The sequence below is a fragment of the Nostoc sp. genome, assembly GCF_036917535.1.
Taxonomy (GTDB): Bacteria; Cyanobacteriota; Cyanobacteriia; order Cyanobacteriales; family Nostocaceae; genus Nostoc.
The window spans coordinates 1-44445 of record NZ_JBALDA010000010.1 but is presented as its reverse complement, the minus strand read 5'-3'; the positions used below and the strand labels follow the sequence as shown (position 1 = coordinate 44445).

Sequence of the window (44445 nt, the reverse complement as noted above, 5' to 3'; positions counted from 1 at the left end):
ATAATGCGGCTAATCTAGCATTCTTTATGGTCAACTTATCTCATTACCTTCTCTGTGATTTCCGTCAACACAATCCCGACTCTGGGATTATTGATTTTAGGGCTTACTATCGTGGTTTTCGATATTTTCGTAAAATATTAAAAATGCTTCCTGAAATGCCTGAGCCTATTTTATTAACCCAGATTTTTGCCTAACTCACTGCTAATGGTCGTATTCATCCCCTTTCTACAGGCGTTGAACCCTCGTAAATTGGCAATGGTATTGCTTTGGGAGTGCTATTTTTACGTCACAGATGGGTGGCCAGTTTATGCTAGTTTTATCAACTCAGGAGACCATATTATTAGCAAAACATATATGACAAGAATCGAAGGGGAAAATACAAGGCTTAGACATTATCTGGCACGCCTACATCGAAAAACATTATGCTATTCCAAATCAATAGATATGCTTAAATACTCAGTAAGATTATTACTGCACTACTTAAAGTATAGGTAAATACCTGTATCTGGTTGATTCATCCCGCATTTATGCAACGCCGCTTTTAAATTATTGTCCCTGACTTTATCCCTCAATTCAAACTTTACAAAGTACTACTAATTTGCTACGCTCCCACCCTCAATTGCCCCTAAAGCTATAAGAGTCAGCCTCTGCTCCTCAGTTAAACCAATAACGCCAGTGATGTTCATGCCCTCATAAGGTCTAGGGTTTCTCAGAGTTTTCAAGCACTCACCCGTACTGATATCCCACTGCTCTATTATCCCATTCTCACTAGCACTGACCAATTTCCGGCCTTGAGAACTAAAAGCGATTGACCAGACAAGAGCGCCCAGGCTTGACAATGTTCTGATTTCTCTGCCACTACTGACATCCCACAGCTTGACTGTTTTGTCACCACTGCCACTTGCCAGCGTCCGATTGTCTAGAAAGGTAACTGAGCAGACGAAACTGCTATGTCCGTGCAGTGTGTCTACACATTGACCAGTGCTAACGTCCCACAACTTAACTGTTTTGTCATGGCTACCACTAGCAAGCAGACGACCATCTCTACTGAAGGCAACCGATCTAACCCAGCTAGTATGACCCCAAAGAGTCTCTTGACATTGACCAGTGCTAACATCCCATAACCTCACTGCATTGTCAGGAGAACCACTGGCTAAAGTCTGACCGTTAGGGTTGAAAGCGACTGACCAGATTGGAGATGAGGTTGGCTCTTGCAAGGTCTGAATGCATCTACCAGTAATGATATCCCACAGCTTAACCGTTGAGTCCTCACTCCCACTAGCCAAAATCTGTCCATCGAGACTAAAGGTAACTGAGGTGACGCAATGACTATGACCCCGCAAAGTTTTGAGGCATAGACTGGTGTTAACATCCCAGAGCTTGACTGTTTGGTCCTCACTGCCACTAGCGACAACCGTCCCTCGAGGGCTGAATGTGACTGACATCACCCGATGACTATGACCTCGCAGAGTTTTGAGGCATAGACCAGTGCTAGTATCCCACAGCTTTGCCGTTCTGTCTTCACTGCTACTGGCAAGGATGTCACCAGTTGGGCTAAAGGCAACTGATAAAACTCGATTACTATAGCCCTGCCAGGTCCTAAGGCAGTGACCAGTGCCAACATCCCACAGCCGCACCTCAAAGTTCTCACTACCACTCGCTAGCGTTTTTTTATCCTCACTAAAGGCAACTGACCACACCCTACCACTATGTCCCTGTAGTATTTTTACGCAGCGACCAGTAGCAACATTCCATAATCGAGCTGAGTCAAAGCTACCACTCGCTAACGTTTTTTTATCCTCACTGAAGGCAACTGAACGTACTTCTTCACCACGGCCTGGAAGAATACGAAGGCAGTGACCAGTAACGACATTCCACAACCGAACATCTGAGTCAAAGCTGCCACTTGCTAGCATCTCACCATCCGCACTAAAGGCAACGGAATTTACACCTTGGGTGTGTCCCGGTAAGGTCTTAAGGTACTGACCGCTACTAATGTTCCATAGCCTGACGGCAGAGTCATTATGACCACTTGCAAGTACAGTCCCTTGAGGACTAAAGGCGACAGATGTTACTTTATCACTGTCTGACTGTAGAGCCTTGAGACAGTGACCAGTGCTGACATCCCATAGCCGAATTGTTGAGTCCTCACTGCCACTTGCTATAGTCTGACCATCTATACTGAAGGCGACTGAGCGGATAGTACCGCTATGACCCGACAAGGTTTTGACACATTCGCCAGTGCTGACATCCCATAGTTTTACTGTTTTATCTTCACTGCCACTGGCGATCATTGTCCCTTGAGGATTGAAGGTGACTGACCAAACCCAGCCTGTATGACCTTGACAGGCAAGAAGTTGAAGCCCATCTGCCACTTGGTACACGCGAACTTTGCTATGAGGGCCACCCATCACCAAAAATTTTCCATTGGGGCTAAAGGCAACTGTAAAAATCGGACCGAGGGTGTCAGCAAACACCGACTTAGCTAAATTGGCCTGGGCAAAATTGACCTTGTGCAAATTCACTTGCCGGAGGTCGGCTTGCCAGACAAATAGATGCGAAAAATCATAGCCACTCAGTTCTACCTGCATTTGACAAAGCAGATTGAGTATGTTGCCACCAGCATAACTCGGTTGTTGTGGAGCTTGCTCCTTGAGTATTTCTAGTGTCTGCCGAAGTTGGAACTCAATGTTGCTTCGGCTTTTGAGCACAGCTAGTAACTCATTGATGGTTGGTTGGAGAATCAAACGCACTTGCGTGTCTCTAACATAATCCTTTACTGTTACTTGCATCAGTGCATGACTGCCCAAAAGTTTCATCTGTCCCAGAGCAATTTCTCGACAAACTTGCTCAATAAAGCGACTGGTGACATACTCCATCACCACTGGCTGGAGGGTGAAGCTTGCCTGAATTTTTTCTAGCAGCGAGCGCCGTCCCAGTGATTCCAGTGCTGTTGCCAGTTTCATTTTTGGAGAGGGGATCACCATGTCAGCGCACAGTTCAGCTAGCGTTACTGGTTCTCGTCTAGTGGCTAGCCAGTACATAATTTCTTGTTCTAGCTCTGGTAGACGCTCGAACTGTTGTGCTAACAGCTCTTTGAGATCGCCAAAGACTATCGCGCCCTGATGGAAGAACTCACTCACATTCCCATCGAACACATACTTGATGTGAGTCGCCGCGATTTTCAAGGCTAGAGGATTACCAGCATAATAATTAACCAACTCTGTCCACTGGGTTTCCGGTGGTATAGTGGTTAGCCCCTTCTCCTGGAGGATGGACTGCCCCTCTATTGCTGATAACCCCGGCAATTGTAATGTCCGCACCGGACTGGCTGCACTTGAGAGCAAGGCTACTTCTTTTGGGATCTCGCGAGAAGTCAGAAGTAGACAGCTTTGATGCGCCACCTCGCCCGCGCATTTGAACAGCTCACCGTATCCCTCGTAGTCAGTACGGTAGGAACCAGCTACCTCTTTGCCACCAAGAATGGTTTCCACATTGTCTAGCACCACCAGACAACGTGAGGAGCGCAGATACTTTAAGAATCGTGATATCCTACTGCTGGTGTTGCTAGGTAAGTTTGTTTCCTGCTGACCAGAGAGGAATTGAATCATCTCTGCCAAGACCTCCCCAACTGGTGGGGCATCCCGCAGCGTCCGCCAAACAATGAATTCAAACTGATGCTGAAGCTGTTGTGCCAGACGCACAGCAAGAGTTGTCTTGCCGATGCCGCCCATTCCCAATAGCGCCACTAAGCGACAGCGCTCAATAACTATCCAGCGCTCTAACTGCATCAGTTCTTGTATTCGTCCATAGAATACAGAGACATCAACCGCCTCTCCCCAGTCCTGACGCACTACAGCAGTTTCAGTTGCATTTAGTCGGATATCGGCACTGAGTCTACCAAAATCCCCCTGACTAACTTCTAGCTTGAACGCCCCAAATAGACACAAGAGCGTTTGTTTATCCACTGCGACTTCACATCCCAGCACTTTCATCACCGTACTGGGAGCCAAACCAGTCAGATCACTTAAATCTTCGAGCGTGTACCTGTCACCGCCATTATGCTGAAGTTCTGACGCCCGTTTTGCCTGCTGGAATTTGACCAAGCCAGTAGGGGTAAGGAAGATACCGCGCTTACGTTTGGGCTTACTTGGATGCATAACTTGTTCCCTGAGTTGGCGAAGCCGGACTAGTATCCGATTTGCACACGCACTTAATTTTTGCCTTCATTCATTTTAAGTCAGGAATTAATTTCAGTAAAAGATTTTTTTATCTTAGCCGTTCTTCTTGAATGAGAGTGCGTTGATAGATTTGATTGTTTTTAAACCAATGCCAAGTACGCGCACGATTGTTATTGTCAGGACTAACATAAATCATTTCATATAATCCCATTTCTGGGTTTGTCTTATAAGAAAACTGTAATATCACGATGGAATCATCAGCCTCCCAAGCTTTTCCAGAAATGCGATCGGTGTCAAACCAGAGCTTATTATCTTTATAAATTCCAGGAAATTCATACTCTTCCTTTTTTCCATCAGACCACTTGTAGCGATTGATTTGGTAGTAAGGATGAAGGCCATTTTCTGGAAACTGGCAGGTTAAATGAGATTCATACCTGTCGAGAATATTTCCTGCTATATCAATTAATGTATAACTACCCAATCACCTTCATGACGAGCAAGCACTGGCATTCCTTGTTTAATATTAGACATTACAAAACTCCTGACGTCGTATAATTTTCTCTTTTGATGACATCAATCTGTTAAGGCACTTACTCGAAATAAAATGCCCAGCCGTCGATGAAAGCCCTTCGGGGCGAAAGCGCCTAAATACGCAGGGTCAAGCCAAAATATATTTAATACGACTGGGCATTTCATTATTTGGATCTCCCTAAAGCGACAAACAACCTGTTAACCGACAAATGGCTGGTAGTTCAGCAAGACTTTCCTTCGACTTGATTGGGTAAGTTATTTGAGCTATTCGGAGTCTGCGTTCCAGAAATGTTCTTCAACCCCCATTTTGCAAGTGCTTTCAGCACGGGTTCAAGATCGCGGCCGCGCTTGGTCAGAGTGTATTGCATGCGTCGGCGATGGGAGCTGTAAGGCTGCTTCTCAATCAAACCGAGTTGTTCTAAGCGGTTCAGTCGCTCCGATAGAACGTTGGTTGAGATTTTTTCGGGGGATTGTAAGAACTCTTCAAACTTCTGTTTGCCAAAGAACAGCATGTCGCGGAGCACGAGCAGTGTCCAGCGATCTCCAATCACGTCCAGAGTACAAGCAATCGGGCAAGATGAGCGTCTGATTTCCATAAGAATTTTAAGCCACTCAAATTTCACTTGCAATTTACCAGTTAGATCCAGTATAGTCAATTTACTTTTAGATTGCAAGTTAAAACCTAGAGTGGGGAAGCAAGTATGCAAGCACGAATGGCACTAAAAAAAGCTCTAAGCTATGCTCCATAAGCACTACAGTTTTTAAAGCTATTGAACAGTGTAGAAATGGATCAGGATATCGTCCTTGGTGTAGTGTCATGGAAGCGATCGCCCCTTGAAAAAACTTTTTGGTTTACTGAATTTTGCTCACATACACTCTCAGCTAGCCTGAAGTCCTCTGGAACTGCCTTAGAGCGACTGGCCTCGCCTGACAAGCTTAAGTCGAATGTTAACGCACTATATCTTGTGGAACTGGCTGAGAGCGACTGGTCTCGACAAGCTTAAGTCGAATGTTAACGCACTATATCTTGACTAGTCAAAACCCTTCGCTTAGTGAATGCTAAATATGTAGTTTGTATTGATTCACAAGTTACTTCAATCTGGCGAATTTCCTTCAAGCACCTGTATGACTGAAAAAAAGAACTTTACCTGCAAAAAGTTCCTCCGCTTCTTGCCTGCCTTGGTCAAAGGGCGATATCTGGGCAAGATGGGGCGTAAGAAGTTGCCTGTGACATCCATCGCATCATCCGCGCGGTGGGTCGTGCTCGTCACCCTCTCGCTCGCGGTGAGGATCTGGCTTGCTGCGCCCCTCCCCCCGTAAGGGCGACGTGGAAGCGCACGCGGCACAACGCGAGTCTTAGGGACTTTAAAACTTTCGATTGGTTAAATCAGGAATTGAATTTGCCTCGTTCAACACGGCTTTGGCGTTCCTTGAGGGGATATCAGGCTATGAACATGATTCGTAAAGGACAAGTCAAGAGAGTTGAAAAAATAGACATCGTTGCTTAAGTGAAATTTATTGCTCAAATTTTTGGATTAGTCGGATAACTCGTTCGGATTTATACAGAGCTTTGATCTTTTGCAAGTTTTTGTAACACAACCGAAATTCTTCGCCTGCATTAAAAATTGAACTGCTAAAACAATCAACAATATGAAATCTTCAATCAAAAATTCATCTATACACTCCAATTCTCTAGCACCAAACCTCTACACTCAATTAGCCTATAGACCGAATGGCACTAAGATAAGCCGAAAGCAAGTCTAGTGAATGAATAAATTCGTGTACTGATCAGGGGACGTTTTAGAATGAAAATTCGTAATGCTTTCACTAAGTTGACGATTTGTCTACTGTTAGTAATGATTTCAAACATGGTGAATATGCACAAAGTCTCAGCCCACCCCATAACCGATTGTCGCAAATTGGTGACAGGCACGTATCTGGCGACAGTCTCTGGTGACTTCGGTTCATTTCGTAGTATTGTAACGTTCACACAAGATGGTAACTATTTTGCCACTGCTTCAAACCAAAGTGGTGTTCCCTCTGTTCAACCCTATGGCAACACACAGGGCAGTTGGAAATGTATTGGAGATAGAGAAATTACTGTCACGACACTCAATTTCAACTACCAAACAGCGACATTACCCGCTTCCATTGCCAGAGGTGATTATCACGCAACATTTGACCCGAAAACTGAGACAGTTGAGGTAAAAAAAGCAACACTTCGGATCTTCAATATAAACGCAAATCCACTCGTAGATGATGCTCCGGTCGCGGGAACATTCACTTTTACGGGGCAACGTGTCAAACCAGGACAATGACCATCCTGTAGGATGCAATTATGTCGGTTAACAGATTGTTTGTCACTTTAACAGATTAATGTCGTTTTCTCATAAACTGCTAAAGTCAAGTCGGCTTAGGGAGTTCTAATTTTTTGAACATTCCTCACAAGGCACTGATTAATGATGGCGGAACGCCCAGCCAGAGCTGATCGCATCAACAACTGAAAACCTGACATCGTATAATTTTCTCTTTTGATGACATCAATCTGTTAAAGCGACAAACAACCTGTTAACCGACAAGATTTTTCGAGGGATTGTAAGAACTCTTCAAATTTCTGTTTGCCAAAGAACAGCATGTCGCGGAGCACGAGCAGTGTCCAGCAATCTCCAATCACGTCCAGAGTACAAGCAATCAGGCAAGATGAGCGTCTGATTTGCATAAGAATTTTAAGCCACTCAAATTTCACTTGCAATTTACCAGTTAGATCAAGTATAATCAAATTAACTTTTAGATTGCAAGTTAAAATCTAGATTGGTGAACAACTTTGACGTGATTTTGCTACCAGCCTTTGAAACATCTCAGATGTCAAAGAAGGTTCGGTAGTCCGGTCTTGGGGTTTCTCCAAGTGGAGGAACTGCCGAACGCGTGAGGGCGAAGCGGCAAATTAGGTCAAAATCAGTCAGGCAAATGTTAACGCTTGGACACTAGTCGACGTGAAGGTGCGGCGCTAGCTCGCTGGAGTCTTGCTGCAACGACAAACGCAGCGCAAGCGCTTTCGCAATTACCACAACTAAAGGAAACTACCTATGCCCATGTGGCAAATTTACCATCATGAAGACGTCTTCACCAATGAGGAGAAGCTGGAGATGTCGCAGCTAATCACGGGTCTCTATCCGTTTCTGCCGCGGTTCTACGTCAACGTTCACTTCCACGATCTGTCCAAAGACTCTTTTTATAACGGCGGGGAAGTCACGAAGGACTTAGTCAGCATCCAGGTCGATCATGTCGCGCGGCAGATGATCGACGATGAAACGCAGAAGAGGTTCGTCCAGAAGTGTAAGGACGCAGTCGAACCCATCATCAAGCGTCACAACCTGAGATGGGAGTTTTACATTGATCAAACGCCCACTGAACTTTGGTTGGTCGACGGCCTCGTTCCTCCAGATCCGGACTCCGATGCAGAGAAGAAGTGGAAAAGAGAGAACCGAGCAACACCCTATTAGCTCTCAGATGAATGACCTAAAACATCAGTTTTAGATTGCCAGTGGCTACAACAGTTACATACTTATGGTTTACTGTCAGGTTCCTTCCGTCCAGAAGACCTTTCTATTGTGTTCTCCGTAGCTACATACGCCAAAGGGGAATGTCACTAAGAAAACGTGAAACCTCGCTAGGGCAGGGTGTTGGGGGTAGGGTGTAGGGTGTAGTGTTTAAGACAATTAAACTTTACTTGCGTCAAGGAGTTCAACATTTTCTTGATTCCCTACACCCTACACCCCACACCCAAAAGCCAGTTATATCAAGGGTTTGTGCTTAACTTAGTGCCATTCTGCCAAAGGGATAACTTGATTAAAAGCGGTTGCGTCCATATACAAAGGATGCAAAAAGCTCTTACCCAGATGAATATACAATTACATCGCGTTATTAGTGACATTACAGGCACTACTGGCTTGAATATCATCCGAGCAATCATATCTGGAGAGCGAAATCCCATCAAATTAGCTGGTTTTAAAGATGGACGTATTAAAGCTAGCATTGAGGAGATAGCTGCATCCTTAACTGGAGATTATCGTCCAGAATTAGTGTTCATTCTTCAACAAGAGTTAAAGTTTTACGAATTTTACCAGGCACAGATAGCTGAGTGCGATACTCAAATTGAGCAATGCTTGGCTTCATTTTCTGATAAAGTTGATGTCACAAAAAAGCCTTTAACTAAACCAAAACGTCGGGGTAAAAAGCAACCAGGTAATGCACCACAATTTGATTTGCGTACACATTTGTATCGCATGAGTGATGTTGATTTTACTGCTGTTGATGGTTTGGGTGCTTTAACTGTACTGATATTACTGTCTGAGGTTGGTTTAGACCCAACACGCTTTCCCATAGTCAAGCACTTTAAATCGTGGCTTGGTTTGTGTCCTGGTAGTCGTGTTACTGGCGGTAAAGTTAAAAGTTCTAAAACTCGTCCTGTTACTAATCGTGCTGCAACTGCTTTGCGTATGGCTGCACAAACCCTATGCCGTAGTCATTCTGCTTTGGGTGCTTATTACCGTCGTATGCAGTTCCGCATGGGTGCTCCAAAGGCTTTTTCCCGCTACTGCTCATAAACTCGCACGCATTTTTTATCGCCTTTGGACATCTGGCGATCGCTATACTGACCCTGGTATTGATGCCTACGAACAACAATATAGAGACCGGAAATGAGCCAGAGATATCCGCCCAAAGAGTGAAATTTCTGCTTTTAACGATCAAAATTGTAGCTGTAAAATTGGTTGACGGGCAGGGGTAGTAAATCCAGCGGCTCGTCAAGAAGAATGCAAAGTTTTGTAATACTTTTAATTTGATGCAAAAAAGTTGAGTTTTGGGGTGAAAGCATAGCAAGATACTGTTGGCAAAAGTGTTACAACTCAGAGCCTCAACGACAGATTGAAGGTTTTAGCTTACGTAATACTCTTAAATACAATTATGTATTACATTTACCAAAAGTATCAAAGCAAACACTGTTCCTCAAGCTGAGACAGTTAGTAACCTGATATATCATAGCAGAAGCAGATAAACAAATGTCCACTACTCATTGTGTAATTCCTGTTATTAAATCTCCCAAAGATTACGAAGTATACCGCATTAGTCCTGATGATTCCAATCGCTTAGCAATTATCTTCGATTCCACAAATGCTAGTACTTCTTTAATTTGTTGTGTAGAAATTTTTGATGTTGGAGGGCAAACTCCTCCAAATCGTCATCAATGGTCAGTGGAAATGTTTTTTGTCCTTAAAGGTGAAGCTATAGCTGTATGTGATGGTAAGAATATTTCAATTAAAACTGGAGATAGCTTATTAATACCTCCCACAGGTACACATTTAATTAAAAATATAGGTAATGATCGCCTTTATACGTTGACTCTTATGGTTCCAAATGAGGACTTTTCACAATTGATTCGTAGTGGAATTCGTGTAGAGTTAGATGCAGCAGATATAGCAGTCTTAGAGCGCATTTATCAATAAAATATTAATGAGAGTCTGCAAAGGTAGGATAGTCAAAAGCTGTATTAACCCTCTTGTGTCACTTGCGGAAAACAATCAACGGAGCGAAACTCTGAAACTTTGATTTAATAAAGTTTTGAGCTTTTATTTTCTAACAGAAACTCAAATTTATAGCTAAAAACTGAAAAGTAAAGCTCTCAAAGGCTTTTAGGCATTGGCTTTTCCCAAAGTGACAGAACAGGGGTATATTTAGATTAATTGTGATTTTCACGATGAGTAGATTAGGTTGTTACGGCAGAATTTACAGCTTTTACCCATTTAGACGCACAGCAAATTATCCAATTTCTAATCCACGGTATCGAATATGAACTACACACTCAAAAAGAAACGCGCACTTGTCACTGGAGGAAGTCGCGGTATCGGGGCCGCCATCGTTAAGCGTTTGGCAACTGAAGGCGCTGATGTTGCTTTCACCTACACCAGCTCGCCCGATCACGCCAAGGAAATCGCCGAAGCAGTGCAGGCGCTGGGCGTTCGGGCTTTGCCCATCCAAGCCAATAGTGCCGAAGCTAGTGAGGTGGTGGCTGCTGTTGAACAGACAGTGGAGAAATTTGGCGGCATTGATATCCTGGTCAATAATGCGGGCGTGGCAACGATGGCCCCTATCGATGATTTCACGCTTGCGGACTTTGATCGCACCTTTGCCATTAATGTGCGTGCCGTATTTGTGGCGACTCAAGCCGTAGTCAAGTATATGCAAGAAGGCGGACGCATCATCAACATTGGCAGCACCAACGCCGAACGTGTGCCATTTGCTGGCGGCTCTGTTTATGCCATGAGCAAATCTGCTCTACAAGGTCTTGTGCAAGGGTTGGCACGTGACCTCGGCCCGCGCGGAATTACAATCAATAACGTCCAGCCCGGGCCGATCGCTACCGATATGAATCCCCCAGAGGGTGAGTTTGCCGAGATGACTAAAAAGCAGCTAGCACTGCCCCGCTACGGCACTGTTGAGGAAGTTGCAGGGATGGTCGCTTATCTAGCTGGGTCTGAGGCAGCTTACATCACTGGTGCAAACCTAATGATTGATGGAGGGTTCAGCGCCTAACTACCGCAGGTGTAGCCAACTGTAAATATCAATCCTCAGCAATGAGCGAAATTAGACTAACTGCAAGGATGCTGAAACCTTTAGCCAGATATATTTATAGATTTTTACGCTACAAGTAAAGATTAGAAACGCATACTCATCTAAAATTGTCAATGGTTGTATCGATTGCATTTCCAGTATGTGGAATCCCAAGGAGGTATCTTTGTCAAAGATTTACTTTTATTTATATATCTGGTTAAAACAGCACTCTATAGCCGTTGGCGGAATGCTACTCGCGATCGCCATCGCAGGCTGTAATAACTCTGCCAAATCACAACTACCTGCTGCGAATACTCCATCGGTTGCAAATCTGATTGCGTCCAGTCCAACCCCAGCATCGGTCTCTGCAACACAAAGCCCTGAGCAGCAAGCAGTCCAAGTAATTCGTGACTATTATAGTGCGATCGCCCGTCGAGACTATAAACAAGCTTACTCGGCTTGGGAGGGAAATGGGGCTGCTAGCAAGCAATCGTTTGAGCAATTCAAGCAGGGTTTTGCCAATACCACATCCGTTGCTGTAGAAGTTGGAAAACCCGGTAGACCAGACCCAGGTGCAGGCTCAATCTACATTGATATTCCGGTTACTATTACTACTGTTACCACCAATGGAACTCCACAGCGATTTCGCGGCAGCTATGTGCTGCGACGAGTCAATGATGTTCCTGGCTCCACTTCAAAGCAGCGTAGATGGCATCTCTACTCAGCGAAAATTACTCAAGTCAAGTAGCCTGCGGCAAAACGCTGGTTTTCCAAAATTCAAGGCTAAAACCAGCGTTGCTTCAATGCCAAGAAAATCATAGGTACTTTCTCAAATGTATGGTCATGGAATGGGTTGTCATAGCAGTGAGTAAATCATTCAGATTATCTGTGCTGATTTCCAAGCCCTCTGAGACTTTTTAGCAGACAAACCGTTTTTCATGAGAGAGCAATCCACAACCTTAGATGCAACTGCCTATAGCTATATTGGTAACTTCATTAAGCCACCTTATGGCAGTCCAATTGTTGACTATGCTCTTTAAGGAGCGAATCTCTGCGAACACTATGAGCGAATGACTCAGCTGTTTTTCAGCAAACGGTCTATAAACCAGTCAATTGCCGTTCATTCCTGAAATTAATCTATTACAGACAAGTCTAATATCAGAATCTTGCCACTGCGATGGTAATTGGCGATCGCCTAGATTTGCTTGAACAAACATATCTAGCAAAGTAACAACTATGGTGAAAAGTCTTTACTGCTCCAATGTCAGGAAATAATTCACAAACAGAATGAACAGAAAACTGGGTGAAACTCAAAACGTTTAATTTCTAAGGAGAAACTCTGATGAAACTATCAACAGCTTGGATAGCAAGTATTAGTTTAGTTATTGGCACTTCTGTTTTAGGAATTGCTGCATCTCAAGTTAACTTCAAGGCTTTTGCTACGGCATCAAATATTCCACCAGGATTGACTAAACTTGGCAACAAATCTTATCTACTCACTTGGACAGATAACTCTGTTGTATATGTCTCTTGCTATCCCACAGTTAAACCCAGAATGAAACCCGCACCAATTAAGGAAACACCAAATCGGTATGTCCTTACCTGTAACAATAAATAGATTAGGAGCTAAAAATGAAACTTTACTACCGCGGTCTTGTTTACGAATATAACTTAACAGAAGCAGCCAAAAAAGTAACACGACCATTTGCACCAGTTGCTCGTAAAGGTTCTACCTATAACCTGATTTATCGTGGGCTAACCTATCGTATTGACCCGAATATTGAGCCTGCAAAAGTTTTTACACCACCAGTTACTTATCAATTAATTTATCGGGGAGTTGCATATTTGGTGGAGAGAACACATACAGGAGAAATCTCTACAAAATTCTCTCAACCTGTTACCACTTTAAAAGTGAGAAAATTTTTCACCAATATTTTAGGATTGTAAAAATCATGAAAGATTTTCTTTAAAAGTTTTGTCATACTGGCAATTTTATTTACCTATAAACATCATATTCACCTTGGGCGATCGCATCTAATTTCGCTCGGTCTAATACCAGAATTTTACCGCCTCGATGGTAAGTGACGATCGCCTGGATCTGTTTGAACAGTCGTACACATTCTTCGTAGGTAATCCCAATGCTGCGAGCAATTTGATAGTAAGGCAGACGCGATCGCAACAATACTCCTTGTGGCGTTGCGTCTGTTCCCTCTGCGATCGCCGCCTGCTGAATGTATTGCGCTAACCGCACGAGCGCCCGTTCTGAAACTAATCCATGCACTGCTTGATGGAGAAGCTGAAGGCGCTCCGTGAGGACTGCAATAATCTGCAAGGCAACTTCTGGAGCGTTTTGAATCAGCGCAAGTATTGCAGTGCGTTCAATCGTGAGAATTTGACAATCTTGCTGTGCCACGACGGTTGCGGGGGATGAGCCATTACCCAATAGTGCAGGTGCAGCAAATATTTCTCCGGCAGGTAACGTCCGCAAAATCGTTTCTTTGCCTGTAGAAGCGGTTTTCTTAACTTCTATTCTTCCACTGACAACAGCGAAGAGTTTATCAGGCAGGCGATCACCCTCATGAAGAATAATTTCTCCACGCAAGTATTGCTTAACCATAGCATGAGTTTGCAACTGTGCAAGCTGGTCTAGATCGAGTCTAGAAAAGAATGGAATTTGCTGAAGTTGTTCAACCGTGACTTGCATCGTTGAACCGCCTAATTAAGCAAGATTTACTTTTTCTCTTCCAATTTAACTTTTTCTTTTGCAACTATGAGCTAACTCATAGATGGATTCACCAGGATTTGACAAACTATAAGCAGTAAACAAGAGGACTGCTGTATGTCTTTAAATATTGAATTGTTGGAATCCAGTTTTTCACAGATTAAAGAACAGGAAACTGAGTTTACGACTCACTTCTATACTAATTTGTTTGCGGACTATCCAGAGGTCAAGCCACTGTTTGTCAATATCGATATGAAAAAACAAGCCAAGAAACTTTTCAAATCGCTTGTCCTAGTTGTAGACAGTCTCCGTAGCCCCGATGTATTGGCTAATGCACTCAAGGCTTTAGGGACTCGTCATATTCAGTATGGAGTGCTGCCTGAACATTATCCAATGGTAGGCAGTACGTTGTTAAAAGCATTTTCGATTTGCTTAGAGAGTGCGTGGACACCTAATACTGAGCAGGCATGGAGCGAGGCTTATGCAGTAGTGACTGAACTAATTTTAAGCGGTGCAGAATATCCAACCGAGATGTCTGCACCACTCAAAAAGATTAACAGCCTCCACAGGTGAAGACGATAAAGCAGTTCTACGCGGCTTGGACTGACCTTTGTTTGAAGCCTAATCAAGCTGTAATCTCTTACAACTATGAACTAGCTCAAAGAAATTATTAAGAAAATTGTCAGAGTAAAGGTAGTTAAAGGGTATGAGGGTAGCAATATGATCGCGCAAACAAACACAACTACATCTCAAATAGAAACTCTTGCCAAACTCTACCTAGAAGGCAAGCCAGCAGAGATTTCTGACGAAACTATCGCCCAACTTTGCGATTGGCTTATGGGTGAGTTCCACCAATTACCTTTAAATCTGCAATTTTCAGATTACATGCGTTACAACAACGCTCAAGAGATGTTTGTTGATATTGAGCGAGGACAACTTTGGGTATCCGCCGATAGTTACGATTCTTCCGTTTATCCCAATCCTATCTATGGCTTTATTTTTCAAGGAATGCACGATTACGATCACTATTTGACGGATAGTGACTTCAGCCTGGAAGGTGAAATTGTGGCTTACAACTTCACAGCAAAACGTGTGCCTTCTTTAGACATCCAAAAGATTCTCTACTCTGAAATTGTGTTGCGCTCCGCAGCCTATCTTTATTTAGGACATGCGGCAGCCCCTAAAATTGTTTTTCCATGAGCAATTACAGAGGTAAACAATATGCACGACTGTCCTTATTGCTTTTATCCATTACTTCGGCACATTCAGCACCATGAAATTTACTAGTTTTGTTTCCACTATTGGACAACGTTCAGGTGATTGGGATTGAAAAAGATGCTGACCGAGTTGCGATCGCCTCAATTATCGATTTGGGATCAGCAGCTAAAAGTGCAAACGCTTGCTCTACCCGTTGTTGATAGTTCTGGAGGCAAATAGTAAACTTATTAGCGATCGCACCCTTTTAATTCAATAGGTAATCTTCATTGAGGGCAAATAAAACCTGATTACAGCAGTTTTCATGTACTTGTACCACACCTGTTGTAGAGGCGCAAGATTCATTGGTGTCAACTTAAGCTAAAACCCTTTTCAAACCTCGTTTCTAGCCAAAGGCTAGAAATGCACTTCATTGCGGCTCTGCCGCAAGTCTTGAGGCGGAGCCTCTAGGAAAACCCAGCAGCGTTTTGAAACCATTGGCTGGTCGAATCAAACTAGCAATTATTCTAGTGGTTTTGATGACTTAGAAGAGAAGTTCCGTAGCTGGGAAACTCAGGATGAATTAGAACAAATGAAACGGAATATGCAGAAGTAGCGCGTATTGGCTAAAATACGCCAAAGTAACAAATGCGAACGCCGAATTAACAAATGCGAACACCGAATCAACAAATGCGTTCGCCGAATTAACAAATGCGTTCGCCGAATCAACAAATGCGTTCGCCGAATCAACAAATGCGTTCGCCGAATCAACAAATGCGTTCGCCGAATCAACAAATGCATTCGCCGAATCAACAAATGCGTTCGCCGAATCAACAAATGCGTTCGCCGAATCAACAAATGCGTTCGCCGAATCAACAAATGCGTTCGCCGAATCAACAAATGCGTTCGCCGAAATAGCTTACTCACTTGGTTCGCGTTAGTTTTACCCCACCCTAACCCTCCCCTTGGAAAGGGGAGGAAACAAGATTTCTTATTTCCCCCCTTTACAAGGGGGGATTAAGGGGGGTAATAATGTGATTAAAATCACAGCCAACTACTATTCAAACAACCTCTTAAGCTGAGTGAGCACTAAAAACGAAAAATCAAAGTTTTCAGGCACATTTTACAACAATAATTAGGGATTTTTAGAATAGTAGGATAGGTTCATTGCTGTTGCTCATCGAAAAAAGCAACAGTTGCAGGTAAATCAGGATTACCCCGTCCCTGTATCAGTTGTAAAATTCCCACAGCGACGACAAAGCTAATAAGCGTGTAGTATGTATATATACTATATATCCCAAGTAATATGAGTACAGAGTTATTAACTATTGCTGGCTCAGTAGGAAAAGCAGTATTTCCAGAAATTGTTAAGAAAATCAATAGTGAATTAAATCCTACAGACTTAGAAAAAGCTTTGAAAGCAGGTGTACAATTTGCTGAAGAGTGGGATTCTAATCAAGATTCTCATAAGCATTTGTTTTTTCATTGTACGCCAAAGGATGCGAGAGAACTTTTAGAGAGGTTTTTCAAAGATACAGGAGTTCAAGAAGAACTACAGAAGCCTTTTATAGAGAAAACAACCCCAAACCTACAAGTTTTAATTCAAATATTCCACAAAATCAAATCAGAAAAGCCAAACTTAGAGCTTCGCAATGAGAGTATTGAACATTGGCTGAAAAAGTTTGTAGATACTTATTTTGAACACACTAATACATATTTAAAGTTTCAATTTGCTAAATCAGATTATCTCAAACAACTATTAGGCTATTTTGATGGAGTTGAATTTGTCGGGATAAAGGTAAAAACAAAAGAAGAAGAAAAATTTGCTAAACTACCACAAATTTTTGTGATGCCTAATGTAGTTGAGCAGGTAGAAGCTAGAGAAAGTAAAGATTTAAAATTAAATCTAGATTTGGCTTTGGAAGAGACAGTCAACCAACAACGTCAGCAAAATTTACTTTGGGAACAACAAAGTAGTGGCAAGAAATTCTCAGCCCAAAAATTGCTAAAAGAAAGTACGCGCAATAAATTTGTTGTGTTGGGAGAACCAGGAATTGGTAAAACAACTTTGATGAGTTACTTTGCTGTGATACTGGCTGAACAGCAGACTGAAAAACCCGGTTTATCAGCAGATTTAGAGTTACTGCCAATTTTGATTAGAATTAGAGATTTAGACAAAGCTTCAACCAAGAATCTTTTAGAATATGTACGCAAGTTTGCCAATAATATTCATGTTAAAGAAGAATTGCCCAAAGGTTTCTTTGAACATTGGTTAGAAGATGGGAGAGCGTTAATTTTACTTGATGGCTTAGATGAAATCGCTAAACCAAGCGATCGCTATGAATTTGTAAGGATAATTCACAGCTTTCTCGGACAATATTCTCAAAATCGGGCAATTATAACTTCGCGTCCAGCAGGTTATAGTCGAGAGTTTTTTGGTACAGATGAATTCCCTCATTATCAGCTAGAAAAATTTGATGATAGTCAAATTGATTTATTTATTCAGCAGTGGTATAACAGCAGACTGCCAAACAACCCAGAGGAAGCACAACAGCGTCAAGAAAGCTTAAAAAAAGCATTAGCAGCACAAAAACGCATCAAATTATTAGCACGCAATCCTTTACTACTCACAATCATTGCCTTGATTCATCGCTATGACGCACATTTGCCTAGACAGCGATATAAACTCTATGAACAGGCAGTTGATACGCTATTGATTAACTGGGATGTCAACAAGGGCATTGAGTCTTGGAAGCTGAATTATATTAAATTGGACGATATCAAAATATTGATGCAACGCCTAGCTTACTGGATTCATTCTCAAGGTGAAACTGGCGATAAAGAAGGTGGGACGCTGATTGAGAGAGATGAGTTAATTACGCAATTAAGCCAATATATTCGTGAATGTAATTATCAAGTTCAGAAACATCAAGCTCAAGAAGAAGCCAAACGCTTAGTTGACCATATTACAGAACGCTGTGGTTTATTAAACGAACAAGGTCAAGATAGATATGCCTTTGTGCATAAGACATTTCAGGAATATTTAGCAGGTGAAGAAATACGCGATCGCCAATCAGGAGACTTTAACGAAGTACTAAATCATATTCAAGATTATCTACACAATTCCCACTGGCGAGAGGTGTTGTTGCTGTTAATAGCTCAACAAAATCAAAATAACTCGAAAAAAATTATTGAAGCAATTCTGCAACAAGAGACTCTTTATGAAGAATGGCTGCACCGCAATCTTTTCTTTGTAGGTACTTGTTTAGCTGAAGATTTAAAATTATCTGATGGCAAATTGATTACAGATATTTTGCAGGAATTAGTTGAGCTTGAAGTTAGCAATTCTCAGCAAGTAGGTAGGAAAGTTAAATCACAAGTTTTTCAAATTCTTTGCAATTTAAATGAAACCCGGTTTCAAGCTCAAGCATTAGAATGTTTGAACGCACCAGCAGATTTGGATAAAGAGCGAGTGCGAGAATATCGAGCAGCTTTAGGTGAACAACAGGAAGTATTGGTAGAACTGCTGGGTTTACTCAAAGATGAGAGTCAGATAGTGTCTTACTCTGCTGCTTTTATATTGAGCTACTTGGACAACGCCTCGCCAGAGATAGTTGAAGCACTGCTGGGTTTACTCAAAGATGAGAGTCAGATTGTGCGTAACTCTGCTGCTTTAGGATTGGGCAACTTGGGCAACGCCTCACCAGAGGTAGTTGAAGCACTGCTGGGTTTAGTCAAAGATGAGAGTGAGATTGTGCGTTACTCTGCTGCTTTAGGATTGGGCAACTTGGGCAACGCCTCGCCACAGGTAGTTGAAGCACTGCTGGGTTTAGTCAAAGATGAGAGTGAGATTGTGCGTAACTCTGCTGCTTCTGCATTAGGCAAGTTTGGTAACGCCTTGCCACAGGTAGTTGAAGCACTGCTGGGTTTAGTCAAAGATGAGAGTCAGAGTGTGCGTAACTCTGCTGCTTCTGCATTAGGCAAGTTGGGCAAAAACTCCAGCAATGTTACTGCTATTGTCGCCGAATGGATTTCACAACACCAGGATTCAAAATATGTAGGCGATGGGATTGATGCGCTGTGGAATTTGGTAGTCACAGAAGAATAATTTTTGTTTTTTCACTAGAAGTCCCTAAAGAGTACTGAATACTCAGCACTCTGTTGGTAAGCAAACCATTGACATTCAGTTAAAAATCGAAGGTTGTGCGAAGCACACCCATATACTGCGTATCATTTCTGCTGTCATTTTCCGGGTTGAGAATCATCCAAAAACCAGGAGTCACTGAGATGTTGTCATTTAGGCGGTAGCGATAAAAAGCTTCGATATGGTAAGCGTTGTTTCGGTCTTGACGGACATCACTGTTAGAGATATGCGGTGGTATACCAAAGAGAATTCCCGGCAGATTGCCTCTACCACCGACATCAGGAAATGACATACCAATCGCCCCAAACCAGGCATTGGCATTGTCACCATTGTTTACAAACAGAGAATCTGTTCCACCCCTACCATTGGAAATATTACTCAAACCAGAATTCTCGGCATTTGCCCAAATATATCCACCCCAAGCGTGGACTTGGAAATTCGGGGAGAAGCGATAGTATCCCTGTGTGCCGACAATATCGTTGGAAGTAGCAATGTTATTGCCAAAAGGAGCGTTTGATAGGACGCTACCCGTCCCAGCTGAGAGTTCGATTACTCCAGCAGGGCTATAGCCATGAGAGTAGGCAACACCAATTGCTCCTTGCTTACCGTAATAAGCTAAGTGCGCTAGGGCGTTGTAGCCGCCATCAAATAATCCGTTGCTAGGCGATGGCACATTAGGACTGGTTGCTAAATAGCCCAACGTGAGAACCAAGTCTTTGGTAATGTTCCAGTTAGCGGCTGCACCGGCACCACCTCGCCGGAATAAGGGACTGTATGAGCCAAATAGTGAGGGAACTCCATTGCCGTCGTCAGCGATTGTGGGGGGAGTGACGGTGGTGGAAATGTCGGTGTAACCAATGCCTGTAGGCCCAATAACGAAGTTAAGGGAATCACTGACTGGGAAGTAATAACGGATGTGGGGGACAAAAAGTGTCTCGTTGCTGTCATAATCGAAGTTCAGGCGTGTCATCCCTGTGCCTGTGGCTGCGGCAATTTGGCTTGTACCATTGGTGGGATTCGCAAAGTTACCAAATTCTAGCCGAACTCGCAATAAATCTTTGCCAGTGAAACTGCTCTCAAAGTTGAGACGACCCCGATTTGCAAAGTAGAGATTGGATTCATCATCTTCGCCACCTACTCTATCACCAAAGGTATCACTAATGGCGGTAATAATTTGAGCATTCAACCTAGTAGTAGTGGAAAACTGCTGCGCCTCTAATGTTGCTGTATGTGCCTCTAGGATATCTACTCGTCCGCGCAGAGTTGTTAGTTCTGCGGCAAAGTCTGACTGCAACTTTTGCAGCACTGCTAAATCTTGCTTATTAACTAAATCGCTAGTAGATATGGCAATTAACTCATTAATCCGATCCAAACAAGCATTTAAACCTGCGGCAAACTCATAACGGGTTAAGGCACGGTTCCCGCGATAGGTGGAGTTGGGATAACCTGCAATACAGCCGTAGCGTTCCACTAGCGATTGCAATGCAGCGAATGCCCAATCAGTTGGTTGTACATCAGAAAACTGGGAAACAGAATTTACTTGTCCCTGCAAATTCCGATTAACATCTGCTGCATTAGAATCATCTTCTGGAGGTGCTGCCCAAACTGCTGGAATTGCTAAAAATAGAAGAAAAAAGCTATGAAAAATAATTTTTAGCATTGGCTTATTATTTGAAAATGGTTTAATTCTGAATTTGGAACTAAATAGATCGCACTCGAACTAAAGCTTCCAGCTTCTAAGCTAATCAGCATTAAAGTTACATATTTCGATCTGAGATTTTAGGTTATTTAAAGCAACGCTATGACTTTTTGCTTCTTTCCCAATAACCGACTAATTTAAATCCGGGATGCAAATCAATAAACGGCGCATGAAATATCATGCCGGATAAACCAGAATAACAAAGAGCCGTATTGATAGTTTCCATCTTTTTACTGATTCACTGAAGCGAGAGTTTGTATTTAGTTGTTGTCTAATATTTTTTCTGGGATGTAGCATCACAGATAGGAATACACATTCCTAATAATAATTAGGAAAATGCTGTATTTATAAACACACTGCTGCATACTTTTCAATTACTTTGCAGTCATCAATTGTGAAGAAGCCAGAAGGCAGAAGATTGAAATTTATCTGTTGCTATCAACCCCATCTAATCCCAAGCCAATTGTTTATAAAACTCCACAAAATCACGCTTGGTGAGACAAGAGGCTTATGCCCCTTGCTCTATTTAACAAAGCTGGTAATCGGTATAAGGCTAAAACTATTTGTCAAAGTCTTTTTTTAACAACCGCTCCAGACGTAGAGGACACAGAGATACGAATTATGAATTACGCACAGCAGTGCTAGATGGATGCCAATTACATATCTTCCAGCTCAATTCCTTTAGTTTCTTTAATAAAAAAGAGAATGAAAAAGAATGAGGTAGCTGCTGCAATTGTATAGAGTCCATAGGCAGAACCTAGACCGAAATATTGCAGTATCGGAGGAAATGTTGTGGAAATGAGGAAATTGGCAACCCATTGCATAGCAGCAGCAATCGAAAGTGCGGCGGCTCGAATTTTGTTATTAAACATTTCTCCTAACAGCACCCAAACCACTGGCCCCCAGGAGAAACCAAAGCAAAATACATAGACGTTGGCTGCGATGAGAGCTATAGTACCTGCACTTCCAGTAAGATTGGGGTTGCCAGCAGCATCGAGGGGAGCATTGCCAAACAGATAAGCCATCGTCCCCAAGGTTATGGTCATGCCGATTGACCCGATTATGAGTAAGGGCTTGCGACCAAATTTATCCACGAAGGCGATCGCAATCAGTGTTGTAATAATGTTGACGGCTCCTGTAATCACCGTGATTGATAGGGAATCTTTTTCGGAAAATCCCACAGCACGCCACAAAACACTGCTGTAGTAGAAGATGACATTAATCCCAACAAATTGCTGTAATACAGATAAGCCTATTCCTATCCAAACAATTGGTAAGAGTCCGCCACTTCTGCTTAAGAGGTCAGAAAATTTAGGTTGGCGTTCGCGCAGCACTGTCTGCCGAATTTCTTCGATTTTTGGCAGTACGTCACCCCCTAAAATCTTGGTCAGAACGTTAGCAGCTTCTGGTTCTCGTCCTTTAGCAACCAAATAACGGGGGGATTCCGGAATTGTTAAAGCCACCATCCCGTAGAATACTGCTGGCGGGACTGCTGTCCAAAACATCCAGCGCCAAGCTGCAACTCCAAACAAAAACGGCGAGTCTGCTGAACCTGCTGACACAGCGATAAAGTAGTCGCTCAATAAGGCGATGAAAATTCCGACTACGATCGCTAATTGTTGCAGAGATCCTAACCTTCCTCGCAAATGGGTGGGAGAACATTCGGCAATGTAAGCCGGCGCGATAACGCTAGCAACGCCGATGCCAATTCCACCCAATAATCGCCAAAAGATAAAATCCCAGATAGTGAAGGCTATCCCAGAGCCAATGGCACTGATAGTAAACAACGCCGAAGCAACTACCATTGCGTTGACTCGACCATAACGGTCTGCAATCTGTCCGGCAAAGAAGGCTCCAATTGCAGACCCCAGCAACGCTAGGGACACTGCCAGCCCTGTTACCCAACTACTGGTATTAAAAGCTTTTGCTAAAGATAAAACCGCGCCGTTGATTACAGCAGTGTCAAAACCGAATAAAAACCCGCCGAGTGCCGCAGCACCAGCAATCAAAATTACATAAAACGTGTTGGCTTTACGACGAACAGTAGTGGAAGACATAGTTTATATATTGGGGATTGGGCATGGGGCATTGGGCATTGGGCATTGGGGAGATGAGAGAGATGAGAGAGTGGGGAGTAGGAGAAGTAGAAAGCAAAAACTCATTAATGGAGTTCAAAGGCTCATTAATGGAGTTCAAATACTCATTCACGGAGTTCAGAGGCTCATTAATGAAGTTCAAATACTCATTAACGGAGTTCAAAGGCTCATTAATGAAGTTCAAAGGCTCATTCACGAGTATTAAAGACTCATTAATGAAGTTTAGAGGCTCATTAATGGAGTTCAAAGACTCATTCACGAGTATTAAAGACTCATTAATAGAGTTCAAAAACTCATTCACGAGTTATTAAAAACTCATCCCCTATTCTCAATGCCCCATGCCCAATGCCCAAATACATTGATTTTTTTACCGTCTAGAACGTCTGCGTAACCGATCAATCATTACTGCTAAAATAATTACTAATCCTTTGACGACTAGTTGCCAGAAGTAAGATAGATTCAACAGAGTTAAACCGTTGTTGAGAATAGCAATAATTAATGCACCGAGAAGAGTGCCGCCAATGGTGCCAATACCACCTGTGAAGCTGGTTCCACCTAGAATAACAGCAGCGATCGCATCCAACTCGTAACCAGTACCGACGATGCCACTAGCACTATAAAGACGGCTAGCACTCATTATTCCTGCCAAACCTGCCAGTAATCCACTGACACCATAGACAAATAGCAATACCCGATCAACTTTAATTCCAGTTAATCGTGCTGCTCGCTCGTTACCACCTACTGCATATATTTGCACCCCTAAAACCGTTTGTCGCAGGACAAACCAACTCACTACTATACTCAGTAGGGCAATGATTACCAGCCAAGGAAGGGGGCCGACATAGCTATTGCCTATCCATGCAAAATTTATCTCACGGTTAATAACCGTTGTACCATTGGCAACTAAAAAGGCAACACCTCGCAAGGCAGTCAGTGAACCCAGCGTGACGATAAAAGGTGGCACATCCAAAAAAGTGATCAGAGCGCCGTTAATTAAACCCAAAAGCAATCCTGCAAGCAAACCAGCAGGTATAGCCGCCCAACCTATAGCGGGAAGTAGTGATACCAGCACCGTAACTACGGCAGAAACAGCCAATATTGATCCAACTGAAAGGTCAATACCTCCAGTCAGAATTACAAACGTCATTCCCGTTGCTAAGACAATATTGATTGATGCCTGACGCAAGATATTAACGATATTAGCCCCTGTAAGGAAGCTGGGAGAAAGGAATGTAAATAAGATGCAGATAATTATTAGAATTGGCAGAATACCTGCAACCTCAAGCAGAGTGCTGATTGATTTGCGGTTGCGTTGCGTTGAATTCTTGTCTGTTCTATTATTAACTGGCCTTATTGTCTGACTCATGATGCTGGTACCTCCGATGCTCCTGTTGCATAGTGCATAATTTTTTCTTGAGTAATTTCTTTACCAAGACTGCCGTCAAGTTCGCCCACTAGCTGCCCTTCTCGCATCACTAAAACGCTATCGCTCAAGCCCACAACCTCCGGTAGTTCGCTGGAAACCATCAGAACTGCAACACCTTGGGCTGCTAACTCGCTGATAATTCGGTAAATTTCGCTTTTAGCACCGATATCTACGCCGCGTGTTGGCTCATCCAACATCAGTACTCTCGGCTTAATCGCTAACCAACGCGCCAATAATAGCTTCTGCTGATTACCACCAGAAAGATCCACCGCTCTGATTTCCAAATTCGCCAGCCGGATATTGAAGTCTTCCACCGCTTGCGTCGCTAATAGATTGACTGAACCCCAGTTGACGACACCAGCCTTTGCATCCTGCTTGAGTGTGTTAATGGCAATATTCTTACGGGAACTCATCTCCAGAAATAAACCCTGGTCTTTGCGGTCTTCTGGGACATAACCAATTCCAGCAGCAATGGCATCACCGGGGCTATTAATATTAAGTTTCATACCATTGAGGAAGACTTCACCACTTGTTTTGCGATCGGCACCAAAAATCAGCCGGCATACTTCCGTTCGTCCTGCACCAACTAGCCCCGCGAGACCGACAATTTCGCCAGCGCGAAGTTGAAAACTAGTTGGCTCAACCTTGCGTCCATCACTGATATTTGTGACTTCCAATCTCACTGGCCCTGGATTGGTTTGCCGTTGATGTTCGTAAAAGTCTTGCATCGAGCGACCGACCATCATCTGCACCAATCGCTGTGCAGAAATTTCATCCCGCGTCAAACTGCCAATGTATTGACCATCGCGCAGCACGCTAATCCGGTCAGCCAATGCATATATTTCTTCCATGCGGTGACTGATGTAGATAATGGCAATGCCGTCACTTTTTAGTCTGCGAATTACCTCAAACAAGCGCTCTGTTTCGCGGTCAGATAGTGCTGCTGTTGGCTCGTCCATTACCAAAACGCGGCTATTGTCCTTCAGCGCCCGCGCAATTTCTACCTGCTGTTGTTCGGCGACTACCAAGCTACCAACTACTGTTTGTGGTGTAAAACTGGCTCCCAGGCTTTGAAGCACTTTCTCTGCTTCCAGCTCCATACCTTTGCGGTCTAAAAGCTGACCTCGGCGCAACTCGCTACCCATAAAAATATTTTCGGCAACGGTTAAATTAGGTGCAACGTTCAGTTCTTGATAAATGAGATTAATACCCGCCTTGCGTGCTGAAGCCGGATCGGTAATTTTTACCGAGCTACCATTGATGCGAATCTCGCCTTCGTCAGCAATGTAAGCCCCAGCCAGGATCTTCATCAATGTACTTTTGCCTGCTCCGTTCTCACCCATGAGGGCGTGAACCTCTCCTGGATAAATCGTGAGATTAACATTTTGCAGGGCAGGTACACCATTAAATCGTTTAGCAATCCCTTGCATTTCTAATACAGGGGTAGCAGTTGGTACATGAGGAAAAGAGGTTTCAATATTTGTTGTCATCAGCTGTACCTGTAAAAACAATTGAAAATGTGTATTTTTAAGTTAAAAATTCCCGAAAATCATAGTTTGATATGAAATGAAAGCCGTTACAAAATCATCTTTAGAAAACTTACCACTGACGATCGCTGACTTTCACAATTGTGATTACTTACCAACCTTTCTCTGTGCTAACGTTGTCTTTTGTAATCAGCTTGGGTGTGAGCAGAATGGTGGAATTACTAGGTTTTTTACCATTCAAGATGTCGTTACCAACCTTAACTGCTTCTGTAGCCATACCTCTGGGATTTTGAGTAGCAGTTGCAGCATATATACCATTTTTGTCAGCGATCGCTTTGATTGCTTCTGGCGCACCATCAACCCCAACAATAAAGAAATCTTTACGTCGTGCTTGATTAGCTGCTAGTTCTGCTCCCACCCCACTCGGATCGTTAATCGCAAAAACAGCATCAATTTTCGGAAAGGTTGTCAGCAAATCAGTCATGACTCTAAGTCCTCCATCCCTACTCCCTTCTGCATTCTGGTTTTTAGAAAGTATTTTTAGATCGGGATATTTGGACAATACCTTTTCGCAACCACTAACTCGTTGAAGCACCGATTCCACCGGAGGGCCGTTAACTATGACTACATTGCCTTTGCCTTTGAGGCGATCGGCAATATATTGGCAACCCAGTTCTCCTGCTTTGACATTGTTAGTTGTAATGGTGGCATCCACACCTCCGTCAGCACCTGTATCTACCGCGATCACAATTTTGCCTGCTTGTTTCGCTCTTTCAACTGCTGGCTGAATGCCACTTTTATCAGCAGCATTCAGAACAATGATGTCAGTATTCGCCGCAATAAAATTTTCAATTTGATTGGTTTGTTGGTTGAGGTCATAGGCACTGGAAGCGACAATAACTTTGACATCATTACCCCCAAATTTCTTTGCTGCTGCCTCAACCGCCTGTCCCATAACGACGAAGAAGGGGTTACTTAAATCGCCAACGGTAAAGCCAACTGCTCGTAATTTTGCATCTCCAACACCCTTACTTGCTGCACTAGTATTAGCGGTGTTGCCATTTTGAGAGTTATTTGTGCAACCAATAACAGTACTACTGAGCAGACCTAATATACTAGCTGCGATCGCAATTTTTTTCACATTCATATATCTCCTCAAGGTAATTAAATACTTACTTACCAGCCTTCATAAGTGCTGAGGTTGTCTCTAGTAACTAACTTGACTGGAATTAAAATCTCGGAATCACTAGGTTTTTTGCCCTGGATTAAATTGTTGCCAATCTCAACTGCTTTTTGCGCCATCTGTGCGGGATTTTGAGCAGCAGTTGCCGCAAATACACCATCTTTATCTTCCATTGCTTTGGTTGCATCCGGTGAACCGTCAACCCCAACAATAAAAAATTCTTTGCGTCTTGCTTGTCTAGCTGCTAAATCTGCGCCTATACCGCTTTGATCGTTAGTGGCAAAAACGGCATCAATTTTGGGGAAAGTTGTCAGCAAATCGCTCATGACTCTAAGTCCTCCATCCCTGGTCCCTTCGGCGTTTTGGTCTGAGATGATTTTTATATCAGAATATTTAGATAATGAATTCTTACAACCACTCACTCGCTGATTGATTGAGTCCATCGGAGTACCGTTGAGAATGACTACATTACCTTGACCTTTGAGGCGATCGGCAATATATTGGCAAGCAATCTCTCCAGCTTGGGTATTGTTGGAACTAATCATCGCATCCACATCTGCATCAACAGCTGAATCTACTGCAATTACAACCCTACCTGCAAGCCTTGCTTGATCGATAACTGGTTTAACTCCTTTTTTGTCAACAGCACTGAGGATAATTAGATCGGTATTTGCAGCTGTAAAATTTTCGATTTGGTTGCTTTGTTGGTTTAGGTCAAAGGCACTGGAAACCGCATTAACTTTGATATTACCTCCAATTTTCTGGGCTTCTTTTTCAGCCCCCTTCTGCACTGCATTATAGAAGGGATTGCCTAAGTCACCCAAAGCTATGCCGATTGTTTGCAATTTTCTATTTGGAGTACTAAGATTCTCTGCACTTATATTAGTAGCCCTGTTATTAGTATTAGTAGCCGTGTTGTTATTTGGAGCACCATTTGTGCAACCAACAACTGCGAAACCTAATATACCAACTATGAGCGAGATTCTCTTCATATTCATCTATTTATAACAACGGATTTAAATTTGAGAAAGGTCAGCAGAATATAAAGATGCACAGTTATCACAATATGAACTAGGTTTGAAACCTTTAGACCTAACCTAGTGATACTACTAACTTGTGTAATTTTGACTCCAAAGGTCTTATGACTTGACGTCATTGGAGTTACTGTTATTTGTTTCCCGAAACTAGATGTTTTATTTTTAAAGCAAAACTATGAATACCACACTATTTCAAATAATTGCATTATTTGTTAGTGAAATTACTTCGGTAGTACATAGTCTGAAAAGAGCTTTTAAGTAAAACTTTCAAAAATTAGTTTTCTTAAATTTGTAAAACTTTATTTTGTTTTGACTTATTTAAGTTTATCTTGATCGCTGGCAAAAATTATTTTTCTTTATCGAACTTTACAAATAAAAAAGCATTTATATCTCCTTGCACATCATCTAAAGTGTTTATAGTAAAGCATTTGCAGTCATCAGCAAATTTAAGATTTATGAAAAGGTTGAAATCGGTAACATTTCGCAATAAATCTACTTCCGAAAAGAGCGGATTATGAGAAGAGCTTTTTTTGTTTTGAATGCTAGATTTTGAGAAATGTAAACATTTTTTGATTAGATTTTCTAAATTCACTCAAATTTACTTGCCAGGGTGCTTGCCTGTTATTACTCCTTTATCACTTGAAGACAATAGAGGAGTAAACAAGATAATATTTCTATGCTTGATTTAGAAGCAAAAATATTTGCTACCTGTTTTATGCTTTCACATCTGAATTTTGACTCCTAAATGAATATATTTTTATACATTTTAAAACTTTAATGTTGCGGGTAAATATTTAGCCACTAAATCTTCATAGTATGGTTTTAATTTCTGCCAATCAAGAGGAATAGGGTTTTTTGAATACAAATCGTAGGGATTGAATAAACTTACCCATTTAAACATTTCTTGATCGTGTTTATCCATCAAATATTCATATGCCTTGTCACGATGTTGAGGATAAAAGGAGTGATAGCGAAGCATATATAATGCAGATTCAGGCAAATAGTTTTTCATCATCTGATAAAAATACTCATCATGACCCCATGACATGTGTACATTACTCAATCCACAGTTAGGCTCATAAATGCCATATTTAGTGTTGTAATCGAGGTTCTTATAATCAGGATTTTCTTTAAAGAATTCTGAGAAAACAATTTTCTCAGAAAATGCACAACCGATAGGATAAGTATCGCCTACGGTAGCCCATTGAGGTTCACCAAATAGACAAAGCACTTTCCCCATATCGTGAAAGAAGCCAGTAAGTACCATCCAGTCAGGATGACCATCGGCGCGAATAGCTTCTGATGTTTGCAATAGATGTTGTAACTGATCCATTTCTGTATCGGGATCGGAATCATCAACCAACTGATTCAAAAATTCGACCGCATCCCAAATAGACATTTCTTTTTTATCAAACTTTAAAAACTCTTTTTCTTTTTGAAGTACAAAATTATATGTTTGATTAATATGGTTTAACCGATAAAACTCTTTCACTGTATCTCTAATAGTCGTTTCATAATTCCTATATTCTTTGGTAGTTTTACCTTCTTTAACTATGCTATCTGGATTATAATAGCGATTAAGTAAGTCTTCTTCCCATTCTTCTAGTGAATGTAAGGGATTGTTTTGAATCTGAAAAATAGTATTATTTAGAGTTTGAGACATATCTTCCTATTTGTCGATATTGTAGTTAAATGGTACTTTCGGACTTATATGCACAGGTGTGCAAAATATGTCTTGTTCATTAGTTTTGCACACGTGTGCAAAACTAATCGTTAAGTTTCATTACGTCTTTACACATCTATTTACAATCTACTTCCCTAAGTGTCTTATTCAATCTGTTTAATTCAGATTAAAAATAGTGCTTTTGCACATCCGTGCATGAATTTACTAACTATAAGCTAATCTTTTAGTTTATTCAAGTGTGCAAAAGCTATAGTTATTAATTTTCATGTCTGATTCAACCAGCTTAGTATTAATTTGTCAATTGTACAGTTGTGGAATACTTAACAAGATTAGCCAACTCTTGTAACTGGTTTATTGCTTCTGCACCTTCCAACTTCATTAATTCGCGATCGTCCCACAATTCCATCCAAGTAATTCCATAATCAGACACCAAAAACCGAATCAGGTGCTTTTCTTTCAGGCTAACTATAAATGAAGCACTTTTCATTTGGTTGCCGCATGTATAACAAGACGCAGTATAACCACGCCGCTCAAGTATAATTGTCAAGGCTTGCAGGTTCATTACCAAGTCTTGGACGAATTGCTGATGTTGTTGGGCTAATCTTACAAACACTTGTTTTCTCCTACCATTACAGTTATCTGCTTGCTTTGATATTTCTTTAGACTTATATCTGGTGTGATTTAGTTGCCAAAAGTTCGTATTTTTCTAGATACGTGATTAATCTTAATATTACGGTTGTCACCAATAAGCTAAATTTTCAAAGCCGTTCTAATGTTTCGGACAATTATCTGAGGTGGTTGTGCAATATCTATACATAGAGCATCTACTGGTTCTTCAAGTGTATAAAACTGGCTATCGAGCAGTTTTTCACTCATGTAATGATTGCTACGTTGTTGCAAGCGCATTTGAATCAACTCATAAGACCCTTTGAGGTAAACTAGCTTGATGCGTTCCTTATCCAATACCAAAAATTGCCGATAGCTATCTTTTAAAGCCGAACACGCCAGCACCACATTTTTTTTTTCTTGCAGCCAATGTTTTATGGCTGTTTGCAAATCTTGTAACCAAGGCATTCTGTCATCTTCACTCAGAGGGATACCACGCCGCATTTTCTCAACATTCTCTGGCGAGTGGAAAGTATCAGCGTCGCCAAATTCCCATTCTAAAGAGTCTGCTAGCAGTTTTCCGATAGTGCTTTTCCCAGAACCAGAGACGCCCATTACGAGGATAATCATTTTTTTTCTTAATAAAAGTTCAACTAATTTGGAATTTGTAATTGGTAACTTGTAGTTGTAATCTGTGAGTTGTATTATCTGTTGACAAATAACGATTATTTTCTATAATACATACGAATGCACACGTGTGCAAACATTAAAAACTGAGATAAAACAATGAATAAACGAAGAATTTCAATTGAAGATATTGCCCGCAGAGCAGGCGTTTCTCATTCTACAGTTTCACGCGCTTTGCGAGATAATGCTCTGATTAGCCCAAAAGTGCGAGAAGAAATTAAGCGGCTGGCGCAGGAGATGAGTTATGTGCCAAATGCTATTGCTCAAAGCTTGCAAAATAAACGTACTAATACCATTGGTGTAGTAGTAACTTCAATTTCTGATCCCTTTTTTGCAGAGGTGGTAGAGGGAATCGAGAAGATAGCCAAACCAGCAGGTTTGAGTGTTTTATTGAGTGCTTCACACCGAGATTTTGAGCAGGAAATGGCAGCTATTGATACCTTTCATCGCCGGAGAGTAGACGGGATATTAATAGCCGACTCGCGAATTAGTAAACAGCATACTAAACAACTCACACAAATTGCTGTACCAACAGTTTTGATTAATAGTCAGACTGAAAATCAATCCGAAATATTTCACTCAGTAGCAATAGACGATCGCTTAGGTGCTAAATTAGCTACAGAGCATCTAATCAGTTTGGGACACACCGCTATTGGTTATCTGGGTGTAAGCGATCGCAGCAGATCGAACCAGCAGCGCCTAGAAGGATATCAAATGGCCCTTGCTGAAGCTGGGATTCCACCAAATACTGATTGGGTTTCAATTAGTGACGAATATGATACCAGAACCAGCGATGTTAGCACTGGGCAAAATATGCTATCTAAACTCTTGACTGCGGAAGTAACAGGCATCTTTTGTTATAACGATATGGTGGCAATTGGTGCTTTGTTAGCTTGCCAAGAATTAGGTATTTTAGTACCGCGAAATTTGAGTCTCGTCGGATTTGATGGTATTGCTCTGGGTTGTTACGTTACGCCGGCATTAACTACAGTTAGTCAGCCAATGTTAGAAATTGGTGGCATAGCCATGCAAATGTTACTTGATTTATTAGAAGAAAAAACTGTGGAAAACCGCGTTTTATGTCCTTTTCTAGTACAGCGCGGAAGTAGTACACCATTATTAACACCGATGCTGCCAGTGATAACCTAGAGAATCAGCGATCGCTCCACGAAGAAGGGTTTACTCAAATCAGACCAACTTTTCGCCCCGATGCAGTAGTTAATCTGGATGCTCCTGGTTGGCGCAAAAATCTTACCAAATTAGAACGCACTATCGGTAGAGAAATTAACACTTACGCCAATTTTGTGCAAGCTCTCGAAGAACGTCGAGCTTTCTTTAAAAAAATGGGGGCGACAGCTACCGATCAAGGTGCAGCTACACCTTATACGACACGTCTTTCTGACCAAGAAGTTGAAGCTATATTTGCAAGAGCATTAGCCGCCAAGCTGAATACAGGTGATGTAGAAAATTTTACTGGTCATATCTTTATGGAAATGGCGCGGATGAGTGTAGAAGATAGTTTGGTGATGCAAATGCATTGTGGTGTGATGCGTAACCATAATCCAGCTTTGTTTGAGAAATTTGGAGCTGATAAAGGCGCTGATATTCCTGTACAAATAGAATGGACTGAAAATTTATGCCCGTTGTTGTCAGCTTACGGTAACGATCCGCGCTTCCATTTGATTATTTTTGGCATGGATGAAAGCACTTATAGCCGCGAGATGGCTCCGTTAGCTGGTCATTATCCTAGTGTGTTGTTCGGGCCGCCTTGGTGGTTTCATGACAGCGTAAATGGTATGGAGCGTTATTTCAATCAGGTAATGGAAACTGCTGGAATTTACAATACAGCCGGGTTTAATGATGATACACGGGCTTTCGTTTCGATTCCGGCTCGTCACAATGTCTGGCGGCGAGTAGCTTGTAATTAGTTGGCTGGATTGGTAGCACGGGAATTGGTTGAGGAAGAGGAAGGGTATGATATGGCTCGTGCTTTGGCTTATGACCTCGCTAAGGTTGCTTACAAGTTTGGGTAAAATCGTGAGGAGTTGAGGAGTGAAATTTAAACGCATAGGCGCTTCGCCTTCCCGTAGGGTAGGAGCGCGGAGGGAAGCGCACAGAGAAGTCGGAGCGGCGGCTTCCGCCGCTCTGAACTTCGGTGGGTACGCAGAGAATTTTACTTAGCGGGGAAGTGGTTGATGGCAGAGTTGATTTTAAGTAAACTTTTTAGCTTAAAGGAGCGGATAGCGGTAGTTACTGGTGGTTCTGGTGTGCTTGGTGGGGCTATGGCTAAGGGTTTGGCTCTGGCTGGAGCGCGAGTGGTCGTTTTGGGTCGCAATGAAGTTAGGGCGGGGGCGGTGGTGGCTGAGATTACTGCTAACGATGGAGAAAGTATCGCTGTGGTAGCAGATGTTAGCGAGCGCTCCCAATTAGAAATCGCTAGGGATGTTATTATACAACGTTGGGGTGAAATAGATATCTTGGTAAATATGGCTGGCGGTAATATTCCGGCTGCCACAATTTCTTCTGATGCGACTATTTTTGATCTGCCACACGCAGCCTTTGAGGAAGTGGTTAGCCTCAACTTAGTTGGTACTCTCCTACCTTGTCAGGTTTTTGGTCAAGCAATGGTGGAAATAAGTCAGCCTCACGGTTGCATTGTGAATATTTCTTCTATGTCTGCCATTCGAGCGATTAGCCGTGTGGTTGGCTACTCAGCCGCGAAAGCTGGGATAGATAACTTTACTCGCTGGCTAGCTGTAGAACTCGCCCAAAAGTATGGTGATGGAATGCGAGTAAATGCGATCGCACCAGGTTTTTTTATTGGAGAACAAAATCGAGATTTACTCTTAAATTCTGATGGTAGTTTGACCGAACGTGGGCAAAAAATTATTGACCATACCCTCGCCAGACGTTTTGGAAAACCAGATGAATTACTCAGCACTTTGATCTGGTTATGTAGTTCTGGTTCTAGTTTCGTTAACGGCGTAGTTGTGCCAGTAGATGGTGGATTTAGTATCTACAGTGGAGTTTAATCATGTATTCACTGGCTGTCAATAACAGGACACTTTCAGATGAGCAAGTTTCTGGGCTAGTTCATCAAGCTTTCACAGACTCTAAGTTAGATGGACAGCGCATCTTGGTGTTAATTCCAGATAGTACCCGCACTGCTCCCATCCCGCAAATGTTTCGATTGCTGCATCAGGAGTTGAGTCAAAGAGTAGCAGCTCTAGATTTTTTAATTGCTCTGGGTACACATAATCCCATGAGTGAGGAACAAATCAATCACTTAGTAGGAGTAACAGCAAAAGAGCGAGAGACAACTTTTCAAAAAATTCGCATCTTTAACCACCTTTGGAATGAGCCGGATACCTTTATTTCTTGTGGAGTAATTTCCGCAGACGAGATAGCAGAAATTAGCGGTAGAATGCTACATCAGTCAGTTGATGTGCGTATTAATAAGCTTGTAACAGAATACGATTTGATCGTAATTTGCGGCCCAGTTTTTCCCCATGAAGTTGTCGGTTTTTCTGGTGGAAATAAATATTTTTTTCCTGGTATTGGTGGTCAAGAAGTAATTAATCTCTCCCACTGGTTAGGTGCTTTAATTACTTGTTACGAAATTATTGGTACACTCGGAATAACACCAGTCCGACGTTTGATTAACCGAGCCGCTGACCTGATTTTTACCCCAAAGCTTTGTTTAGCGATGGTGGTCGCACCGAAAACAAATCAGCTAGCTGGACTTTATATAGATCAACCAGAATCTGCCTGGGAAGCTGCTGCAAAATTATCAGCTAAACTGCATATTAAATATGTAGATCGGTCTTTTAAACAAGTGCTTTCAGTTATGCCCCAAATGTATGATGACATTTGGACAGCAGCAAAAGGAATGTACAAATTAGAGCCAGTAGTAGCCGATGGAGGCGAGGTAATTATATATGCGCCTCACATTACCGAGTTTAGCTATACACACGGCAAAATTCTCTCCCAAGTTGGCTATCATGTGCGAGATTACTTTCTCAAACAGTGGGATAAATTCCAAGAGTATCCTGCTGGAGTGCTGGCCCATAGTACTCACTTAAAAGGGACGGGTACTTTTGATCTGATAAAAGGAGAACAAGCGCGGATTCGCGTAACTTTAGCTACTGGTATTTCTGCTGAACGCTGTGCTGCTCATAACTTAAACTATCATGACCCCGCGACTATTCGACCCACTGAATGGGCTAATCGAGAGGACGAAGGCATATTGATAGTGCCCAAGGCTGGCGAGATACTATACCGTCTAAGTTACAGTAATTTTCAGATAACTAAATCTGGAGTTTAGACTAACGGTGGGCGATCAGAGCGCATCTATCAGTGGGTTTAATGGTATAAAAGTTAACAATAATTTTAACTGCGAATTGTACAGACGTTATGTATAGTGAGAGTAAGACTGTGAAGAAAAAGTGGTCAGTTAAGTTGAACAGACCACATCTTTATTTAAAGCTTTAGCTACATGAACCGCCACTTTTGAATGATTACGTGTTGTTAATTCCCTAATTTTACGGAACTTCAGTCAAATAGAATACTTTGGACACGCCCACTATCTCGCCGTGCAAGCTAGGGCAAACTTATCTAAATTACTCTTGATTACAACGAAGGTTAAGAAGCAACGAAAAAATCAGAATTTCGTGTTTGATTATTTTTTAAGCCCCAAAGCGATGCCTGCGGCAGGCTACGCCAACACCTAAAACTTTCGCAATAAGCAAGAATTAATGACAAAAAGTTTGACTTTATTGAGAATATACTCTACTTATTGACATGATGCGGCCGCCCTGCCGTGCAAGCGAGACCGATTACGTAGTTTTGAATCGTTGTTTTAAAGTCAGGATCGCCTTCTGCTGGTTTCGCAGACAGCGCCAGTTTGACCGGATGGTTGTAGCGTCCCCGCCGAAACAGGTTACCGATATCTCGACGAAACAGTTCCGCAATCGGTACTTGTCCCGTCACAGTTGTCGGATCTCCATTTGTCAAAGTTGTAATTTCAAGGTCAGAAAAATTCTCAAAATTAACGTAATCTTTCCAAATACTGGTCGCTGCCAGAGTATCCCAGAAGAATAATGTGTCGTACACATAAACTCCTGGAGTGGGTTGATTAGAAAGCTGAAGATTCTTCATGAACTGAGCCGGAGGTGTGGCACATCGGGGATTGCTTTGCAGGCGGTCAGCAAACCCAGTCAGCCTGGCCTCATTAGTTGCATTTAACGGAACGATATATGCCGGAATGCCGGAATTTAAGATTTTATTGATCGCAACGGCATCAATCCAGAAATTGGCTTCTGCATTATTAAGCGAGTTAAAGGCTTTCTTGTGCTGTCCGGTTTGAATGTTTTCAAAATCTGTACCGGGAAATGGCAGATGATGCTCGCTAAAGAGATGTGAGCCATCCTGAAAATAGATGTTCCCTGATGTCCAGGTTGGGTAAGGTTCGTTCAGACGATAATTTCCTTTTGCATCGAAATTATCAGCTTTGTTGGTATCCCACACACCACCGATAAACCGGGTTGAAATGACATTCTTCAACTGAGAAAGTTGCAGATATTCCGGGCAACCGTACTTATTAGGTTTATTCTCAATTTTCTCGTAAGCTCTTGCTAGGTTCGTTGCTGGACCAACGCTGAGAACTGTGAGTTGCTCGTGTTTTACGTAAGCTGCACATATCGAGTCGGCAAGGAAATCAGAAGCCTTTTTCTTACGGTCGATCAGGCTTAACTCTGGCAGGTTATACTTGTTTAAAATATTTTGAGCCGTGGGAAGGACGTATTTGAACGTTTCATCCCGAAATGGACGATTAAACTCGTTCCAACATACAACATCATTTTGAGAAAACTTAAACTCTTGGTGAAATAAACAAGGCTCAAACGCCTTTTTTCCACCGTATGGAAGCTGAAAGCGAAAACTTGTAAACTTCGCGTTTGGCAGCGGTCTTCCATAGTCATCAGCTTGACTTGGAACAGAAATTACGGCAACGCTTTCGTCACAGCCAGAATAAATTTTTGCTTCATTATAGTGAGCAATTGACAAAATCTTTTGTGTTAAACCATTAACATCTCCCTCTTCAGGACTAAAATACCCTAACATATCTCGCTTCAAATTTGGATAGGCGTTAGAGTTGTTGCAGTAAGCTTCTCCAGTGGGTGATGTTGTTACTCCAACTAACTTAACAGGCGGCGAAGATTGACTGGAGGCAAGGGCAAGAACCAAGATTGTGTAGGAAGACTCAAACGCACCATCGGTGTCGAGAATGACCTGAATTGGTTTGGGTTTATTGGCAAGTGAGGCTGTTGGCAAGCAAAACGCGAGGTAAGCTGCTACAACAAACATATTAGAAACAATGTTTTTAATATTAAAACGACTCATGATTGCTCCCTTTATTAATATTTGTAGAACTAGCCTTTACAAGAAAACAACAAATTTAAGAATTTCTGACTTCAGCTTACAAAAATATCTGAGTGAAAAATCTTGACTACTTTTACATAGTTAATATTTTTTAATCTATATACGGAAGTAATAAGCTCTGGGAATTGCTGCTTCAAAATATCCAGCTACTTGAAGTAAAAATACTGAAGATAGAGACTGGAGACACTACTTCAAATGACTTGGTAATTAAGACCACATCCACATGACTATGGTATGTGATTGTACTTGATACTCATATTTGGGTTTGGTGAGTTCAGAACGATTCACAACTGACTAGATAACAGCAACATTGGTTGGGGAACAGTTTGATGCAGTCTTATTATTCAGCTTCCGTTTAAAAGCAAAACCAAAACCAAAAGCAGCAACTGCCAGTGAACTGATTACTGAAGAAGATTCAGGGACGGGTGTTGCCTTAATGCTAGTTGTGTCACCTAAGAAAGTATATATTTCAGTTATTCTGTCATACAAAAATAGGTTGTAATTAGTGCTACCATCTGCAACAATGTTACCACTGGGATCAACGCTATTGGAGATGAAGTAGTACGGATTCTGACTAGGTGTCTCGGTGCTGACATCTAATACTGGAAGGTTATGAGTTAGAGAGTTATCGTAATCCAAACGTAAATACTTGTCAGTTGAAATGCCGTTTATAACCGAACTACCACTTTGAAGAAGTGTATTGGTAGAGTCGAAAATGGATAGCGACCGAGATTCCAAAAATCGAGTTGAAAATGGACTATACCCTGGACTAATTTCTGAAAAAGAAGTCGGAGCATTAATTTTAGTTGTAAACGAACCTTCGGCTGAATATCCATTAGTAAAATTCGCGCTGAATGCGAAATCAGCAGCCTGAGCGGATGAAACTGCAAACACAAAGGGAATGGATGAACAAGTCACCATCGCAAGCAATACAGAAAATTTTTGAAGTTTCATGAATAAACCTTGAATTATTGAATGAATAAACGCGATTTCGGAAATGTTTTCCGAATGCCTATTCTTTCGTTAAATTCAGGAGTCAGAATCTAGGGCTTTTGATCTCTGAATTTATCGTAGTATCGGTTATGAACCTTAATAAACTTGATTAGCAATCCTTAGATAAGTAGTGACGCAAGCTTGCTCTGATCGTTTGAAAAGTTAAAGTGAAAGAACAAATGTGAAAAACCTGTAGGCTCAACACAAATATGTTCTTTTATCCTTACTATTGGCTTGGTAAGAAACACTAAAAAAAACTTACCATAATCACATAAATATTTCATATAAATTTTTGATAAAGAAGTCGAGCAATATATTAATAAATATTTCCGAAACCTTTATTCATTTTGAAATAACACAATACTTATATGTTAAAAACATGATTTTTTGAAATTAAAAAGTTTCAGTAATAAAAGAAAAGTGGCAAATTTCAATTCTTCTAAAGCATTTTTTTTAAGAACTGCTTGGCGCGATCGCACTGAGGATTTTGAAAAAATTCGCCAGGAGTGGTATCTTCTGCTAAACTTCCCTGGTCGAGGAACATAATCCAATTGGCAACAACTCTTGCAAAGCCCATTTCATGGGTAACGATCGCCATTGTCATTCCAGATAATGCTAAAGCTTTCATCACTTCCAGCATATCCTTAACCATTTCTGGATCTAGGGCAGAGAGAGGTGGGTTCATCAAACAAAATCATCTCTGGTTCCATTGCCAATGCCCGAGCAATCGCTACTCGCTGTTTCTGTCCCCCGGATAGTTTGGACGGATAGACAGATGCTTTTGGCTTTAAACCTACCTTCTGGACTTTAGACTAAAAGAGAGCGCTCGGTAAATAGAGGGACTGCAAAAAATGAAGGGATGCCTGTAAAAACAAGCACCCCTGTAGCGGAAGATGAAAGAAGCACTACCAACGTTCATCAACCGCTATGGATGTTTTTGCACAATTAAGAGAATTCCGTCAAGAAGCATACAAAAGTTGGCGTTGCAGAATAGAAGTATGAATTAGAGTGATCGCCATTGCAGTTTAAGATTTTACACTTCGCGTTATTCTTGATCTGATGAAACGTCAGCGAATCAGTTTATAGCAGCGAACAAAAAAGCATGGGTGGGAAATTAATTGTATTTGAAGGGGTAGAAGGCTGTGGCAAAACCAGCCAAATGCAGCTTTGTTCTGAGTGGTTAGAAAGTCTAGGTGTTTCTGTAATGGTAACTCGTGAACCAGGGGGAACAGAGTTAGGTTTACATCTTCGCCGCTTGCTACTAGAAAAGTCAGAGGATAAACCAGTTGCAGAAGTGACAGAACTTTTGTTGTATGCTGCTGACCGATCGCAACACGTTGAACAAGAACTTAAACCGCAACTACAAGCCGGAAAATATATTTTATGCGATCGCTACACTGACTCTACCATTGCCTACCAAGGATATGGTCGCGGTCTGAACATGAGTTTAATCAATCAGCTTAACAATATTGCTACTGGTGGTTTAGAAAGCGATCTAACTATTTGGCTAGATGTCGATGTCGAAGTTGGACTAGCCCGCAAACTCTCAGACCCAGTAGGACTAGACCGCATTGAACAAGAGACAATCGCTTTTCATCGGCGTGTTCAGCAAGGATACGCACATTTAGCAGCATCCCATCCTTCACGAATTGTTCGGGTAGATGGCAGCTTGAGTAAAGAAGTTGTACAACAGGTAATTCAAGGAATTTTACGCGTACACCTGCATTTGTAGAGGTAGGGATTGAAGGAGCAGGGGGGATAAGGTTCGCTACCTCTACCCCCCTAATAAATCTGATGTGTGCGAAAAGTGTAGTTTTTGCACACTCTTTGTCGGCGCACCGTCATACCAATTCTGTATAAAGATGCGCCAAATTATATAAGGAACGAACCCTAAAGGGCGCAAAAAAGAGGCAGCGCGGTCTTCTCCTGAAGGGAGAGGCTAGCACCAAGGGGGTTTCCACGCCAGTTGCTTCAAGTCGGCAGAGCCGACGACAGTCGCCTCAAGTCGGGAAACCCTTTCGGCAGTTCCTCTTGGGGGTTTCCCCCAAGACCGGACTGCCTCACCACGGCGCTGTCTCCCCAACGCACTGGCTCCCCATGAGCGACGGTTGTGTTACAAAAACTAATTTAGGACAAAAAACTCCTTTGCAAGGAGATGGATTATGCTATCACTCCAAAAATTTCAGATATAAATTTGATCCGTTCTTTGACGGCTCTTTTGTTGACTGTTTCAATTTGCCCTTTCTTGAACATGTGCATAATTTTGTAACTCTTTATCGTTCGTCTTGCTGTGTTAAATGATTTAAACCCCATTCCTGGTTTGGCTAACCATTTGATAAATCTGTGGTCCTGCTCGATTCAAAGTTAGGAGTTGTTAGAAAGTTATAAGTTATGAATTATGAGTTATTAATTAGGAAGTGCAGTAATTAGCTGAATTCAAAAAAGACGCGATTAATCACGTCTCTACTACTCTTAATTTTATGTCTAAAAATTTACCTTATATTATTCCAGCTGCTCAACCCCAAGTTGAGGAAGCTTTTGCCTCTTACCAAACAACCCATCAGTTTTACCACGAAGTTCGGTCACGGTTAGAGTTCAAACGTTATTGTGATTGGTATTATACTACAGCAGAACAAAACCGCCAAGACCTTAAAAAAATGCGCGGCGAACTGAATATTTTTCAGTGGTTTCGCCGCCGATAAGTGATTTAGATGATTTCTAATTCATTTTCACGTAAATGGGCTTTAAACTTTTTACTAAATTGGACTAAAATCGGCAGATTAGCGCTTACTGGTCTGTCTCGCCATTGGGTGGTAATGGCTACTACATCGCCTTCTGTGCCTTTGATGTCAAAAGGCTGACTCCGATGTTCAGGATGATGATACACCACTACTGACTCTTTAACGCGGACGCGATCGCCAATTTTCATAACAACATTTACACCTAGCATTTTCTTTTCCACAAGTAGCTGCTACAAAATATATGATTAAATCGCTTAGAATTTGATTTAATCAGCTATTTCTTGACGCTTCATCGGGGTGCAACGGCTTAACCCTCTGCGTCCAGGCACGTCTTAGCAATCCGTGCATACTTTTTTAAGTTTTTTGTCGCATTAATAAGTGTCGCCCATAGCCTTCCTTTTTACCCCAAAAGCAGGGAAATGAAAGAAAATCAGGCGATATCAGATGTGCTTAGTACTTTTACAAGATATCTAACTCTTTTATCTTGACTCTAGGATGTTCCCCAGGTCAACTCTCTCAAGGATTTTCGTGCATGGCAGATGGGTTGTGATTGCGATCGCTCGTTTGTAAGCAGTACAATTTGACCTTACTCCAAACTTTTTTCATAAAAGGAGAGAGGCTTTGAATCTTATATAGGGAAGGGGTTGGGGGTTAGGTCTTTATTAGACCGAACTGAGAAACGGTATAAAGTCTAACCAAAATTTACTTGCTTGCTTAAGAAATCGCGGAAGCTGGAATGATAAAGACTGTAGCGGATTTCTCCATCAATTTCCTGGAGTGTTAAAAACTCACGCCAATTTTCCAGAACTTCTTCAACATCATATTCATCAGCATCAATTGTACTAGCAATGCTTTCTGCTGATACTACTGATGAAACTTGCACTAATACATTCAGCACAGATGATTTAAATTCCCTCTCTTGGCTTGGGGAGTTAGGGGGAATCATCTTGTGGAAATGCTGCTGATAATACGCCTCTAAATCAGGGGTAAGTCGGTCAACCTCCTTAGAGACAGCAGGTAATATCTGACTGAGATACATGAAATTGTTTTCGCTTTTGGCTATTAGCTGTGCTGTGAGTTCTTCGTCATTGTTGACATATCGTTTAATATATGCTTCGATATCCTCGTGGTTTTGTTGTGGGTATTCTGCTAAGTCGAGAATTTGGGAAGGTGCTTCTATCAACAAACCGGATTGTTTTCGCACATAAGGACGGCGGGTGAGAAGGAAATAGACGCCACGCGGGAGATATCTGGGAAGATAAAAGAGATTTGAGCCTGGGGTTTGGTCGGTGCGGTTAACAGCATCCAAGGCATCAATAGCAATGATAAACTTTTGTTGAGGTTCTAGCTTGTCGCTGACTTGCTGGAGGAGAGAATGTAGAGAAGTTTGTTGAGATGTCGGATCAATTTGCGTGCAGATAGTAGCAATAAATTCCTCAGCACGATTTTGAAAAGGGAGTTGGGCGTTGTAATAGAGAACCTGGGGATTTTCTGTGACGTAGTTGGCAAGGATGGCACTTTTGCCGCTACCGGGTGCGCCAATTATGGTAAAGTAACCCCGGTCATGACGCTGGAGAAAGTTGGATATAGCGGTGGAGACGAATCCACGACCAACAAAGTTTTGGCTTTTTTCGAGAATGATTTGTTGGAATTCTCTGGGGTAGGAGGGGGAATTGATTGGCGTTGGCGGTCGAGGTGAAGTGTTCATATTTTATTCGACATTCTCCAACCGCAAAAAATGCACTCTCCCTGACAACTCCCCTGCGACAATTGTCACCCCATCTTCTGCAACAGCGCAGCAACCAAATGGAGCTTCTCCTGTAAAAGTGGCAATTTCTTCCCCAGTTTCCAGATTCCAAAGTTTGAGTGTGTTGTCACCTGAAGCAGAAATCACTTTCTTGCCATCGGGGGTGAGGGCTACTGCACTTACGAAGTCGCTATGACCTTTGAAAGTCCGCTCATCCTCCCCAGTTTCCAGATTCCAAAGTTTGAGTGTGTTGTCAAATGAAGCAGAAATCACTTTCTTGCCATCGGGGGTGAGGGCTACTGCACTTACGAAGCTGCTATGACCTTTGAAAGTCCGCTCATCCTCCCCAGTTTCCAGATTCCAAAGTTTGAGTGTGTTGTCAAATGAAGCAGAAATCACTTTCTTGCCATCGGGGGTGAGGGCTACTGCACTTACCGAGTTGCTATGACCTTTGAAAGTCCGCTCATCCTTCCCAGTTTCCAGATTCCAAAGTTTGAGTGTGTTGTCAAATGAAGCAGAAATCACTTTCTTGCCATCGGGGGTGAGGGCTACTGCACTTACGAAGCCGCTATGACCTTTGAAAGTCCGCTCATCCTCCCCAGTTTCCAGATTCCAAAGTTTGAGTGTGTTGTCATTTGAAGCAGAAATCACTTTCTTGCCATCGGGGGCGAGGGCTACTGCACTTACCGAGTTGCTATGACCTTTGAAAGTCCGCTCATCCTCCCCAGTTTCCAGATTCCAAAATTTGAGTGTGTTGTCATTTGAAGCAGAAATCACTTTCTTGCCATCGGGGGCGAGGGCTACTGCACTTACCGAGTTGCTATGACCTTTGAAAGTCCGCTCATCCTCCCCAGTTTCCAGATTCCAAAATTTGAGTGTGTTGTCATTTGAAGCAGAAATCACTTTCTTGCCATCGGGGGCGAGGGCTACTGCACTTACCGAGTTGCTATGACCTTTGAAAGTCCGCTCATCCTCCCCAGTTTCCAGATTCCAAAATTTGAGTGTGTAGTCATCTGAAGCAGAAATCACTTTCTTGCCATCGGGGGTGAGGGCTACTGCTCTTACGAAGTCGCTATGACCTTTGAAAGTCCGCTCATCCTCCCCAGTTTCCAAATTCCAAAGTTTGAGTGTGTTGTCATCTGAACCAGAAATCACTTTCTTGCCATCGGGGGTGAGGGCTACTGCTCTTACGAAGTCGCTATGACCTTTGAAAGTCCGCTCATCCTCCCCAGTTTCCAAA

At 42.2% G+C, this 44445-nt stretch carries 42 protein-coding genes and 6 pseudogenes; 26 read left to right on the top strand and 22 right to left on the bottom strand.

Going from position 1 to position 44445, the window contains the following annotated elements:
* Together V7K56_RS02805 and V7K56_RS02800 are read left to right on the top strand one after the other, a co-directional pair.
* Positions 1 to 194, top strand: a pseudogene (locus V7K56_RS02805) (IS4 family transposase); the annotation flags it as partial.
* Positions 184 to 495: pseudogene (locus V7K56_RS02800) on the top strand (IS1 family transposase); the annotation flags it as partial. The pseudogenes V7K56_RS02805 and V7K56_RS02800, both read left to right, overlap by 11 nt.
* Before the next feature lie 98 nt (positions 496 to 593).
* Here the strand turns inward: V7K56_RS02800 and V7K56_RS02795 are convergent.
* The 3 genes and pseudogenes from V7K56_RS02795 to V7K56_RS02785 form a co-directional block, all read right to left on the bottom strand.
* Entirely contained in the window at positions 594 to 4160 is a 3567-nt protein-coding gene (locus V7K56_RS02795; protein ID WP_334907389.1) for an NB-ARC domain-containing protein, read from the bottom strand.
* 109 nt (positions 4161 to 4269) lie between these two features.
* Positions 4270 to 4712, bottom strand: a pseudogene (locus V7K56_RS02790) (DUF3598 domain-containing protein).
* A 221-nt stretch (positions 4713 to 4933) separates the two neighbouring features.
* Positions 4934 to 5308: a winged helix-turn-helix transcriptional regulator gene (locus V7K56_RS02785; RefSeq protein ID WP_334907387.1), complete on the bottom strand. Its 375-nt coding sequence runs from the start codon at positions 5306 to 5308 to the stop codon at positions 4934 to 4936.
* A gap of 189 nt (positions 5309 to 5497) precedes the next feature.
* On the opposite strand from V7K56_RS02785, the gene V7K56_RS02780 reads away from it, so the two are divergent.
* The 11 genes and pseudogenes from V7K56_RS02780 (at position 5498) to V7K56_RS02730 (ending at position 13268) form a co-directional block, all read left to right on the top strand.
* On the top strand, positions 5498 to 5716 hold the full coding sequence (locus V7K56_RS02780) for a hypothetical protein (protein ID WP_334907379.1): 219 nt from the start codon (positions 5498 to 5500) through the stop codon (positions 5714 to 5716).
* Positions 5717 to 6517: 801 nt separating this feature from the next.
* Complete coding sequence (locus tag V7K56_RS02775) at positions 6518 to 7030, top strand: hypothetical protein (RefSeq protein ID WP_334907377.1); 513 nt, start codon at positions 6518 to 6520, stop codon at positions 7028 to 7030.
* A gap of 659 nt (positions 7031 to 7689) precedes the next feature.
* Positions 7690 to 7827 carry a hypothetical protein gene (locus V7K56_RS02770; protein ID WP_334907375.1) on the top strand — a complete coding sequence of 46 codons (138 nt, stop codon included), beginning with the start codon at positions 7690 to 7692 and terminating at the stop codon, positions 7825 to 7827.
* The gene (locus V7K56_RS02765) at positions 7799 to 8215 is read left to right on the top strand and encodes a tautomerase family protein (protein ID WP_334907373.1); all 417 of its coding nucleotides are present in this window, start codon (positions 7799 to 7801) and stop codon (positions 8213 to 8215) included. Before V7K56_RS02770 ends, V7K56_RS02765 begins: the two co-directional genes overlap by 29 nt.
* 396 nt (positions 8216 to 8611) lie before the next feature.
* Positions 8612 to 9319 (top strand): transposase, encoded by a 708-nt coding sequence (locus tag V7K56_RS02760; RefSeq protein ID WP_334907371.1) that lies wholly within the window; start codon positions 8612 to 8614, stop codon positions 9317 to 9319.
* A 453-nt stretch (positions 9320 to 9772) separates the two neighbouring features.
* Positions 9773 to 10216 carry a cupin domain-containing protein gene (locus V7K56_RS02755; RefSeq protein WP_334907369.1) on the top strand — a complete coding sequence of 148 codons (444 nt, stop codon included), beginning with the start codon at positions 9773 to 9775 and terminating at the stop codon, positions 10214 to 10216.
* Positions 10217 to 10559: 343 nt separating this feature from the next.
* Positions 10560 to 11303 (top strand): 3-oxoacyl-ACP reductase family protein, encoded by a 744-nt coding sequence (locus V7K56_RS02750; protein ID WP_334907367.1) that lies wholly within the window; start codon positions 10560 to 10562, stop codon positions 11301 to 11303.
* A gap of 202 nt (positions 11304 to 11505) precedes the next feature.
* Positions 11506 to 12069, top strand: coding sequence for a hypothetical protein (locus V7K56_RS02745; protein WP_334907365.1), 564 nt, complete (start codon positions 11506 to 11508; stop codon positions 12067 to 12069).
* Between the two features lie 175 nt (positions 12070 to 12244).
* A pseudogene (locus V7K56_RS02740) lies at positions 12245 to 12361 on the top strand (glutathione S-transferase C-terminal domain-containing protein); the annotation flags it as partial.
* A gap of 302 nt (positions 12362 to 12663) precedes the next feature.
* Positions 12664 to 12939 carry a hypothetical protein gene (locus V7K56_RS02735; RefSeq protein ID WP_334907363.1) on the top strand — a complete coding sequence of 92 codons (276 nt, stop codon included), beginning with the start codon at positions 12664 to 12666 and terminating at the stop codon, positions 12937 to 12939.
* 14 nt (positions 12940 to 12953) lie between these two features.
* Complete coding sequence (locus tag V7K56_RS02730; RefSeq protein ID WP_334907361.1) at positions 12954 to 13268, top strand: DUF4278 domain-containing protein; 315 nt, start codon at positions 12954 to 12956, stop codon at positions 13266 to 13268.
* A gap of 49 nt (positions 13269 to 13317) precedes the next feature.
* Here V7K56_RS02730 and V7K56_RS02725 read toward each other — a convergent pair whose 3' ends face one another.
* Positions 13318 to 14025: a Crp/Fnr family transcriptional regulator gene (locus V7K56_RS02725; RefSeq protein ID WP_334907359.1), complete on the bottom strand. Its 708-nt coding sequence runs from the start codon at positions 14023 to 14025 to the stop codon at positions 13318 to 13320.
* 135 nt (positions 14026 to 14160) lie between these two features.
* On the opposite strand from V7K56_RS02725, the gene V7K56_RS02720 reads away from it, so the two are divergent.
* The 6 genes and pseudogenes from V7K56_RS02720 to V7K56_RS02695 all read left to right on the top strand — a co-directional run bounded on the left by V7K56_RS02720 (position 14161) and on the right by V7K56_RS02695 (position 19345).
* Positions 14161 to 14616: a globin family protein gene (locus tag V7K56_RS02720; protein WP_334907357.1), complete on the top strand. Its 456-nt coding sequence runs from the start codon at positions 14161 to 14163 to the stop codon at positions 14614 to 14616.
* 147 nt (positions 14617 to 14763) lie between these two features.
* A complete protein-coding gene (locus tag V7K56_RS02715; RefSeq protein WP_334907355.1) occupies positions 14764 to 15243 on the top strand; it encodes a hypothetical protein in 480 nt (159 codons plus the stop codon).
* 89 nt (positions 15244 to 15332) lie between these two features.
* On the top strand, positions 15333 to 15461 hold the full coding sequence (locus V7K56_RS02710) for a hypothetical protein (RefSeq protein WP_334907353.1): 129 nt from the start codon (positions 15333 to 15335) through the stop codon (positions 15459 to 15461).
* Positions 15462 to 15700: 239 nt separating this feature from the next.
* Positions 15701 to 15853: pseudogene (locus tag V7K56_RS02705) on the top strand (TIGR04376 family protein); the annotation flags it as partial.
* Between the two features lie 95 nt (positions 15854 to 15948).
* Positions 15949 to 16155 carry a hypothetical protein gene (locus V7K56_RS02700; RefSeq protein WP_334907351.1) on the top strand — a complete coding sequence of 69 codons (207 nt, stop codon included), beginning with the start codon at positions 15949 to 15951 and terminating at the stop codon, positions 16153 to 16155.
* A 388-nt stretch (positions 16156 to 16543) separates the two neighbouring features.
* Entirely contained in the window at positions 16544 to 19345 is a 2802-nt protein-coding gene (locus V7K56_RS02695) for an NACHT domain-containing protein (protein WP_334907349.1), read from the top strand.
* A gap of 79 nt (positions 19346 to 19424) precedes the next feature.
* On the opposite strand, the gene V7K56_RS02690 is transcribed toward V7K56_RS02695, so the two are convergent.
* Positions 19425 to 21041 (bottom strand): iron uptake porin, encoded by a 1617-nt coding sequence (locus V7K56_RS02690; RefSeq protein ID WP_334907347.1) that lies wholly within the window; start codon positions 21039 to 21041, stop codon positions 19425 to 19427.
* A gap of 695 nt (positions 21042 to 21736) precedes the next feature.
* Entirely contained in the window at positions 21737 to 23137 is a 1401-nt protein-coding gene (locus V7K56_RS02685; RefSeq protein ID WP_334907345.1) for a sugar porter family MFS transporter, read from the bottom strand.
* A 23-nt stretch (positions 23138 to 23160) separates the two neighbouring features.
* Between V7K56_RS02685 and V7K56_RS02680 the strand changes: the two genes are divergently transcribed.
* On the top strand, positions 23161 to 23487 hold the full coding sequence (locus V7K56_RS02680; RefSeq protein ID WP_334907343.1) for a hypothetical protein: 327 nt from the start codon (positions 23161 to 23163) through the stop codon (positions 23485 to 23487).
* 56 nt (positions 23488 to 23543) lie between these two features.
* Here V7K56_RS02680 and V7K56_RS02675 read toward each other — a convergent pair whose 3' ends face one another.
* The 7 genes from V7K56_RS02675 to V7K56_RS02645 all read right to left on the bottom strand — a co-directional run bounded on the left by V7K56_RS02675 (position 23544) and on the right by V7K56_RS02645 (position 31229).
* Positions 23544 to 24542 (bottom strand): ABC transporter permease subunit, encoded by a 999-nt coding sequence (locus V7K56_RS02675; RefSeq protein ID WP_334907341.1) that lies wholly within the window; start codon positions 24540 to 24542, stop codon positions 23544 to 23546.
* Entirely contained in the window at positions 24539 to 26092 is a 1554-nt protein-coding gene (locus V7K56_RS02670) for a sugar ABC transporter ATP-binding protein (RefSeq protein WP_334907339.1), read from the bottom strand. Before V7K56_RS02670 ends, V7K56_RS02675 begins: the two co-directional genes overlap by 4 nt.
* Before the next feature lie 148 nt (positions 26093 to 26240).
* Positions 26241 to 27236 (bottom strand): ABC transporter substrate-binding protein, encoded by a 996-nt coding sequence (locus tag V7K56_RS02665; RefSeq protein ID WP_334907337.1) that lies wholly within the window; start codon positions 27234 to 27236, stop codon positions 26241 to 26243.
* Between the two features lie 29 nt (positions 27237 to 27265).
* On the bottom strand, positions 27266 to 28264 hold the full coding sequence (locus tag V7K56_RS02660; RefSeq protein WP_334907335.1) for an ABC transporter substrate-binding protein: 999 nt from the start codon (positions 28262 to 28264) through the stop codon (positions 27266 to 27268).
* Positions 28265 to 29075: 811 nt separating this feature from the next.
* Complete coding sequence (locus tag V7K56_RS02655) at positions 29076 to 29972, bottom strand: inositol oxygenase family protein (RefSeq protein ID WP_334907333.1); 897 nt, start codon at positions 29970 to 29972, stop codon at positions 29076 to 29078.
* A 310-nt stretch (positions 29973 to 30282) separates the two neighbouring features.
* Complete coding sequence (locus V7K56_RS02650; RefSeq protein ID WP_334907331.1) at positions 30283 to 30606, bottom strand: DUF1815 family protein; 324 nt, start codon at positions 30604 to 30606, stop codon at positions 30283 to 30285.
* A 137-nt stretch (positions 30607 to 30743) separates the two neighbouring features.
* Positions 30744 to 31229, bottom strand: coding sequence for a gluconokinase (locus V7K56_RS02645; protein ID WP_334907329.1), 486 nt, complete (start codon positions 31227 to 31229; stop codon positions 30744 to 30746).
* A gap of 156 nt (positions 31230 to 31385) precedes the next feature.
* On the opposite strand from V7K56_RS02645, the gene V7K56_RS02640 reads away from it, so the two are divergent.
* The 4 genes from V7K56_RS02640 (at position 31386) to V7K56_RS02625 (ending at position 35610) form a co-directional block, all read left to right on the top strand.
* A complete protein-coding gene (locus V7K56_RS02640) occupies positions 31386 to 32435 on the top strand; it encodes a LacI family DNA-binding transcriptional regulator (protein ID WP_334907327.1) in 1050 nt (349 codons plus the stop codon).
* A complete protein-coding gene (locus V7K56_RS02635; RefSeq protein WP_334907395.1) occupies positions 32402 to 33214 on the top strand; it encodes a glucuronate isomerase in 813 nt (270 codons plus the stop codon). Before V7K56_RS02640 ends, V7K56_RS02635 begins: the two co-directional genes overlap by 34 nt.
* Positions 33215 to 33481: 267 nt before the next feature.
* The gene (locus tag V7K56_RS02630; protein ID WP_334907325.1) at positions 33482 to 34318 is read left to right on the top strand and encodes an SDR family oxidoreductase; all 837 of its coding nucleotides are present in this window, start codon (positions 33482 to 33484) and stop codon (positions 34316 to 34318) included.
* Between the two features lie 2 nt (positions 34319 to 34320).
* The gene (locus tag V7K56_RS02625) at positions 34321 to 35610 is read left to right on the top strand and encodes a lactate racemase domain-containing protein (RefSeq protein ID WP_334907322.1); all 1290 of its coding nucleotides are present in this window, start codon (positions 34321 to 34323) and stop codon (positions 35608 to 35610) included.
* A 464-nt stretch (positions 35611 to 36074) separates the two neighbouring features.
* Here V7K56_RS02625 and V7K56_RS02620 read toward each other — a convergent pair whose 3' ends face one another.
* The 4 genes and pseudogenes from V7K56_RS02620 to V7K56_RS02605 all read right to left on the bottom strand — a co-directional run.
* Complete coding sequence (locus tag V7K56_RS02620) at positions 36075 to 37685, bottom strand: hypothetical protein (RefSeq protein ID WP_334907320.1); 1611 nt, start codon at positions 37683 to 37685, stop codon at positions 36075 to 36077.
* Between the two features lie 333 nt (positions 37686 to 38018).
* A complete protein-coding gene (locus V7K56_RS02615; protein WP_334907318.1) occupies positions 38019 to 38678 on the bottom strand; it encodes a hypothetical protein in 660 nt (219 codons plus the stop codon).
* Between the two features lie 478 nt (positions 38679 to 39156).
* Positions 39157 to 39402 carry a hypothetical protein gene (locus V7K56_RS02610; protein WP_334907316.1) on the bottom strand — a complete coding sequence of 82 codons (246 nt, stop codon included), beginning with the start codon at positions 39400 to 39402 and terminating at the stop codon, positions 39157 to 39159.
* A pseudogene (locus V7K56_RS02605) lies at positions 39362 to 39457 on the bottom strand (ATP-binding cassette domain-containing protein); the annotation flags it as partial. The pseudogene V7K56_RS02605 and the gene V7K56_RS02610, both read right to left, overlap by 41 nt.
* 362 nt (positions 39458 to 39819) lie before the next feature.
* Between V7K56_RS02605 and tmk the strand changes: the two are divergent.
* On the top strand, positions 39820 to 40449 hold the full coding sequence (tmk, locus tag V7K56_RS02600) for a dTMP kinase (RefSeq protein WP_334907314.1): 630 nt from the start codon (positions 39820 to 39822) through the stop codon (positions 40447 to 40449).
* 207 nt (positions 40450 to 40656) lie between these two features.
* On the opposite strand, the gene V7K56_RS02595 is transcribed toward tmk, so the two are convergent.
* Positions 40657 to 40800, bottom strand: coding sequence for a hypothetical protein (locus V7K56_RS02595; protein ID WP_334907312.1), 144 nt, complete (start codon positions 40798 to 40800; stop codon positions 40657 to 40659).
* A gap of 77 nt (positions 40801 to 40877) precedes the next feature.
* Positions 40878 to 41075, bottom strand: a complete 198-nt coding sequence (locus V7K56_RS02590; RefSeq protein WP_334907393.1) for a DDE-type integrase/transposase/recombinase — start codon at positions 41073 to 41075, stop codon at positions 40878 to 40880.
* Positions 41076 to 41197: 122 nt separating this feature from the next.
* Here V7K56_RS02590 and V7K56_RS02585 point away from each other — a divergent pair, with 122 nt between their 5' ends.
* Positions 41198 to 41419 (top strand): hypothetical protein, encoded by a 222-nt coding sequence (locus V7K56_RS02585; RefSeq protein WP_334907310.1) that lies wholly within the window; start codon positions 41198 to 41200, stop codon positions 41417 to 41419.
* A 5-nt stretch (positions 41420 to 41424) separates the two neighbouring features.
* Here the strand turns inward: V7K56_RS02585 and V7K56_RS02580 are convergent, their stop codons facing one another.
* The 3 genes from V7K56_RS02580 to V7K56_RS02570 form a co-directional block, all read right to left on the bottom strand.
* Positions 41425 to 41646: a ferredoxin-thioredoxin reductase variable chain gene (locus V7K56_RS02580; RefSeq protein ID WP_334907391.1), complete on the bottom strand. Its 222-nt coding sequence runs from the start codon at positions 41644 to 41646 to the stop codon at positions 41425 to 41427.
* 503 nt (positions 41647 to 42149) lie between these two features.
* Positions 42150 to 43166, bottom strand: a complete 1017-nt coding sequence (locus V7K56_RS02575) for an ATP-binding protein (RefSeq protein ID WP_334907308.1) — start codon at positions 43164 to 43166, stop codon at positions 42150 to 42152.
* Between the two features lie 3 nt (positions 43167 to 43169).
* The coding region (locus tag V7K56_RS02570) for a WD40 repeat domain-containing protein (RefSeq protein ID WP_334907306.1) at positions 43170 to 44445 on the bottom strand (1276 nt) is incomplete at its 5' end.

Bases quoted from the DNA above. Each gene is read 5' to 3' on its own strand.
- V7K56_RS02750 (WP_334907367.1), top strand. From the start codon at position 10,560: ATGAACTACACACTCAAAAAGAAACGCGCACTTGTCACTGGAGGAAGT.
- V7K56_RS02735 (WP_334907363.1), top strand. From the start codon at position 12,664: ATGAAACTATCAACAGCTTGGATAGCAAGTATTAGTTTAGTTATTGGC.
- V7K56_RS02755 (WP_334907369.1), top strand. From the start codon at position 9,773: ATGTCCACTACTCATTGTGTAATTCCTGTTATTAAATCTCCCAAAGAT.
- V7K56_RS02630 (WP_334907325.1), top strand. From the start codon at position 33,482: ATGGCAGAGTTGATTTTAAGTAAACTTTTTAGCTTAAAGGAGCGGATA.
- V7K56_RS02730 (WP_334907361.1), top strand. From the start codon at position 12,954: ATGAAACTTTACTACCGCGGTCTTGTTTACGAATATAACTTAACAGAA.
- V7K56_RS02725 (WP_334907359.1), bottom strand. From the start codon at position 14,025: ATGCAAGTCACGGTTGAACAACTTCAGCAAATTCCATTCTTTTCTAGA.
- V7K56_RS02665 (WP_334907337.1), bottom strand. From the start codon at position 27,236: ATGAATGTGAAAAAAATTGCGATCGCAGCTAGTATATTAGGTCTGCTC.
- V7K56_RS02625 (WP_334907322.1), top strand. From the start codon at position 34,321: ATGTATTCACTGGCTGTCAATAACAGGACACTTTCAGATGAGCAAGTT.
- V7K56_RS02690 (WP_334907347.1), bottom strand. From the start codon at position 21,041: ATGCTAAAAATTATTTTTCATAGCTTTTTTCTTCTATTTTTAGCAATT.
- V7K56_RS02765 (WP_334907373.1), top strand. From the start codon at position 7,799: ATGCCCATGTGGCAAATTTACCATCATGAAGACGTCTTCACCAATGAG.
- V7K56_RS02660 (WP_334907335.1), bottom strand. From the start codon at position 28,264: ATGAAGAGAATCTCGCTCATAGTTGGTATATTAGGTTTCGCAGTTGTT.
- V7K56_RS02655 (WP_334907333.1), bottom strand. From the start codon at position 29,972: ATGTCTCAAACTCTAAATAATACTATTTTTCAGATTCAAAACAATCCC.
- V7K56_RS02580 (WP_334907391.1), bottom strand. From the start codon at position 41,646: ATGAAAATTGGCGATCGCGTCCGCGTTAAAGAGTCAGTAGTGGTGTAT.
- V7K56_RS02780 (WP_334907379.1), top strand. From the start codon at position 5,498: ATGGATCAGGATATCGTCCTTGGTGTAGTGTCATGGAAGCGATCGCCC.
- V7K56_RS02670 (WP_334907339.1), bottom strand. From the start codon at position 26,092: ATGACAACAAATATTGAAACCTCTTTTCCTCATGTACCAACTGCTACC.
- V7K56_RS02760 (WP_334907371.1), top strand. From the start codon at position 8,612: ATGAATATACAATTACATCGCGTTATTAGTGACATTACAGGCACTACT.
- V7K56_RS02785 (WP_334907387.1), bottom strand. From the start codon at position 5,308: ATGGAAATCAGACGCTCATCTTGCCCGATTGCTTGTACTCTGGACGTG.
- V7K56_RS02585 (WP_334907310.1), top strand. From the start codon at position 41,198: ATGTCTAAAAATTTACCTTATATTATTCCAGCTGCTCAACCCCAAGTT.
- V7K56_RS02575 (WP_334907308.1), bottom strand. From the start codon at position 43,166: ATGAACACTTCACCTCGACCGCCAACGCCAATCAATTCCCCCTCCTAC.
- V7K56_RS02610 (WP_334907316.1), bottom strand. From the start codon at position 39,402: ATGAACCCACCTCTCTCTGCCCTAGATCCAGAAATGGTTAAGGATATG.
- V7K56_RS02795 (WP_334907389.1), bottom strand. From the start codon at position 4,160: ATGCATCCAAGTAAGCCCAAACGTAAGCGCGGTATCTTCCTTACCCCT.
- V7K56_RS02680 (WP_334907343.1), top strand. From the start codon at position 23,161: ATGGGGCATTGGGCATTGGGCATTGGGGAGATGAGAGAGATGAGAGAG.
- V7K56_RS02685 (WP_334907345.1), bottom strand. From the start codon at position 23,137: ATGTCTTCCACTACTGTTCGTCGTAAAGCCAACACGTTTTATGTAATT.
- V7K56_RS02645 (WP_334907329.1), bottom strand. From the start codon at position 31,229: ATGATTATCCTCGTAATGGGCGTCTCTGGTTCTGGGAAAAGCACTATC.
- V7K56_RS02720 (WP_334907357.1), top strand. From the start codon at position 14,161: ATGTCTTTAAATATTGAATTGTTGGAATCCAGTTTTTCACAGATTAAA.
- tmk (WP_334907314.1), top strand. From the start codon at position 39,820: ATGGGTGGGAAATTAATTGTATTTGAAGGGGTAGAAGGCTGTGGCAAA.
- V7K56_RS02675 (WP_334907341.1), bottom strand. From the start codon at position 24,542: ATGAGTCAGACAATAAGGCCAGTTAATAATAGAACAGACAAGAATTCA.
- V7K56_RS02700 (WP_334907351.1), top strand. From the start codon at position 15,949: ATGCGTTCGCCGAATCAACAAATGCGTTCGCCGAATCAACAAATGCGT.
- V7K56_RS02615 (WP_334907318.1), bottom strand. From the start codon at position 38,678: ATGAAACTTCAAAAATTTTCTGTATTGCTTGCGATGGTGACTTGTTCA.
- V7K56_RS02620 (WP_334907320.1), bottom strand. From the start codon at position 37,685: ATGAGTCGTTTTAATATTAAAAACATTGTTTCTAATATGTTTGTTGTA.
- V7K56_RS02640 (WP_334907327.1), top strand. From the start codon at position 31,386: ATGAATAAACGAAGAATTTCAATTGAAGATATTGCCCGCAGAGCAGGC.
- V7K56_RS02715 (WP_334907355.1), top strand. From the start codon at position 14,764: ATGATCGCGCAAACAAACACAACTACATCTCAAATAGAAACTCTTGCC.
- V7K56_RS02775 (WP_334907377.1), top strand. From the start codon at position 6,518: ATGAAAATTCGTAATGCTTTCACTAAGTTGACGATTTGTCTACTGTTA.
- V7K56_RS02695 (WP_334907349.1), top strand. From the start codon at position 16,544: ATGAGTACAGAGTTATTAACTATTGCTGGCTCAGTAGGAAAAGCAGTA.